Genomic DNA, 56554 nt, shown 5'->3' with positions numbered 1-56554 from the left:
CTCGGGTATGCAGCAGCGCTCCCACTTGCAGCGAGCGAGTCAGCCTCGACAGCATGGAAAGATGCTGGATCGCCGCGGTGCTTGCTGGAATGAAAAAAGGAGCCGAAGGCTCCTTTTTCAAGGATCCACAGACTTCGACAGAAGCCTGCAAACCATAAATTGGAGCGGGAAACGAGTCTCGAACTCGCGACCTCAACCTTGGCAAGGTTGCGCTCTACCAACTGAGCTATTCCCGCATCTACGCTGCAATTTTGTGCAGCGAGAAAAGAACTATAGCAAATAAAAAATTATCGTGTCAAATCACCCCGGTACGACCGCTCGCCGCGAACCCTAAGAAAAACGCCGCACCGGCGATCCGGTGCGGCGCTCGAGGCAAGGCGATTACTGCAGGGTGCGGGTGAAGACGAAGCGTCCTTCGCTCCAGTCCACCGGCACCACGTCCTTCGGGCCGAACTTGCCCTCCAGGATCAGCTTGGCCACGGGGTTCTCGATCTCCTGCTGGATCGCGCGCTTCAACGGCCGCGCGCCGAACACGGGATCGAAGCCGGCACGCGCGATCTGGGCGATGGCCTCGTCCGAGACCTCCAGCCGCATGTCCATCTTCGCCAGCCGCTCGCCCAGGCGCTGCAACTGCACCCGCGCGATGGACTCGATGTGCTTGGCATCCAGCCCGTGGAACACCACGACCTCGTCGATCCGGTTCAGGAACTCCGGACGGAAGTGCTGCTTGATCTCGTCCCAGACCACGGCCTTGATGACGTCGTACTGCTGTCCGGCCATGGCCTGGATCTGTTGCGAGGCCAGGTTGGACGTCATGACGATGACCGTATTGCGGAAGTCGACCGTGCGCCCCTGCCCGTCGGTCAGCCGCCCGTCGTCCAGCACCTGCAGCAGCACGTTGAAGACGTCCGGGTGGGCCTTCTCGATCTCGTCGAGCAGGATCACGCTGTACGGCTTGCGCCGCACGGCCTCGGTCAGGTAGCCGCCCTCTTCATAGCCGACGTATCCCGGCGGCGCGCCGATCAGGCGGGCCACCGAATGCTTCTCCATGAACTCGCTCATGTCGATGCGCACCATGTGGTCGTCGGCGTCGAACAGGAATCCGGCCAGCGCCTTGGTCAGCTCGGTCTTGCCCACGCCGGTCGGCCCCAGGAACAGGAACGAGCCGTAGGGCCGCTGCGGATCGGACAGGCCGGCGCGCGAACGGCGGATGGCGTCGGACACGAGACGCACGGCCTCGTCCTGGCCGATCACGCGCTCGTGCAGCTTCTCTTCCATGTGCAGCAGCTTGGCGCGTTCGCCCTGCAGCATCTTGGAGACGGGAATGCCCGTCGCGCGCGAGACGACCTCGGCGATTTCCTCGGCGCCGACTTCCGTGCGCAAGAGCTTGGGCTTGTCCGCCTCGATCGCCTTCTCGTTGCCTTCCGCGGACTTCAGGCGGGCCTCCAGCTCGGGCAGCTTGCCGTACTGCAGTTCGGCCAGCTTGTCGAACTGGCCCTTGCGCTGCAGCTCGCTCATCTCGGCGCGCACTTTCTCGATCTCTTCCTTGATCGATTGGGCGCCCTGGACGGCGGCCTTCTCGGCCTTCCAGACTTCCTCGTAGTCGTTGTACTCGCGCTCGAGCTTGCCCAGCTCTTCCTCGAGCAGTTGCAGCCGGCGCTGCGAAGCCTCGTCGGTTTCCTTCTTGACCGCCTCGCGCTCGATCTTGAGCTGGATCATGCGGCGGTCGAGCTTGTCCATGACCTCCGGCTTGGAATCGATTTCCATGCGGATGCGCGCCGCCGCCTCGTCGATGAGGTCGATGGCCTTGTCCGGCAGGAAGCGATCGGTGATATAGCGATTGGACAGCTCGGCCGCGGCGACGATGGCCGGGTCGGTGATGTCCACGCCGTGGTGCAGCTCATAGCGCTCCTGCAAGCCCCGCAAGATGGCGATGGTGGCCTCCACCGAGGGCTCGCCCACCAGCACTTTCTGGAAGCGGCGTTCGAGCGCGGCGTCCTTCTCGATGTACTTGCGGTACTCGTCCAGCGTGGTCGCGCCTATGCAGTGCAGTTCGCCGCGCGCCAGCGCCGGCTTGAGCATGTTGCCGGCATCCATGGCGCCCTCGGCCTTGCCCGCGCCGACCATGGTGTGGAGCTCGTCGATGAAGACGATGTTCTTGCCCTCGTCCTGGGCAAGCTCCTTGAGCACGGCCTTCAGCCGTTCCTCGAACTCGCCGCGGAACTTGGCGCCCGCCAGGAGGCCCGCCATGTCGAGCGACAGCACCCGCTTGCCCTTCAGGGACTCGGGCACCTCGTCGTTGACGATGCGCTGGGCCAGGCCCTCGACGATGGCGGTCTTGCCCACGCCGGGCTCGCCGATCAGCACGGGGTTGTTCTTGGTGCGGCGCTGCAGGATCTGGATGGTGCGGCGGATCTCGTCGTCGCGGCCGATGACGGGGTCGAGCTTGCCCTGGCGGGCCCGCTCGGTCAGGTCCAGGGTGTATTTCTTCAGGGACTCGCGATTGCTTTCGCCTTCCTGCGAATCGACCGGCGCGCCGCCGCGCACGGCGTCGATGGCGGTCTCGAGCACCTTGCGCTGCAGCCCGGCCTCGCGCAGCAGGCGGCCGGCCTCGCCCTTGTCGTCGGCCAGGGCCAGCAGGAAGAGCTCGCTGGCGATATAGGTGTCGCCGCGGTTGGCCGCTTCCTTGTCGACCTTGTTGAACAGGGACTGGAGATCGCGGCTGATCTGGATGTTGGCATCGCTGCCCTGAACCTGCGACAGGCGGCCGATGGCGGCATTGACCTCGGGGGTCAGCTTGCTGACGGCCACGCCCGCGCGCGCCAGCAGGCTGCCCGCGCCGCTTTCGGCATCGGCCAGCAGCGCCGCCAGGACGTGCAGGGGTTCTATGTAGGGGTTGTCGTTGCGCGCAGCCAGGCTCTGCGCGTCTGCCAGGGCCTGCTGGAACTTGGTGGTGAGTCGGTCGATTCGCATTGTTTTCACGCCAATAAGTGGGGGCCGCGGGCCCGGATACTCTGGATGTGAGGTCGATTCGAACGGTTTCAATCCCCCTACATTGCGCAGGGGGATAGAAGGTTATACCACCCCGAAGACTACCCCCGCAGCCGGTCCAGCGCCTCGTCCAGCCTGTCCACTGCCCAGACCTCCATGCCCTCGATGGGCTGGCGCGGGGCGTTGGCCTTGGGAATCAGCGCCACGCTGAAGCCGAGCTTGGCCGCTTCGCGCAGGCGTTCCTGGCCGCGCGGCGCGGGCCGGATCTCGCCGGCCAGGCCCACTTCCCCGAAGGCCACCAGGCCGCGCGGCAGGGGCCGGTTGCGCATGGAGGACACGATGGCCAGCAGCACCGGCAGGTCCGCCGCGGGTTCGGTGATGCGAACGCCGCCCACGGCATTGACGAAGACGTCCTGGTCGAAGGCCGCGGTGCCGGCGTGCCGGTGCAGCACCGCCAGCAGCATGGCCAGCCGGTTGCCTTCCAACCCGACCGACAGGCGGCGCGGATTGGGCGCATTGGCCGAATCCACCAGCGCCTGGATCTCGACCAGCAGCGGACGGCTGCCCTCCTGCGTGACCATGACGCACGAGCCGGACACCTGCTGCTGGTGCTGGGACAGGAACAGCGCCGACGGGTTGGCGACCCCCTTCAGCCCGCGGTCGGTCATGGCGAAGACGCCGAGTTCGTTGACCGCGCCGAAACGGTTCTTGAACGCGCGCACCAGCCGGAAGGACGAATGGGTGTCGCCTTCGAAGTACAGCACGGTGTCGACGATGTGCTCGAGCACCCTGGGCCCCGCCAGCGCGCCTTCCTTGGTGACGTGGCCGATCATGACGATGGTCACGCCGGTCTGCTTGGCCGTGCGGGTGAGCTGGGCCGCGCACTCGCGCACCTGGGCCACCGAGCCCGGCGCCGAGCTGAGCTGCTCGGAATACAGGGTCTGGATGGAGTCGATCACGGCGACTTCCGGCGCGGTTTCGGCCAGCGCCGCCTGGATGGCTTCCAGGCGTATCTCGGCCAGCAGGTCGACGTTGCCCGTATCCAGGCCCAGCCGGCGCGCCCGCAGCGCGACCTGGTCGCCGGACTCCTCGCCCGTCACGTACAGGACCCGGCGGCTGGCCGACAACGCCGCCAGCGCCTGCAGCAGCAGCGTCGACTTGCCTATGCCCGGATCGCCGCCGATCAGCACCACCGCGCCGGCCACCATGCCGCCGCCCAGCACGCGGTCGAATTCGTCGATGCCGGTGGGAAAGCGCGGCATTTCGCGCGCCTCGATATCGGCCAGCTTGCGCACCGGCGTGCTGGCCGCCAGCGGCGCGTAGCGGTGGCCGGCCGCGGCGCCGGCGCTGGCCGCCGCCACGGTTTCCTCCAGCGTGTTCCAGCCGCCGCAATGGGGGCACTTGCCCTGCCATTTGGGCGCGGTGCCGCCGCACTCGGTGCAGACATAGACGGTCTTGGCCTTGGCCATGGTCACTCCTCGAAATGCATGGGCACGCGCGGGGCGACCGCGCACAGCAGCTCGTAGCCGATGGTGCCGGCGGCCGTCGCCACGTCGTCCACCGACAGGCCCTCGTCGCCCCACAGCGTGACCGGCGCGCCGGCCTGGGCCCGCGGCACGGGACCGAGATCGACCGCCAGCATGTCCATGGAGACGCGTCCCAGCAGCCGGGTGCGCACCCCGTCGACGACCACCGGCGTACCGGTGGGCGCATGGCGCGGATAGCCGTCGGCATAGCCGCACGCCACCACGCCCACGCGCATCGGTCCCTCGGCCCGGTACATGCCGCCGTAGCCGACGGCGTCGCCGGCCCGCAGTTCCTGGGTGCCGATGAGCCGCGACTTCAGCGCCATGGCCGGCACGAGCCCCAGCGACTCGGCGCTTTCGTCGGCGAAAGGCGTCGCGCCGTAGAGCGCGATGCCGGGCCGCGCCCAGTCGCCCGCCACCTCCGGGTAGCGCAGGCTGGCGGCGGAATTGCAGAGGCTGACCGGTCCGGGCAGCCCCGCGGTCGCCCGGCGGAACACCTCCAGCTGGGCCTCGATGCCCTCTGCCGTATCGGCGGTGGAGAAATGGGTCATGTGGCCGACCTGGCCCAGCCGGCCCTCGGCCTGCAAGGCCGCGAGTCCGGCATGCGCGCCGGCGTAGGCGTCCGGGCTGAAGCCCAGGCGGTTCATGCCGCTGTTGAGCTTGAGGAAGACGTCCACGGCACGCGGCAGCCGGGCCTGCCGCAGCAGCGCCAGCTGGTCCGCATGATGCACCGCCGTGGTCAGGCCGTACCGGCCGACCGCGTCCAGGTCTGCGGCCTCGAAGATGCCTTCCAGGAGCAGGATGGGCCCGGTCCATCCTGCTTCGCGGCAGCGCACGGCCTCGGACAGGTCCAGCATGGCCAGGCCGTCGGCCCGCGCGAATCCGGCCACCGCGCGTTCGATGCCATGCCCATAGGCATTGGCTTTGATGACGGCCCAGATCCTGGCCCTGCCGCCATCGGGACGGGCGGCATCGAGCCGGCGGCGGACGACATCCAGGTTGTGGGAAAACGCGTGGCGTAAAACGGTGGCGAAGATGGGACGGGGCATGGCGCAAAAGAGGACCGGCGCGGCGCGCCGGGATGGCAAAAGGAAAGTGTAGCCCTTGAGCGCCGGCCGCGCAGGACATCCCTGTCCCACGCCTCCTTCGCGGCGAACCGGTATCATCGGCGCCGGATTCCCAGGTCTAGCCATGTCCGCCGGTCACTACGAAAACTTCCCCGTCGCTTCGCTGCTGCTGCCCCCGCGCCTGCGGACGGCGGTGCTGGATATCTACCGCTACGCGCGCGCCGCCGACGACATCGCCGACGAGGGAGACGCATCCGACCGGGAACGCCTGGCCGCGCTGGCGCGCTTCGGCGCCGGGTTGGACTGGATCGGGGAAGGCGCACGGGCGCAACCGCCCGCCCCCGAGCTGGCCGCCATCTTCGTCCCGCTGGCCTCCACCGTCGCCCGCCACCGCCTGCCGCTCGCCCCCTTCCGTCGCCTGCTGTCGGCATTCGCCCAGGACGTGACCGTCAAGCGCTACGAGGACTTCGCGGCCCTGCGCGACTATTGCCATCGCTCGGCCGACCCCGTGGGCGAGTTGATGCTGCACCTGTACGAGGCCGCCACGCCGCGCAACCTGGCCTGGTCGGACGCGATCTGCACCGGGCTGCAGCTGACCAACTTCTGGCAGGACGTGGCCGTGGACTGGGGCAAGCACCGGGTCTATATTCCCCGGGAGGACCTGGCACGCCACGGCGTGGCCGAGGCCGACATCGCGGCGGGCCGATGCTCGCCGGCGTGGCGCGCGCTGATGGCGTTCGAGGTCGACCGGGCACGGGCGCTGTTACACTCCGGAGCGCCGCTGGCGCGGGCCCTGCCGGGCCGCATCGGCTGGGAACTGCGCCTGGTCGTCCAAGGCGGGCTGCGCATCCTGGAACGCATCGAAGCCGGCGGGTACGACGTCTTCCGGGCCCGGCCGGTACTGAAGAAAACCGAGTGGCTGAAGCTTGCCTGGCGCGCGCTGCGCATGCCCCAAGCGACGCCCGCACCCCCTCCCCATCATGACGCCTGACCAGTACTGCCAGGAGAAGGCCGCGCAGAGCGGCTCCAGTTTCTACTACAGCTTCCTGTTCCTGCCACCCGAGCGCCGGCGCGCCATCACCGCGCTGTACGCGCTGTGCCGCCAATTGGACGACACGGTGGACGAAGCCAGCGACGCCTCGGTGGCCCGCCTGAAGCTGGCCTGGTGGCGGACCGAGATCGAACGCCTGTTCGACGGCAAGCCCGAGCATCCCGTCACCCGTGCCCTCGCCCCCCACCTGGTCGCCTGCGGCATCACCCGGGACCGCCTGCTGGAGATCGTGGACGGCATGGAGATGGACCTGGACCAGACGCGCTACCTGGACTACCCCGCGCTGCAACGCTACTGCCGCCGGGCGGCCGGCGTCGTCGGCGAACTGTCGGCGGGCATCTTCGGCTACGCCGATGCGCGGACGCTGGCCTACGCCGACCGCCTGGGGCTGGCGTTCCAGCTCACCAACATCATCCGCGACGTCGGCGACGACGCCCGCAAGGGCCGCATCTACCTGCCGGTCAACGAATTGCAGCAGTTCGACGTCAAGGCGGCCGACATCCTGAACGGCCGTTATTCGGACAATTTCTCGGCCCTGATGCGCTTCCAGTGCGAGCGGGCGCGGCGTGCCTATCGCGAGGCGCTGGCGCTGCTGCCGCCCGAGGACCGGCGGCCCCAGCGCCCGGGCCTGATGATGGCCGCCATCTACCACGCGCTGCTGGACGAGATCGAACGGTCCGGCTACCAGGTCCTGCACCAGCGCATTTCGCTGACGCCGCTGCGCAAGTTCTGGCTGGCGTGGAAGACCTACGTGACCGGTGGCCGGGCCCTGTGGCGCCAGATCGGAAGCTGAGCGGCCCGCGCCGCGCGGCGGTGGTCGGCGCCGGATGGGCGGGCCTGGCGGCCGCGCACGTCCTGGCCGGCCGCGGCTACGCGGTCACGGTGTACGAGGCGGCCCGCGAGGTAGGCGGCCGCGCGCGCACCGTCGCCGCCCGTCCCGGCGGCCCCGCCTTCTCCGCCCCGCTGGACAATGGCCAGCATCTGCTGCTGGGCGCCTACACCGAAACCCTTGCGCTGATGCGCGAGCTTGGCCAGGACCCCGATGCCTTGCTGCTTCGCGCCCCGCTGCGGCTGGCCTCCGCCGATGGACGCTTCGCCTTGCGTGCGCCCCGCCTGCCCTCGCCGCTGCATGGCGTGGCCGCGCTGCTGGGCGCGCGCGGCCTGGGCGCCGGCGCGCGCTGGGCGGCGCTGCGCTTCGTGCTGGGACTGCGCGCGCAGGGATGGCTGGCGGCGGGCCGGGACCCGATGCCCGGACAGGCCGGCGGCTCGCCCACGGTCGCGCGCCTGCTCGCCACCTGGAACCAGCCACGGGAAGCCGTCGCGCGCCTGTGGCGCCCGCTGTGCCTGGCCGCGCTCAATACCCCTCCTGAACAGGCCTGCGCCCGCCTGTTCGCCGCCGTGCTGCGCGACAGCCTGGACGCGCCGCGCAGCCACAGCGACCTGCTGCTGCCGCGCTGCGACCTGTCCAGCCTGTGGCCGCGCGCGGCCGCGGCCCGCCATCAATTGCGCCGTGGACAAGCGGTGCGGGAACTGGTGCCTGGCGACGAGCGCGTGCTGGTCGATGGCGAGCCCTATGCGGCCGCCGTGCTGGCCGTCCCGCCGGGCATCGCGGCCCGCCTGCTGCCCCCCCATCCCGCCATGCAGGCGGTCCGGCAGGCGCTGCGCGCCTTCCGCCATCTGCCCATCGCCACGCTGACCGTGCGGCTCGCGGCGCCGTTCCGGCTTGCGTTTCCCATGTTGATGCTGACGGAAGACGCCGCGCGCGGGCACCTGGGCCAATGGGTATTCGACCGGCGCGCCCTGCTGGGCCACGATGAAGGACACGGGGAACTCGCCGTCGTGGTCAGCGCGGCATCGGACTTCGAAGGGCGGGACCGCTCCGCATGCGCGGCGGGCCTGCTCGATCAATTGCGGGAACAATTGGCCGGCCAGGGCGCGGGCGGCATGCCGCCGGTGCAAGACTGGGAATTGCTGGTCGACAAGCGCGCGACCTTCGCCGCCGTGCCGGACCTGGCGCGGCCGGGCAATGCCACGGCCTGGCCGCGGCTGGCGCTGTGCGGGGATTGGACGGATACGGGCTACCCAGGCACGCTCGAAGGCGCCGTCCGCAGCGGGCTCGAGGCCGGCCGCCTGCTGGCAGACGCTGCGGACGCACGCGGCTGACCCGCTCCGCGCCTCACTCCTGCCCGGACTCCCAGCGGCGGGCCGCCTCGTCGTCGGAATCGCGCGCCTCGACCCAACGATCGCCCCGGCCCGTGGCCTCCTTCTTCCAGAACGGCGCCTGCGTCTTCAGGTAGTCCATGATGAACTCGCAGGCGGCGAAGCACGCGCCGCGATGCCGCCCCGCCACGCCCACGAAGACGATCTGGTCCAGCGCCCGCAGCGTGCCGACGCGATGAATGACCCGTACGGCGTTCAGCGTCCAGCGTTCCCGGGCCTGCCGGACGATGTCGGCCAGCGCCTTCTCGGTCATGCCGGGATAGTGTTCGAGCGTCAGCGACGAGACGCTGTCGCCTTCGTTGATGTCGCGCACGGTGCCGACGAAGGTGACGACGGCCCCCACCGACGGATCGGCCCGCAGCGCGGCGATTTCCGCGCCGGCGTCGAAGTCGGCGGTCTGGACGCTGATGGACATGTCACCCTCCGGTGACGGGTGGAAAGAAAGCGACCTCGTCGCCGGCCTGCAGACGTTCGGAGGCCTGCACCATCGTGTGGTTGCGCGCGGCGCGCACGGCGCGCTCGGGAGCCAGCGCCGCGGCCCAGGCGCCGCCGCGCCCGGCCAGCCACGACCGCAGTTCGCCCACGGTACGCACCGTCTCGGGCAGTTCGGCCGCTTCCCTTTCCCGGCCCAGGGCTTCGCGCAGCGATGCGAAATACAGGATGTCGACGTTCATGGCTCAGCCCAGCAGTTCGGCGTAGCTGATGAATGACACCGTATCGCCTTTCCGGATCGTCTGTCCACCCGGATTGTCGATCACGCCGTCTCCCCAGACCGTCGAGGTCAGCACCGCCGACAACTGGTTGGGGAACAGGTCGAGCCCGCCCTGCTCGTTGCGGCGCACCCGCAGGAACTCGCGCCGGCGGTCGGCCTTGGGCCAATCGAAATCGGCGCGCATGGCGGTCCTCGACGGCGTCGTGGCGTGGGCCCCGGCCAGCTTGAGCAGCAGCGGCTTGACCAGCAGGCCGAAGGTCAGGAAGCTCGAGACGGGATTGCCCGGCAGCCCGATGAAGACCGCCTCGGTACCGTCGTCGCGGCGCAGGCGGCCGAAAGCCAGCGGCTTGCCGGGCTTGATGGACAGGCTCCACATGTCCAGCCGCCCCAGCGACTCGACCGCCGGCTTGACGTGGTCTTCCTCGCCCACCGACACGCCGCCGGTGGTGATGATCAGGTCGTTCTCGCGGGCGGCGTTGCGCAAGGCCTCGCGCGTCGCCTCGAAACTGTCCTGCACGGCGCCCAGGTCGGCGTGCTCGACCGGCAGCGCCGCCAGCATGCCCTGCAGCAGGTAGCGGTTGGAGTTGTAGATCTTGCCCGGGGGCAGCGGCTCGCCGGGCGCGACCAGTTCGTCGCCGGTGGACAGCGTGGCCACGCGCAGCCTGGGCTGCACGGGCAGGCGCGGCACGCCGACCGAGGCGGCCAGGCCCACGTCCTGCGCCCGCAGGCGCGTTCCGGCCCGCAGGATGCGGCTGCCGGCCTCGATGTCGCAGCCCTTGGCGCGTATCCAGGCGCCCGCCTCGACCGGCTTGGCGAATGCCACGCGATCGTCCCGGACGTCGGCCTCTTCCTGCATCACGACGGCATCGGCCCCCTCGGGGATCTCCGCGCCGGTGAAAATGCGGGCGGCCGTCCCGGCGGCCAGCGGTTGCGGCACGGCCCCCGCGGGGATGCGCTGCGACACGGGCATGCCCGCGGCGAACAGCGCCGCGTCGGCGGTACGCACGGCGTAGCCGTCCATCGCCGAATTGTCGGCGGCCGGCACGTTGATCGATGCCATCACGTCGGCGGCCAGGATACGGCCCGCGGCCCGCGCCAGCTCGATCTGTTCGGCGGCCCGGCCCAGGGGCTCGACCGCCAGCAGGATCTCCAGGGCCTCGTCCAGGGAAAGCAGGTTCGAACCAGGCTTCACAATCGACTCCTTCGCGGCCCGCCCCGCGGCGCGCCGCACATACTCGACGCCGCCGTCAGACGGCCTCGGCGGCGATCAGGTCCTTGATGGTCTGCACGTCGCCGTCCACGGTCTGCACGCGCTGCGGCAGCTGTTCGATGTTCTCGAATCCCGCGGGCCGCGGCGCGGGCTGCCCCAGGGCCTCCTCGATGGTGGCCGAGAACTTCACCGGCAGCGCGGTCTCGAGCACCAGCATGGGTATGCCCGGCTCGACATAAGGCAGCGCCACCTTGACGCCGTCGGCGGTATGCGGGTCGATGACCACGCCGGTTTCGGCATGGACGCGGCGGATGGTGGCCAGCCGGTCGGCATGGGTGCTGGTGCCCGAGACGAAGCCGTACTGCGCGAACTGCGGCTTGTAGGCCGACAGGTCGAACGAACCCTGCGCCGCCAGCTCGTCCCACAGCGCCTTCAGGCGCGCGGGATCGCGGCCCAGCAGGTCGTAGACGAAGCGCTCGAAGTTGGATGCCTTCGAGATGTCCATGGAGGGGCTGGAGGTCTCGTAGGTTTCGCTCGAGACGCGCGGGCGGTAGATGCCGGTGCGGAAGAATTCCTCCAGCACGTTGTTCTCGTTGGTGGCCAGCACCAGGCGGCGGATGGGCAGGCCCATGCTGCGGGCGACGTGGCCGGCCAGGATGTTGCCGAAGTTGCCCGAGGGCACCGCGAACGACACCTGGGCCATGGGATCGGCCGCGCCTTCGGTGGCCAGCCGCCAGCCATGGAAGTAGTACACCACCTGGGCGGCGATGCGCGCCCAGTTGATGGAGTTGACCGCGCCGATGCGGTGCGCGGTCTTGAACGCCAGGTCGCCGCTGACCGCCTTGACGATATCCTGGCAGTCATCGAACACGCCATGCACGGCCAGGTTGTGGATGTTGGCATCCTGCAGCGAATACATCTGCGCGCGCTGGAAGGCGCTCATGCGGCCGGCGGGCGACAGCATGAACACCGCCACGCCCTTCTTGCCGCGCATGGCGTATTCGGCGGCCGAACCCGTGTCGCCCGACGTCGCGCCCAGGATGTTCAGCGTCGTGCCCCGGCGCGCCAGCACGTATTCGAACAGATGGCCCAGGAACTGCATGGCCATGTCCTTGAAGGCCAGCGTCGGCCCTTCGGACAGGCCCAGCAGCGAGATGCCCTGCTTGAGCGGCTTGAGCGGCACGATGACCTCGCCGCCGAACACCTCGGGGCGGTAGGTCTTGCGCGTCAGTTCGCGCAGGTCCTGCTCGGGAATGTCAGTGATGAACAGCTTGAGGACTTCGTACGCCAGGTCGGCATACGACAGCGAACGCCATGCCTGGAGCTGCCCGGGCGTGACCTGCGGGATGGACTCGGGCACGGCCAGCCCGCCGTCGGGCGCCAGCCCTTCCAGCAGGACGTCGGTGAACGATTGCGGCGCCATGCCGCCGCGGGTCGAAAGGTATTTCATGCTGCGTCCTAGGCGAGGTTCTCTATGCGCAGGCGCGTGACGGCCGACACCACGGTGGGCAGCGCCTCGATACGGGCGATGGCGGCGTTGACGTTGCGCTCCAGCGCCTCGTGGGTCAGGAAAATGATGTCCGCCTGGGTGGCGTCCTCGCGCGGCTTCTGGATCATGGAAACGATGGAGATCGACGCGTCGGCCAGGATGCGCGTGATGTCGGCCAGCACGCCCGGCTGGTCGGTCACCGCCAGCCGCAGGTAATACGAGGTGGTGATGTCCTCGATCGACAGCATGGGACGGTCGGTGATGGCATCCGGCTGGAAGGCCAGGTGCGGCACGCGGTGCTCGGGATCGGCCGTGTGCAGGCGGGTCACGTCCACCAGGTCGGCGACCACCGCCGAGGCGGTGGGCTCCTCGCCCGCGCCCTGGCCGTAGTACAGGGTCGCGCCCACGGCGTCGCCCTTGACCATGACCGCGTTCATCGCGCCTTCCACGTTCGCCATCACGCGCCGGGCGGCGATCAGGGTCGGGTGCACCCGCAGTTCGATGCCCTCGGGACGCGCCTTGGTGATGCCCAGCAGCTTGATGCGGTAGCCCAGTTCCTCGGCGTAGCGGATGTCTTCCTGCGCCAGCCTGGAGATGCCCTCGATGTGGGCCTTGTCGAAGCGGATCGGCACGCCGAAGGCGATGGACGACAGCAGCGTGAGCTTGTGCGCGGCATCCACGCCCTCGATGTCGAAGGTCGGGTCGGCCTCGGCATAGCCCAGGCGCTGCGCCTCGGCCAGCACCTGCGAGAACGGCAGGCCGCGGGCCCGCATCTCGGTCAGGATGAAATTGGTGGTGCCGTTGATGATGCCGGCCACCCATTCGATCTGGTTGGCCGACAGGCCCTCGCGGATGGCCTTGATGATAGGGATGCCGCCGGCCACCGCGGCTTCGAAGGCGACCATGACGCCCTGTTCGCTGGCGCGGGCGAAGATCTCGTTGCCATGCTTGGCCAGCAGGGCCTTGTTGGCGGTGACGACGTGCTTGCCGTGGGCAATGGCTTCCAGGACGAGTTCGCGCGCCAGGGTGTCGCCGCCTATCAGTTCGACCACGATGTCGATCTCGGGATCGCGGACGATCTGGAACGGGTCGGCGACGACTTCGGCGGCTTCGCCGACGCGGGACTTCGCCTTGGCGACATCGCGGGCCGAGACCTTGGTCGCGACGATGTGGCGGCCGGCGCGGCGGGCGATTTCTTCGGCGTTGCGGGCGAGGACCTTGAAAGTGCCGCCGCCTACGACGCCCAGGCCCAGGAGGCCTACTCGGATGGGTTCCATTGTGTTTCCGGGCAATACAGGGTTCTTCGAAAACTTCCCCGCCCTTGCTTTGGCGCGCTCCGACCCGCCGCATGGGCTCCGCCGGACGAGGCGGGATGCGGCACTGGGCTGCGGAAGGGGCGGGAATCGCCGGCCACGGCCGCCGGCTGGCAAGCCTCCAGTGTAACGGACTTGGGACGACAGCAGGAAAAGCTCCCGGCGCGCCGCCGGCGGTCTTCGCGCATCGGCGTGCGGCTTCCTCTGGTTTCTCCCGATTTGTACGAACGTACAACAAACTGTACGATCGTATAAAAATCCATATCGAGACCCATGGCCGCGAAAATCGCTCCAGCGCCCCGCCGCGCACGCCCCCGCTCCGAGATCGACGAGGCGCCCGACCGCCGCCGCAACATCCTCATGGCGGCCGAGGCGCTGTTCGCGCGCCATGGCTATCACGGCGTCTCGATACGCGACATCGCCGAGGAAGCCGGCGTGCCGCTGGCGCTGGTCGGCTACTACTACGGCCCCAAGCTGGCCCTGTACGAGGAGATCTTCCGGCAGCGCTCGGGCTACATCAGGGAGCGGCTGGCCGCGCTGGAAACGCTGTGGCATGCCGGTCCGCCCGACGAACTGCTGGACCGCATCGTGCGCGCCTTCGTACGGCCGGCGCTCAAGCTCGCCGCCAACCCCGAAGGCCGGCAGTTCATGCAGCTCGTCGCCCGCAACCTGGTCGAGCAGGGGCCGGAGAACAGCGGGCCGCGCGCCGAACTGTTCGACCCCGTGGCGCACGCCTACATCGATGCGCTGATGAAGGCGCTGCCGGGTATCTCCCGCGCCCAGGCCGCATGGTGCTACCAGTTCTCGCTGGGCGCGCTGATGCACCACATCAGCGACCAGCGCATCGAGGACCTGTCCCACGGCCAGGCCAAGGCGCGCGAGTTCGACCGTTCCGCCGATCTGCTCTGCCGCTTCCTGAGCGCCGGCATCCGCCACACCTGCGCCGTCTAGGACCTGTCCCCGCGGCAACCGGCACCCTTTTTCCAGGAGACACCATGAAGACATCCAGACTCGCTCCCGCGCTGGGAATCGCGCTCGCCTTATGGGCGGCGGGCGCCGCGGCGCAGACCCGCATCACCGTGGCCTATACGGCGGTATCCGAGTTCATGCCCCTGTTCGTGGCCAAGGAACGCGGCTATTTCGCCAAGCGAGGGCTCGAAGTGACGCCGCAGCAACTGGCCCTGAGCGGCGTGATGCCCGCCGCGCTGCAATCCGGGTCGGTACAGATCGCGGGCGTGGCGAGCCCGGTGCTGCTGCAGGCCAACGACAGCGGCATGGACCTGGTGGGGCTGGCCGGCACGAGCGTCCACAATCCGTCGTCCAAGGCCATTGGCCTGGTCGTGCGCAGCGGCGGCGCCAAAAGCGCGGCCGACCTGGTCGGCAAGAAGATCGCTGTGCCCGGGCTGAACGCCGCCCTGCACATCATCGGCCGCAAATGGCTGGCCGACCAGGGCGTCGATCCCCGCAAGGTGACCTTCGTGGAAGGCGCCTTTCCGCAGATGGGCGATCTGCTCAAGGGCGGATCGATCGACGCCGCGGTCACGGCCGACCCGTTCCTGGGCCGCATCCTGCAAAGCGGCGCCGGCACGCTGCTGTCGCCGCTGGCGCCGGACCTGCCGGCCGGCTTTTCCAACATGCTGTACATGTCGACCCGCGCCTGGCAGCAGGCGCATGGACCGGCCATCGCAAGCTTCCGCGCCGCGCTGGCCGACGCGCTGGACTTCGCCGCCGCCCATCCCGACGAGGCGCGGGCCGACATGGGCAAGTACCTGAAGGTGCCCGCCCCGGTCCTGGCCTCCCTGACGGTGCCGGCCTACAAGGTGCCGCTGGCCGGCAGCGAGCTGCAGTTCTGGGCGGACACCATGCGCCAGCAGGGCATGCTGCGCAAGGCGCCCGACCTGGCCGCGATGGTGGCCAAGTGACCGCCAGCCTGCGCGTCGTCGACGCGGCGCCCCGCGCGGGTGCCGCCGCTCCCCTGATTCGCCTGAGCGGGGTGGCGCTGGACCTGGGCGACCGCCGCATCATCAATGGCCTGGATCTGGATCTGGGCCGGGGCGAGTTCGTCTGCGTGGTCGGTCCGTCGGGCTGCGGCAAGACCACGTTGCTGCGGCTGCTGTCGGGCCTGGTGCAGCCCAGCGCCGGCAGCATCCTGCGCGACGGCCGCCCCATCGACGGTCCGGCACAGGATGTCGCCATCGTTTTCCAGGACTATGGGCGCGCCTGTTGCCGTGGCGATCGGTGGCGGGCAATGTCTCGCTCGCGCTCGAGGCCGCCCGCGTCCCCCGGGCCGAACGCGCTTCGCGCATCGCGCCGCTGCTGGCCCAGGTCGGGCTGGGCAATCACGCGGACAAGTACCCGGCGGAACTGTCGGGCGGCATGCAGCAGCGCCTGCAGATCGCGCGCTGCCTGGCCCAGCGTCCGGCGGTGCTGCTGATGGACGAACCCTTCGGCGCGCTCGACGCCATGACGCGCCAGTCGCTGCAGGACGATCTGCTGGCCCTGGTGCGGCGGCATGGCACGACCGTGCTGTTCATCACCCATGATCTCGAGGAAGCGATCTACCTGGGCGATCGCGTCGTCGCGCTGCGGGCCAATCCGGGCACGGGCGCCAGCAGCCTCGCGCAGGACATCGCCATCGGCCTGCCCCATCCGCGCGACCAGTTGAGCACGCGCGAGCATCCCGAGTTCCTGCGCCTGCGCCGCTTCCTGTTCGATTTCATCCAGGAGCCGCGTCCATGATCCGCGCCATCGGGCCGCGCCTGCGCGGCCTTCTCCTGCCCCTGCTGGCGCTGGCCGCCGCCGAGGCCGCCATGCGGGCCAGCGGCGCGCAAAGCGACGCGTTCGCCCGGCCCACCGAGATCCTGCGGGCCATGTGGACGGCGGCGCAGGATGGCTCGCTGGCGGCCGCGTCCGCGCAGACCCTGGGCAATGCGCTGCTCGGCCTGGCCGCGGGCGGCGGCATCGGACTGGTTCTCGGCCTGTGGTTCGGCGCCTCCTCGCGCGCCGGCCGGTGGTCGGCGCTCACGGTCAACCTGCTGCGCCCGCTGCCCTCGGTCGCGCTGGTGCCCATCGCCATGCTGGCCTTCGGCTTCGGCTACCGCATGGAAAGCGCGGTGGTGGCCTTCACCTGCGTCTGGCCCATGCTGATGTTCGCCCAGGACGGCGTAGCGCGGGTGGAGCCCCGCCTCGTCGAGGTGGCCCGCGTGCTGGGACTGGGAGGCATCCGCCGCGCCTGGAAGATCGTGCTGCCGGCCGCGCTGCCGCGTATCTTCGTCGGCCTGCGGCTGTCGCTGGGCATCGCGCTGACCATCGCCGTCACCACCGAAATCATCGCCAACCCCATGGGCCTGGGCTACGGCCTGGCCATGGCGCAGCAAAGCCTGAACCCGGCGCTGATGCTCGCGCTGGTCATCTGGATAGGCGTGCTGGGCTGGGCCGCCAATGCCGGCCTGCTGTGGCTGCAGGCGCGCCTGTTCGCCCGCCGCGGAGTCCGCGCATGAACACGCCGCTGCCCGTTTCCCTGCTTTCCGCCCGGCGCCTGGGCGACGCCGCGGGCGGCCTGCTGGTCCTGCTCGTGATCGTGGGAGCGTGGGCCTGGGCCACCGCGGCCGGCTGGGTGTCGCCCATTTTCCTGCCCTCGCCCGGTGCCACCTGGGACGCCCTGCTGCAAGGCCTGGCCGAAGGCGAATTGGCTTCGGCCAGCCTGGCCACCGTCGAACGCATGCTCTATGGCTGGCTGCTGGCCTCGGCCCTGGGCCTCGTCCTGGGCACGCTGATCGGCGTCTCGCCCGCCCTGCGCGCCTGGACGCAGCCCACGCTGGAGTTCGTGCGCCCGCTCCCCGCCTCGGCCGTCATGCCCGTCGCCATCGCGCTGCTCGGCTTGTCGCCCGGCATGGTGCTGGCGGTCATCGCCTTCGGCGCCATCTGGCCGGTGCTGCTGTCCACCGTGCACGGGTTCGCGTCGGTCGACCCGCGCCTGCACGAAGTCGCGCGAGTGCTGGGGCTGTCCCGGAGCTCTATGCCGGCGTCGTCCTGCTGGGCGCCATCGGGCTCCTCAGCAACAGCCTGCTCGCGCTGGCCGAACGGCTGGCCCGCACCCACCACTGCCCCCTTTCTCTTGTCCGGACGCATCATGCCACGCCGCATCGTCGACCTTTCCATCTATCTCGAGAACGACATCCTGTCGGACCCGCCCGCGCTCGCGCCACGCATCACCTACGAGAATCACGCGCAGGGCGTGGCGGGCTTCCAGCGCCTGCTGCCCGGCCTGAAGGCCGAGGATCTTCCCGACGGGGAAGCCGCGGCCGCCGAATGGGTCACGCTGACCACGCACAGCGGCACCCACCTGGATGCCCCCTACCACTTCCACTCGACCATGAACCGCGGCGAACGCGCGATCACCATCGACGAGGTCGACCTGGACTGGTGCTTCCAGCCGGGCGTCAAGCTGGATTTCCGCCATTTCCCCGACGGCTACGTCGTCACCGCCGCCGACGTCGAAGCGGAACTCGCGCGCATCGGACACACGCTGCGGCCGCTGGAGATCGTGCTGGTCAATACCCGCGCCGGCTCGCGCTACGGCCACCCCGACTATGTCGAGACCGGGTGCGGCATGGGATACGAGGCGACCATGTACCTGCTGGAGCGCGGCGTGCGCCTGACCGGCACCGACGCATGGAGCTGGGATGCGCCGTTTTCCCATACCGCGCGCAAGTACCGCGAGACCGGCGACAAGTCGCTGATCTGGGAAGGCCACAAGGCCGGACGCGACATCGGCTACTGCCACATCGAGAAGCTCCACAACCTGGAATGCCTGCCTCCCGACGGCTTCTACGTGAGCTGCTTCCCGCACAAGGTGCGCGCCGCCTCGGCCGGCTGGACCCGGGCCGTGGCGATCTTCGACGACCGGCTCTTCGCCCCGGCCTGAGCCTCACCTGCCCCGTTTCCTTTTTCGCTCCCGGAGCCTGCCATGCCCTCCCTTCTTTCCCGCCTTGCCGCCAGCGTCGCCGCGCTGGCCGCCACTTCCGCCATCGCCGCCGGCTATCCCGACAAGCCGGTCCGCGTCATCGTTCCCTACGTGGCCGGGTCTCCCGCCGACATGGTCGCCCGCAAGCTCGGAGAAGGCCTGGCACAGCAACTGGGGCAATCCTTCATCGTCGAGAACAAGGCCGGCGCCAACGGCATGATAGGCAGCGAGTTCGTGGCCCGCGCGGCCCCCGACGGCTACACCATCATGCTGGGCAACATGGACACCCATGCCCTCAACCCGCTGCTGTACCGCCACATCCGCTACGAGCCGGCCCGCGACTTCGCGCCCGTGGCGCAGGTCGGCACCCTGACCGCCATGCTGATCGCCCGTCCCGACGCGCCCTTCCAGGACGCCCGTGGCCTGATCCAGGCCGCGGCCCGCGCGCCCGGGAAGCTGACCTATGGCTCGTGGGGCTTGGGCAGCGTGGCGCACCTGTGGGGCGGCCTGCTGGAGGAATCGGGGCGCATCCAGTTGATGCACGTGCCCTACCAGGGCACGCCGGCGGCCATGAACGCGTTGATGGGCAGCCAGATCGACCTGCTGTTCGGACCGCCCACGCTGGCGCTGGCCAATGCGAAGAACGGCAGGTTGAAGATTCTCGGCGTCACCTCCGCCACCCGCCAGCCGCAATATCCGGACGTGCCCACGCTGGCCGAGCAGGGCTTCGCCGGCTACGACGGCACCACGTGGTTCGGCGTGTTCGCGCCCGCCAAGGTGCCCGGCGACGTGCTGGACCGGCTGAACCAGGCCATCAACCGCACGCTGGACAGCCCCGCGATGGCCGATACCGCCGCCACCCTGGCCATGACCGTCACGCCCGGCGACCGCCGGCAACTGGAACGGACCATGGCCGCGTCGCGCGAGAAGTGGGGCAGGATCATCGCCGACAAGAAAATCCAGCTCAACGATTGACTCCCCTTCACAAAGGCTCGCCATGAAACTCGCAACCTTGAAGAACGGCGGCCGCGACGGCCGCCTGGCCGTGGTGTCCGCCGACCTGGCCCTGGCCGCCTACCCCGACCGGCCATGCACCATGCAGGCCCTGCTGGACGACTGGGACGCCATGCGGCCCGGCCTGGAGGCGCTCTACCAGGCGTTGAACCGCGGCGCCGCCCAGGGAGCGTTCTCGTTCGATCCCGCATTGGCCATGGCGCCGCTGCCGCGCGCCTACCAATGGCTGGACGGCTCCGCCTTCGCCAACCACGGCCTGTGGATGCAGCGGGGGTTCGGCGTCCCGCCCATCGATACGACGCTGCCGCTGATGTACCAGGGTGGCTCGGACGACTTCCTGGGCGGCCGCGACGACGTGCCGCTGCCGGACGAAAGCCACGGCATCGACTGCGAGGGCGAGATCGTGGTCGCGCTGGACGACGTGCCCATGGGAGTGGACGCGGCCGCGGCCCTGGATCACGTGAAACTGGTCATGCTGGCCAATGACTGGAGCCTGCGCGCGCTGCAGCCTCGCGAGCTGAAGACCGGCTTCGGCTTCATCCATGCCAAGCCTTCGACCTCGTTCGGTCCGGTGGCGGTCACGCTGGACGAACTGGACGGACACTGGCGCGAAGGCAGGCTGCATCTGCCGGTAAGGGTGGACATCAACGGCCGCTGGATCGGCCATCCGAACGCGCGCGAGATGAGCGTGGGCTTCGGCGACCTCGTCGCCCACGCCGCCGCGACCCGGCGCCTGCGCGCCGGCACGCTGGTGGGTTCGGGCACGGTGTCCGATCCGACCGAGGGAGCCGGCTCGGCGGCGCTGGCCGAGGTGCGTGCCATCGAGAACGCCACGCAAGGCACGATCTCCACCCCCTTCCTGATGTTCGGCGACCGCGTCCGGATGGAAGTCAATACGCCGGCCGGGGCAAGCGTGTTCGGCGCGCTGGACCAGAAGCTGGTGCAAGCCCCGGCCTGATTCCGGGGCCGCCACGCCCCCCTCGCGGCATCCGGGAGAGCCCTCGCGCAGAGGGCATTTATAATAATCCGACTGCCGCGCAGGCACTGTCTCGTTCGCGCATCCGTGCCGGCCGTCAGCAGGCGTATAGTTTTTCCATCCTCCCGTCGAATCGGAGCCGATCTTTTGAAGTTGCATTCCGACCCTGCCTCGGCGCTGAACACCGTGACCGCCTATGGCGATGGATACGTCGAAGTCAACCGCGTCCGTTTCGAGCACGCCGTCGTGTTCGGCCCCGAGGGCGATGTCGTCGCCTGGCCCGTTTCCTCCTTCGAAGACGTCGATGCCGCCGCGATGGAACACGTGGCTCGGCCGGGCGCGGCCTCGCTGCCCGAGGTCGTCCTGATCGGCACCGGCGCCCGCCAGCGCTTCCTGGCGCCGTCGCTGCTGCGCCCGCTGCTGAAGGCCGGCGTGGGCATCGAGATGATGGATACCCTGGCGGCTTCGCGCACCTACAACATCCTGATGGCCGAGGGGCGCCGCGTCGTGGCCGCGCTGATCCCGGCCTGAATGATGCGCCGCCCCTCCCGCCTTTCCCCCATTTTCCGGAGACCCACGCATGAGCACTGCCATCGGGCGGGCCGCCCCCGCCTTCACCGCCCCCAGTACCGACGGCGACATCTCGCTGAAGAACCTGAAGGGCCGCGTCGTCGTCATGTATTTCTACCCGCGCGACAACACGCCGGGCTGCACGACCGAAGGGCAGAACTTCCGCGACCGCTACGCCGAGTTCCAGGCCGCCGGCGCCGAGATCCTCGGGGTCTCGCGCGACACGCTGGCCTCGCACCAGAAGTTCAAGGAAAAGCAGGGCTTCCCATTCCCGCTGCTTGCCGATCCGGACGAAACCCTGTGCGAGCTATACGGTGTCATGAAAATGAAGAACATGTATGGCAAGCAGGTGCGCGGCATCGAGCGCAGCACCTTCCTGATCGACGCTCAAGGCAAGCTGCGCCAGGAATGGCGCGGCGTGAAAGTGCCCGGCCATGTCGACGCCGTGCTCGAAGCCGTGCGCGGGCTGGCCTGAATGAGTCCGTTTTTCTTCCTGCGCATGTGTCGTACGCCGGCAGGCGTACGATATATGCAATGGAGGATGCAGTATCGTTGAGCTTCCCTACTGAGGAGATCCGCGCTCATGCCGCTTCCCAAGATGCCCACCCGGCCCGCAGCAATCCTGTCCTTCCCCTCGGGTGAACCAGCGCGCCCCGCAGCCCGCGGCAAACGTACCGAAGCCGAACCCCGACCGCCCTCCTCCACCGACATTCCCGACGTCCAGCCCCAGCTGGAAGGCATCCAGGCCGCGCCGGCCAAGACGGCCCGCAAGACCGCCGCCAAATCCAAGGCGGGCACCCTGCTGACGCCCGCCCCGCAAGCCGAGGCGCCCATCGTCGCGCGCGCGCCGCAGCCGGCGCCCGCCCCGGCTCCCGCCGCCACCGGCAAGGCCGTGGCCAAGCCCGCGCCCAGGCGCAAGGCGAAATCGGCCGGGCCTGAAGTCGCCAAGCTGTTCGTGCTGGACACCAACGTGCTCATGCACGATCCGAGCTCGCTGTTCCGTTTCGAGGAACACGACATCTTCCTGCCGATGATCACGCTGGAAGAACTGGACAACCACAAGAAGGGCATGTCCGAAGTGGCGCGCAACGCCCGCCAGGTCAGCCGCTCGCTGGACGAGCTGGTCAGCGACATCGGCGACATGGAAGCCGGCATCCCGCTCGACAAGCTCGGCAACCGCGACGCGATGGGCCGGCTGTACCTGCAGACGACCCTGCTGTCGGCCTCGCTGCCGTCCGGCCTTCCGGCAGGCAAGGCCGACAACCAGATCCTGGGCGTGGTGCGTGCCCTGCAGGAACGCTACCCCGACCGCGAAGTCGTGCTGGTGTCCAAGGACATCAACATGCGCGTCAAGGCTCGCGCCCTGGGACTGCCGGCCGAGGACTACTTCAACGACCAGGTCCTGGAAGATTCCGACCTGCTGTACACCGGCGTGCTGCAACTGCCCGACGATTTCTGGGACAAGCACAGCAAGGGCATGGAATCCTGGCAGCAGGGCGGCAGCACCTTCTACCGCATCACCGGGCCCCTGTGCGCGCAGTTCGCCGTCAACCAGTTCGTCTATTTCGAAGGCAGCATGCCGCTGTACGCGCAGGTCAAGGAAGTCAACGGCAAGACCGCCGTGCTCCAGACCCTGCGCGAATACACCCACAGCAAGAACAGCGTCTGGGGCATCACCGCGCGCAACCGCGAGCAGAACTTCGCGCTCAACCTGCTGATGAACCCGGACTGCGACTTCATCTCGCTGCTGGGCCAGGCAGGCACCGGCAAGACGCTGCTGGCGCTGGCCGCGGGCCTGACGCAGGTGCTCGAGACCAAGCGCTACACCGAGATCATCATGACCCGCGTCACCGTGCCGGTGGGCGAAGACATCGGTTTCCTGCCGGGCACCGAGGAAGAAAAGATGCTGCCCTGGATGGGCGCGCTGGAAGACAACCTGGACGTGCTGAACATGGGCGACGGCGAAAGCGGCCATGGCGGGGACTGGGGGCGTGCCGCCACCATGGACCTCATCCGTTCGCGGGTGAAGGTCAAGTCGCTGAACTTCATGCGCGGCCGCACCTTCCTGAACAAGTTCCTGATCATCGACGAGGCGCAGAACCTCACGCCCAAGCAGATGAAGACCCTGATCACCCGTGCCGGTCCCGGCACCAAGGTGGTCTGCCTGGGCAACATCGCGCAGATCGACACGCCCTACCTGACCGAAGGCAGTTCAGGGCTGACCTACGTGGTGGACCGCTTCAAGGGCTGGCCGCATTCGGGCCACGTGACCTTGCAGCGGGGCGAGCGCTCGCGGCTGGCCGACTACGCGGCCGAGGTGCTGTGACATGCGGCGTGACCTGGACGGCGGAGCAGGCGGCGTCAGCGACGGCTACCTGCGCGCCATCTGGAGCGCGACGGGAAGCGCCGCGCTTCCCGCCGACGTCGCCTGGCTCGGAGCGGGCAGCCTGCCGTCCATCTTTCCGGTCACGGACCTGGCGGCCGCCGCAGTCGGCGCGGCTGGGCTGGCCGTTGCCGAGCTGATCGGGCAGCGACACGGCAGCCTGCCCGCCGTCGCGGTCGACCGGCGGCTGGCCTCGTTCTGGTTCGACACGTCGCTGCGGCCGGTGGGCTGGAAGCTGCCGCCGGCGCGCGACCCCGTCACCGGCGACTATGCGGCCGCCGACGGCTGGATACGGCTGCATGCCAACGCGCCGCACCACCGCGACGCCATCCTGCGCGTGCTGGGCTGCCACGGCAGCCACGACAGCGTGGCACAGGCGGTGGCCGCATGGAACGCGCTGGACCTGGAAAACGCAATCGTCGAAGCGAAGGGCTGCGCCGCGCAGATGCGCACCCAGGAAGCCTGGGCCGCCCATCCGCAAGGCGCCGCCGTGTCGATCGAACCGCTGCTGTGGCGCACGGCGGCATCGGCCGCCCCCGCGCCCACCTGGGCCGGCCCTCCCGCACGCCCGCTGCAAGGCGTACGCGTGCTGGACCTGACCCGCATCATCGCGGGGCCGGTGGCCACGCGCTTCCTGGCGGGCTACGGCGCCGAAGTCCTGCGGCTGGATCCCCCGGCCTGGGACGAACCGGTCGCCGCGCCCGAACTGACGCTGGGCAAACGCTGCGGCCGCATCGACCTTCGCTCCACCGAAGGCCGGCGCCTGTTCCGCCAACTGCTGCGCGATGCCGACGTGCTGGTGCATGGCTATCGTTCGGATGCATTGGGCGCCCTGGGTTTCGACGCCGAACAGCGGCGCCGCATCAATCCGGGGCTGGTCGACGTGTCGCTGGACGCCTACGGATGGACCGGTCCCTGGAAGGCGCGCCGCGGGTTCGACAGCCTGGTGCAGATGAGCTGCGGCATCGCCGATGCGGGCATGCGCAAACTGGGCCGGGACAAACCCACGCCCCTGCCGGTGCAGGCCCTGGACCACACCACGGGCTACCTGCTCGCCACCGCGGCGATACGTGGTCTGACCGAGCGCGTGCGCACCGGCTGCGGCGGCGAGTTCCGCGCATCGCTGGCACGCACGGCGGCCCTGCTGGTGCAGGGGGTCGCAAACGCCGACGCCGCGCCGCTCGCTCCCGAAGCCCGCGACGACTGCACCATGCCCTCGGAGATGACCGCCTGGGGCCGGGCGCGGCGCGTCAAGGCGCCGCTGACCGTCGCCGGCGCCCCCATGGCCTGGGACATTCCCGCCGGCCCGCTGGGCGCCTCGCAGGCGTCATGGCGCGCTTGAGCCCGGCGGCCGGCGCCAGTTCAGTTCCCGCTGCCTAGAGTTCGATCCACTCGCGCCTGACCGGTTCGGCCGCGCGCAAGGCAGCCGGCGTCCCGGCGAACACCACGGCGCCGTGTCCCAGCACATACACGCGATCGGCGACGTCCAGGGCGAAGTCCAGCTTCTGTTCGATCAGCAGGATGGCCATGCCCTGGCGGCGCAGTTCGTCCAGGCAGGCGGCCAGTTGCGCCACGACCTGCGGCGCCAGCCCCTCGGCGGGTTCGTCCACCAGCATCAAGACCGGATCGCCCATCAGCGTGCGGCCCAGGGCCAGCATCTGCTGCTCGCCTCCCGACAGGTGCTGTGCCTGCACGCCGGCCCGTCGCGCCAGCGGCGGAAAAAGCCGATAGATGTCGGCGATCGTCCAGCGCCCCGCCGTGACGGCCTTCTGCCCCAGCATCAGATTCTGCTCGACCGTCATGCCGGGAAAGATGTCCCGGCTTTCGGGCACGTAGCCGACGCCCATCCGCGCGATCTCGAACGTGCGCAGCCCGCCTATGTCCCGGCCGCGCCAAAGCATGCGGCCGCGCCGCTCGACCAGCCCCATGACGGCGCGGGCCAGCGTAGAGCGGCCGGCGCCATTGCGGCCCAGCAGCGCGACGATCTCGCCCGGCGCCACGTGCATGTCCACGCCTTGCAGCACGTGGGCCCGGCCGTACCAGGCATGGACGCCGTGGAGCTCCAGCAAGGCGCTCATTCCGGCTCCTGCATGAGCCCGCCCAGGTAGGCCTGGCGCACCGCCGGATCCGCCCGGATGTGTTCCGGTTCGCCGGTGGCGATCAAGCGCCCCTGGACCATGACCGAAATACGATCGGACAGGCCGAAGACGACCTGCATGTCATGCTCGACGATCAGCACCGTCCTCCCGCGGCAGGTGCCGCGTATCAGCTCCATCATGCGCGCGGTCTCGGCCCGGCTCATCCCGGCCGTCGGCTCGTCCAGCAGGACGACGCGTGCCTCGGTCGCCAGCACCATGCCCAGCTCCAGCGCGCGCTGTTCCGCGTAGCTCAGTTCGCCCGCGGGCAGCGCCGCGCGCCGCTCCAGGTCAAGTTGCGCCATGACCTGGTGCGCCCGCCGAGCCACGCCGCGCCCGCGATCCAGCGCGCACCACCATTGATAGCCCAGGCCGCCCCTGCGCATGGCGGCGCAGCGCAGGTTGTCGAACACCGACATGCGGCCGAACACATTGGCCACCTGGAAGCTGCGCGACAGGCCCAGCCGGGCCATGCGATGCGCCGGCAGCCCCGTGACGTCGCGGCCCCGCAGGCGCACCCTGCCCGCCGAGGGCGGAGTCAGGCCCGAGATCACGTTGAACAGGCTGGACTTGCCCGCTCCGTTGGGACCGATCAGCGCGTGGAACTCGCCCGTGGCGACGCGCAGGCTCACGTCGTCGAGCACCTGGACCTCGCCGTAGCGCTTGCCCACGCCTTCCAGCGTCAAGGCGTCGATGCCGGCCTTGTCCCGCGCTTCACCCATCACATCGCTCCGACGATGACACTGGCCTGCGCCGGTCCCGCCCCAGGAACAGGCCGGCCGCGCCCAGCACCGACAGCACGCCGGCCGCGCTCCACGGCAGCGGCGCGGACGGATCCAGCGCCAGCCCGAACCATGAGACCATCCCCGGCCCGCCCGCGTCGTGGACGCGGCCATAGGCCAGCTCGATGGCCAGGCTCAGCCCGGCGATGCCGATCAACGCGCCGGCGATCGTCCCTGCCCTGGCGCGCAGCCAGTGCGCGAATTCGCCGCGCGCCACCAGCCGCGCCGCATCGCGGATGCCACCGGCCAATCCACCGGGCAAAGCCAGCACGACGGCGGCAAAGGCGAGCCCCAGGTACAACTGCCAGGCCCCGGTATGACGCGACAGCTCGACCGAGAAGAACGTCACCACCACCGCGCCGGCCACGGGCCCCAGGAACAGGCCGCTGCCGCCGACCACCACCGCCAGCAACACCGCTCCCGATCGCAACGCGCCCAGGCTGTCGGCGCTGGCGATCTCCAGGTTCAGCGCCATCAGCCCGCCCGCCACGCCGGCGAAGAATCCCGACAGGGTCAGCATCAGATAGCGGACGCGGTGCGGGTCGTAGCCGATGAAGGCCACGCGCTGCGGATTGTCGCGGACGGCATTGGCAAGCTTGAGCAGCGGCGTGCGGCCCAGCGCATGGATGGCGAGGGCGCCGGCGACCGTCCATACCGCGGTCAGATAATAGACATGGAGATCGGGTCCCAGACTCCATCCCGGCCACAGGCCCACGACGAACGCCGGACCGGCCGTGCGGTCGGCCGCCAACCCGCCTTCCCCGCCGAACCAGTCCGGCAGCATGCCGGCGGCGGCATGGACCAGTTCGCCTACCGCCAGCGAGATCATCGCGAAGGACGTGCCGCCGCGGCGGGTGGTCGGATACCCGATCAGCGCGGCGAATCCCGCCCCCGCCACGCCGCCGGCCACGGGCAGCAGCACGGTCGGAAAGACAAACAGTCCGCCATCCATCCCCCGCAGGAGGTGGATGACGGCATACCCGCCCAGTCCCGCGTAGACGGCATGTCCGAACGACAGCATCCCCGTCTGCCCCAGCAGCAGGTTGTACGACAGCGCGAACAGCGCCATCGCGCACATCTGCGACATCAGGCCCAGCTGGAAGCCGCTGCCCAAGCACAGCGGCGCCAGCGCCAGCAGCGCCAGCCCCGCCGCTACGCAGGCCAGGAGCCGCTTGCCATCGGCACGCGGGCTCATGTTTCGCGCACGCCCATGAGTCCGCGCGGCCGCCAGACCAGCACCGCCACCATCAACAGATAAGGCAGCACCGGCGCGACGCGCGACAAGGGCCAGGCCGCCAGCGCCCGCGCCGCATCGGCCGCACCCAGCCAGGTTGCCGGCGCGGCCAGGGACCAGGCCGAGCCCACCGCCAGGGTTTGCAGCACCCCGATCAGCAGGCTGGCCCAGAACGCTCCCGCCAGCGACCCCAGCCCGCCCACCACCGTCACGACGAAGACGATGGGCCCCAGCGCCTGGGCCATGCCCGGCTCGGTCACGAACACGCTGCCGCCTATCGCGCCGGCCATCCCGGCCAGCAGGCAGCCGGCGCCGAACACCAGCATGAACACACGGGGCACGTCGTGCCCCAGCGCCTGCGCCATGGCCGGATGGCTGAGCGCCGCGCGGACGACCAGGCCGGTTCGCGTCCGCGTCAGTCCCCACCACAATGCCGCCAGCATCAGGCCCGCGGCCAGCGCGACCACCAGGCGATGCAAGGGAAAGGCGTGCCCGCCCAGGCTGAACAGCGGCTCGCCCCAGGCCGCCGGCATGCGGTAGGGCACGGCGGAGCGGCCCCAGGCCAGTTGCACCAGTTCGGCGATGACCATGGCGAGCGCGAACGTGAACAGCAGTTCCGCCACGTGCCCCCGCCCGCGCAGGCGGCGCAGCGCCAGCCGCTCGACCGCGGTGCCCGCCAGCCCGACCAGCACCGGCGCGATGAACAGGGCCACCCAGAATGCCGCGCCCGCTGTCAGCGCCGGCGACAGCGCGCCGGCCACGGCATGGGCGGCATAGGCCCCCAGCATGTAGAAACTGGCATGCGCGAAGTTGATGATGCCCATCATGCTGAAGATCAGCGTCAGCCCGGCCGAAAGCATGAAAAGCAGCAGCCCGTAACTGAGGCCGTTCAGCAGCGAAACGATGAGCCCGTCCAAACAAATACTCCGAGCGGCGCGCGCGGCCGCGGCGGCAGCCCCGCCAGGGAAAGGGGAAACAAGAAAACGACGGCAAATAGGTTAACCTTGATCGATACCCGGCGTGAGGCCGGACCGCCAATCACCGTTCCAACGTCGTGAAGCTCGCCAGCACTCTCCAGTCCCTGCGTACCGACAACTCGTTCGCCGCCCTGCCGGACGCATTCTACTCACGGGTGTCGCCCCAGCCCCTGGACGACCCCTGGCTGGTGCATGCCAACCCCGAGGCCGCCGCCCTGATCGGCCTCGCGCCCGAAGCGCTGGCCACGCCCGAGTTCCTGTCCGTGTTCTCGGGCGCCAGCCCGCTGCCGGGCGGCTCGCCGCTGGCCGCGGTCTACAGCGGCCATCAATTCGGCGTCTGGGCCGGACAGTTGGGCGACGGCCGCGCGCTGCTGCTGGGCGAAGCGGCCGGCCCCGACGGCAGTTGGGAACTGCAGCTCAAGGGATCGGGCCTGACGCCCTATTCGCGCATGGGCGACGGCAAGGCCGTGCTGCGTTCGTCGGTGCGCGAGTACCTCGCTTCGGAAGCCATGCATGGCCTGGGCATCCCGACCACGCGCGCGCTGGCGCTGATCGCTTCCGACGACCCGGTCATCCGCGAAACGGTCGAGACCGCCGCCATCGTCACCCGCATGTCGCCCAGCTTCGTGCGCTTCGGTTCGTTCGAGCACTGGGCCAGCCGTCAGCGGCCCGACCTGCTGCGCGTCCTGGCCGACTACGTGATCGACCGCTTCTATCCCGACTGCCGGCCGGCCCCGACCGGCGTCGCCGACACGGAGGCCGGCCCCTACCTGCGGCTGCTGGCCGCGGTCACGCGCAAGACCGCCACGCTGATGGCGGACTGGCAAGCCGTGGGCTTCTGCCACGGCGTCATGAATACCGACAACATGTCCATCCTGGGCCTGACGCTGGACTACGGCCCCTATGGATTCATGGACGGCTTCGACGCCCACCACGTCTGCAACCATTCCGATACCGCCGGGCGCTACGCCTGGGATGCCCAGCCCGCGGTCGGGCATTGGAACCTGTATCGCCTGGCCGGCGCGCTGATGCCGCTGGTACAGGACGAGGACGCGCTGCGCGCCGTGCTGGCCAACTACGAAGGCGCCTTCCTGGCCGCCTTCCACCACCGGATGGCCGCCAAGCTCGGCCTCGGGCAATGGCAGGCGGGCGACGATGAACTGCTGAACGGCCTCTGGTCCGTCATGCACCAGAATCGCGCCGACTTCACCCTGAGCTTCCGGCGCCTGGCCGACGTGGCCAGCGCCGACGGCACTCCGCCGGCACCGGGCGTCGAAACCTTCGAGGACCTGTATGCCGACCGCGAGGCCGCCCGGGCGTGGCTGGCCACCTACCGTGCCCGCCTCGCTCAGGACGGGCGGCCCGACGGCGAGCGCGCCGCGGCCATGAACCGCGTCAATCCGCTGTACGTGCTGCGCAACCACCTGGCCGAGCTGGCCATCCGTGCCGCAAAGCAAAGGGATCCCGGCGAGATCGACCGCCTGATGCGGCTCTTGCGCGACCCCTACACCGAACGGCCCGGCCACGAAAGCTATGCCCGCGTGCCGCCCGACTGGGCCGGCTCGCTGCAAGTCAGTTGTTCTTCATGAGGTAGACCATGTCCGACCGGCCCAAAGTCAAGAAATCCGATGCCGAATGGCGAACCCTGCTCACCCCCATGCAATACGCCGTGGCGCGCGAGAAGGCGACCGAGCGCGCGTTCACCGGCCAATACTGGGATCATCGCGAACCCGGCATCTACCGCTGCGTGGCCTGCGGCACGCCGCTGTTCGCCTCGGACACCAAGTTCGACTCGGCCTGCGGCTGGCCCAGTTATTTCGCCCCGCTCGACCCCGATAACGTGCGCGAGGAACTCGACACCACCCATGGCATGGTCCGCACCGAGATCCTGTGCAACGTCTGCGACGCCCACCTGGGGCACGTCTTCGAGGACGGCCCGCCGCCGACAGGCCTGCGTTATTGCATCAATTCGGTCTCGCTGAAGTTCGAACCGCTGTAGCCCCCCCACGCCCTTCGGGCGCCCCCTCAAGGGGGCGATGCGGGCGGACCGGCAAAGCCGGATCCACCGCATCCTGGATCTTGGTAGGCCGGGTTAAGCTGGGGCTGTAGGGTGAACGGTGGGGTGGTTTTCTTGTCCCACTCGGGTGCATTTTTTTCTCGACGATTCGATGAAATTACTTTTTGATCTTTTCCCGCTGGTTCTTTTCTTCGCCGCATACAAGTTCGCCGACATCTATGTCGCGACGGGCGTGGCCATGGCGGCCAGCGTGCTGCAGATCGTCTGGCTGCTGGTGCGGCGCAGGAAGATCGAGCCCATGCACTGGATCAACCTGGCCATCATCGTGGTGTTCGGCGGCGCGACGCTGTTCCTGCACGACGAGGTCTTCATCAAGTGGAAGCCCACGGTGCTCTACTGGCTGTTCGCGGCGGTGCTGGGCGGCGGCCAGTGGCTGTTCAAGCGCAATTTCCTTCGCAGCATGCTGGGCGCGCAGATCCAGTTGCCCGAGGCGGTCTGGAGCCGGCTCAACCTTGCCTGGGTGACGTTCTTCGCCGCGGTAGGCGGCCTGAACCTGTACGTCGCCTACAACTGGCCCACCGAAACCTGGGTCAGCTTCAAGGTCTTCGGCATCTTCGGACTGCTGCTGGTGTTCGTTGTTCTGCAATCGCTCTATCTCGGCCGCCACATGAAGCCCGCCCAGGAAGTCTCGGCCACCGACATCGCCAAGAAAGAGGCCGACGCAGGAGCCGAGCGCTCATGAACGCCGACCGCATGGCATGGATTCGCGAGCGCCTGTCGGAGCTCGATCCCGTCACGCTGGACGTGCAGGACGACTCCCATCTGCATGCCGGCCATGCCGGCGCGGCCGGCGGCGCCGGACACTTCCGGCTACGCATTGTTTCGCCCCGTTTCGCCGGGCTCAACCGGGTGGCCCGGCATAGGCTGGTGTATGATCGATTGGCAGACTTGATGCCGGCGCACATCCACGCGCTGGCGCTCCAGGCGCTGACACCAGAAGAAGACTCCGCACCAACCTCTTGAGCCCGGTCCCTTTTCAACCGACCTCACTCCCCCTCTCTACCTTCAAGGACTTCCATACATGAAGCGTGTTTTGATGATGGCTGCCGCGCTGACCCTGGCCGCTCCGGTTTTTGCGCAGAATGCCGCCGTGGTCAACGGCAAGGCCATCCCCTCGTCGCGCGTGGACCAATTCGTCAAGCTGCTGACCAAGCAGGGCCAGCCCGACTCCCCCCAGTTGCGCGAGCAGATCCGGGAAGAACTGATCAACCGCGAGATCTTCCTGCAGGAAGCCGACAAGCGCGGCGTCGCCAAGCAGCCCGAAGTCCAGGCCGAAATCGACCTGACCCGCCAGAGCGTGCTGATCCGCGGCCTGTTCAACGACTTCCTGGCCAAGAACCCGGTCTCGCCGCAGGACATCCAGGCCGAGTACGACCGCGTCAAGAGCGCCCAGGGCGACAAGGAATACCAGGCCCGCCACATCCTGGTCGAAAGCGAGGCCCAGGCCAAGGACATCATCGCCCAGCTGAAGAAGGGAGCGAAGTTCGAGGACCTCGCCAAGCAATCCAAGGACCCCGGCTCGGCCGCCAACGGCGGCAGCCTGGACTGGGCGCCCTCCAGCACCTACGTCAAGCCGTTCGCCGATGCGCTGGCCGCGCTGCAGAAGGGCCAGACCACGGAAGCGCCGGTGCAGACCCAGTTCGGCTGGCACGTGATCCGCCTGGACGACGTGCGCCCGGTCCAATTCCCCCCGCTGGAGCAGCTGCGCCCGCAAATCGAGGAATCCCTGCGCCAGACCAAGCTGCGTGATTTCCAGACCAGCCTGCGCGAAAAGGCCAAGATCCAGTAAGTTTGTTGGATTCAACCAACAAAAAACGCTGTCCCGATAATTAAATTTTCAACAATCAGGGTTTCCCTGGGTTGAACCTGATGCCCCGTAAAACCAGTGCCTACAGGCGTGAGTTACGGGGCATTTTTCTTGCCTCCGCCCCGGCAACGCTGGACATTCGTCATGCCGCCCCCCCCCCGAGGTTGCAATTAGGTAACAAAACCTTAGAGCAAAGCACAACACATTTTTATTGCAAGGGAATTAACTATTGGCACCCCAGGGGCTTTCTGGTGAAATTCTTCGAGATTTCTTCACAGCAAGTACATCGCGTAGAAATCATGAGCAAGACGGGGGGCTTGTCTTGGGGGAAAGCGGCAGCAATGCTGTCTTCCGACTCGTCCCTTCGGCTTATCGAGTTACTCACTCCGCTGGAGACCTATTTAAATGAAGAAGACCCTTCTTGCCGCCGCGCTGCTGGCTGGCTTCGCAGGTGCCGCTCAAGCGCAAAGCAACGTCACGCTGTATGGTTTGGTTGACGCTGGCTTCAACTACACCAAGCTCGAAGGCAACAAGAGCCGCATGGGTATCGACAGCGGTCTGCAAGGCCAGTCGCGCTGGGGTATCCGTGGTTCGGAAGACATCGGCGGTGGTCTGAAGGCCATTTTCACCCTGGAAAACGGCTTCACCGTTGACAACGGCCAACAAACCCAAGGCCGCCTGTTCGGCCGCTACGCCTTCGTCGGCCTGGAAAGCGCCTCCGCTGGCCGCCTGACCCTGGGCCGCACGACGAACCTGGCCTTCATGTGGGCCGCCGGCATCGTCAACCCCTTCGGCCTGAGCTTCAGCAGCGCCACCGTCGGCAGCACCTTCGGCTACAACGACGCCGATCTGGGCCTGGGTCGTGTCAACAACTCGATCTACTACTACTCGCCCAACTTCTCCGGCTTCCAAGGCGCCATCGGTTACAGCTTCCAGTCGAACCCCGACACGGAAGTCGCCGGCAACAAGAACAACGATCGCCTGATCGACCTGGGCTTGAAGTATGACAATGGTCCCCTGAAGGCCGTGCTGACGTACCAGTACCTGAACCCGTCGCAGCTGACCGCCAACAACGGCAAGTTCAAGAACCTGACGCTGGGTGCCAACTACGACTTCGGCGTCGTGGCTGTGTACGCTGGCTACGCCAACGCCAAGGGCATCCGCACTGTCGCTGGCTACAACGGCGCCATCAACGCCACGTCCGCCGACTTCACCAAGGACAACGCCTACACGATCGGCCTGAGCGCTCCTCTGGGACCCGGCAAGGCCTACGCTGCCTACCAAAAGGCGACCAAGTCCAAGTCCAACAACTGGGCTATCGGCTATACCTACGACCTGTCGAAGCGCACCAACCTGTACGCCTTCTTCGTCGAGGGTGAAGTCCGTGATTTCGCCGCCAAGAAGGACCTGAGCAACCGCCAGTTCGCTCTGGGCCTGCAACACCGCTTCTAAGCACTTGATACCGGTTTAGCCGGTATCGACGGGGCCTCGGCCCCGACGCGAACAAGCATGAACCCCGCCTTGTGCGGGGTTTTTCTTTGCCGCTCCGGTCACGATGGTGCTCTCCGCGTTCTTACGTTGCCGGATGTAACACCCACCCTTTTCCTGTTGCGCGAACAACGACAAGACCAATTGGTTTAGACGGAATCGCAACATCACTGAATATCGCACCAGATTTAACAGTTGGCACTCTTAATCCTTTCTGGTGAAATTTCTTCAGATTTCTTCGCAGCCTAAGCAGCATGGCCTGGAAATCGGAATCAGACGGCGACTGCGCGCCGAAGGAGCCGGTCTCGGACCGACCCCGCCGGGACGTCAGCCAACTTGTCGAGTGTTTTTCAGCTGGAGACCAAGTAAATGAAAAAAACCCTACTCGCGACCGCCCTGCTGGCAGGCTTTGCCGGCGCCGCTCACGCACAGAGCTCCGTTACGCTGTACGGCCTGGTCGATGCGGGCTTCAACTACGCCAAGCGCGATGGCCAGTCCGTCAAAGGTATCGATAGCGGCCTGATGAGCCAATCCCGCTTCGGTATGCGCGGTTCGGAAGACTTGGGCAATGGCCTGAAGGCCATCTTCACCCTGGAAAACGGCTTCACGGTGGATAACGGCCAACAAACCCACGGCCGCCTGTTCGGCCGCTACGCCTTCGTCGGTCTCGAAAGCGCTCAAGCCGGCCGCCTGACTCTGGGCCGCACCACCAACCTGGCCTTCATGTGGGCTGCTGGCATCGCCAACCCGTTCGGCCTGAGCTTCAGCACCGCCAGCATCGGCAGCACCTTTGCCTATAACGACGCCGTGATGGGCGGCGGCCGGGTCAACAACTCGGTCTACTACTACAGCCCCTCGTTCTACGGCATCCAGGCCGGTGTCGGTTACAGCTTCAACGCCTTCGCCAGCCCGAGCGGCGAAAGTGAAGTACCGGAAAGCGGCAAGAACAACCGCATGATCGATGCCGGCCTGAAGTACGACAATGGGCCAATCAAAGGCGTATTGACGTACCAGCAAGTGGAATCGCCGCTGCCTGGCACCAAGACCTTCCGCAATCTGACCGTCGGTGCATCGTACGACTTCGGCGTCGCCGCCATCCACGCAGGTTACGCCAAGGCCAACAACATCACCCCCGCCTTCCTGAACGGCTACAACGGCGTGGTAGCGACGGGCGGCCAGTTCTCCAGCGACAGTGCCTACACCATCGGTGCCAGCGCCCCGATCGGCCCCGGCAAGCTGTACGCCGCCTGGCAAAAGGCCACCAAGTCCAAGGTGAACGGCTGGGCCGTCGGCTACACCTACGATCTGTCCAAGCGCACCAACCTGTATGCGTTCTTCGCCGACAACGACGTGCGCAACTTCGACGAGAACCGCGATATGACCTATCGCCAACTCGCCGTCGGCCTGCAACACCGCTTCTAAGAAAAAGGGCCGCTAGGCGGCCCCCATGCCGGCAGCCCAGGCTGCCAGCCCTCGCGCCCCGGGCCTTGCCCGGGGTTTTTATTTGCCGCGGTTCATGTCGTCCAGCGGCGCGCGTTGCGGAACATGCGCATCCACGGCGAGAACTCGCCGCCGCTGTCGCGCTCGCCCCACGAGGCCGGGCTCCACGACATCTGCACGTTGCGGAATACCCGCTCGGGGTGGGGCATCAGGGCGGTGAATCGGCCGTCCGCCGTGGTGACGCCGGCCAGCCCGCCGGCGCTGCCGTTGGGATTGTAGGGATAAGCCTCGGTCGGCTTGCCGGCATGGTCGACGAAGCGCATGGCAGCCAGCGCCGCGTCGGCCTTGCCCTGCTGCGAGAAGTCGGCATAGCCTTCGCCATGGGAAACGGCGATGGGCATGCGCGAACCGGCCATGCCGTCGAAGAAGATGGACGGCGACTCGGGAATCTCGACCAGCGAAAAGCGGGCTTCGAATTTTTCGGAGCGGTTGCGCGTGAAGCGCGGCCAGTCCTGGGCACCCGGGATCATGGGGGCCAGCGCGGCCAGCATCTGGCAGCCGTTGCAGACGCCCAGCGCGAAGGTGTCGCTGCGGCCGAAGTAGGCGGCGAACATGTCGGCCAGCACCGCGTTGTACTGGATGGTCTTGGCCCAGCCCTCGCCGGCGCCCAGCACGTCGCCGTAGCTGAAGCCGCCCACGGCGACCAGCCCCTTGAAGCTGGACAGGTCGATGCGTCCGCTGAGCAGGTCGGTCATGTGCACGTCCCAGGACTCGAAGCCGGCACGGTCGAAGGCATAGGCCATCTCCACCTGGCTGTTGCAGCCCTGCTCGCGCAGGATGGCCATGCGCGGACGCACGCCGGTGGCGATCATGGGAGCGGCGATATCTTCCTGCGGATCGAAATCGACCTTGGGCGACAGGCCGGAATCGGCCACGTCGTCCCACAGGTCGAATTCGGCCTGTGCGCAATCCGGGTTGTCGCGCAGCGCCATGATGCGGCGGCTGACCTCGCTCCAGGCCTTGCCCAGTTCGGCGCGCGGCTTGCCCCAGATCTTGCGGGCGTCGCGGTAGAACTCGATCTCGTCGCGGGCGTTGGGCTCGCCGATCACGTGCGAGTGGGCCGACAGGCCGGCGCCTCGCAGCACTTCCATCACGGCGTCGCGGCTGGCGGCGGGCACCTGGATGACGGCGCCGGCCTCTTCCGAGAACAGCGCCTTGATCGTCAGTTCGTCGCGCTGCACCGCGACCTGTTCCGGCCGGATCTTGAAATCGCCCCAGTCCGATGCATACGGATCCAGGGTCAGCATGTCGAGGTTGATCGACAGTCCGGTGTGGCCGGCGAAGGCCATCTCGCACAGCGTGGCGAACAGGCCGCCGTCGGAGCGGTCGTGGTAGGCCAGGATCACGCCACTGTCGGCCAGGGTGCGGATCGCGGCGAAGAAGGCACGCAGGTCGTCGGGGGCGTCGATGTCGGGGGCCTGCTGGCCGACCTGGCCGATGACCTGGGCCAGCACGGAACCGCCCAGGCGGTGCTTGCCGCGTCCCAGGTCGACCAGGATCAAGGTCGTGTCACCCTGGTCGGTGCGCAGTTGCGGGGTCAGCGTCTTGCGCACGTCGTCCACCGGCGCGAAGGCCGTGACGATGAGAGAGACCGGCGCCACCACGCGGCGCTGTTCGCCGTTTTCGTCCCACGCCGTGCGCATGGACAGCGAATCCTTGCCCACGGGGATGGACAGGCCGACACGCTGGCACAGTTCGCTGACCGCGCTGACGGTGTCGTACAGCGCCGCGTCCTGGCCGGGCTCGCCGCAGGCGGCCATCCAGTTGGCGGACATCTTGACGTCTTCGATGCGGACCACGGGCGCCGCCACCAGGTTGGTGATGGCTTCGGCCACGGCCATGCGGCCCGAGGCCGGGGCGTCGATCACGGCCAGCGGCGTGCGTTCGCCCATGGCCATGGCCTCGCCGCGCGTGCCGCTGTAGTCGGCCAGCGTGACCGCGCAGTCGGCCACCGGGACCTGCCACGGCCCCACCATCTGGTCGCGCGACGACAGCCCTCCCACCGTGCGGTCGCCGATGGTGATCAGGAAGGTCTTGTTGGCGACCGTGGGATGGCGCAGCACGCGCAGGGCCACGTCGTCCAGGTCCAGGCCGACCACGTCCATCGGCTCGCCCGCGCCCGGCAGGCGCGCGACGTCGCGCTCCATGCGGGGCGGCTTGCCCAGGATGACGTCGACCGGCACGTCCACCGGGCGCGAAGTCCGGGCCCAGTCGGCCGCGGCCACGTCGCCCGCCGAGAAACCCTCGCCGTCGACCACGCGCAACTGGCGCTGCTCGGTGGCCACGCCCACGACGGCGTAGGGGCAGCGCTCGCGGCGCGCCAGCGCATCGAAGCGCTCGAGGTCCTGCGGCAGGATGGCCAGCACATAGCGCTCCTGCGATTCGTTGCACCAGATCTCGGCCGGCGACAGGCCCGATTCCTCGAGCTGGACGTTGCGCAGGTCGAATATGGCGCCGCGCCCGGCGCCGTCAACCAGTTCGGGGAAGGCATTCGAGAGGCCGCCCGCGCCCACGTCGTGGATGGACTGGATGGGGTTGTCGGCCCCGAGCTGCCAGCAGCGGTCGATGACTTCCTGCGCGCGGCGCTCGATCTCGGGATTGCCGCGCTGGACGGAGTCGAAATCGAGGTCGGCGGTGTTGCTGCCCACGCCCATGCTGGAGGCGGCGCCGCCGCCCATGCCTATGCGCATGCCGGGCCCGCCCAGCTGGATCAGCAGCGAGCCGGGCGGCAGATCGTTCTTGTGTGTCAGGCCGTCGTCGATGCTGCCCAGGCCGCCGGCGATCATGATGGGCTTGTGGTAGCCCCAGCGCACGCCGCCCGCGGTCTGCTCGAAGGTCCGGAAATAGCCCAGCAGGTTGGGCCGGCCGAATTCGTTGTTGAACGCAGCCCCGCCCAGGGGGCCTTCGATCATGATGGACAGGGGCGAGGCGATGCGGTCGGGCGCGCCGTGGCCATCGTGTTCCCAGGGCTCGATGGCATCGTCGAAACGCAGGTGCGATACCGTGAAACCGGTCAGGCCCGCCTTGGGCTTGGAGCCGCGGCCGGTCGCGCCTTCGTCGCGGATCTCGCCGCCCGCGCCGGTCGAGGCGCCGGGGAAAGGCGAGATGGCCGTGGGATGGTTGTGCGTCTCGACCTTCATCAGGGTGTGCACGATCGCGTCGCGGCGTCCGTACACCTGGCCTTCGGTGCCAGGCTGCACATGAAAGCGCTCCGCCCGGCCCCCGGCCATGACGGCGGCGTTGTCGGAATACGCCACTACGGTGCCTTCCGGCTGCGCCTTGTGCGTGGCGCGGATCATGCCGAACAGCGTCTCGGACTGCGGCTGGCCGTCGATGACCCATTGGGCATTGAAGATCTTGTGGCGGCAATGCTCGCTGTTGGCCTGGGCGAACATCATCAGTTCCACGTCGGTCGGATTCCGTCCCAGGCCGTTGAAGGCCTCGACCAGGTAATCGATCTCGTCGTCGGACAGCGCCAGCCCCATGCTGCGGTTGGCCGCCACCAGGGCGGGAGCGCCTTCTGCCAGCAGGGGCACGGTCTGCATGGGCTTGCCGGCCAGGGTAGCGAACAGCGGCGCGCCGTCGAAGGCGCCGTCGACCACCGTCTCGGTCATGCGGTCGTGCAAGGCGCCGGCCAGCGCGGCCAGGTCGTCCGCCGAGAACGATTTGGCGCCCCCCAGCAGGCCCCGTTTAGGGACCACCGTGTAGGCGACTGCGCGCTCTATCCTGCGGACCTGCGCCAGCCCGCAATTGTGCGCGATGTCGGTGGCCTTGCTGGCCCAGGGCGAGACAGTGCCCAGGCGCGGCACGACCAGCAGTTCCAGCCCCTGCTGGGGCTCGGGGGCCGGATCGCCGTAGCGCAGCAGGCCCTCCAGGCGCTGGCGGTCGTCCGCGGCCAGGTCGCCCTCCACGGCGACGAAATGCACGAACCGGGCCGAGACATCGGCCACCGAGGCATTCAGGGCCTGGAGTCGGCGCAACAGCCGGTCGCGGCGGAACGAGGAAAGGGCAAGGGGGCCGGAGAGGCGCAGGATGGAGGCCACGATAAGCGAGCTGGAAGCGGAGGAAATGAGGGGGAAAACGCGAGGGAAGCGCGTGACTAGCCGTGATTTTACTTCGTACCGGGGGATCGGGAAAAACCACGAGCGAATACCCGCCCTCCCCGCTTAAAATCCGGTGCCCGTTCCCCGGAATGCCCTCGCGCTCCGGCGGGAAAACGGGCTCGACCAGAAGAAGCGACCAGACCCCATGCGTGTGATTGTGATCGGTGCCGGCATCATCGGTGTGTGCACCGCCTATTGGCTCAACCGGCACGGCATGCAGGTAACCGTGGTGGACCGCCGCAGCGGCGTCGCCCAGGAATCGAGCTTCGGCAACGCGGGCATCCTGGCCGCCGACTACGCGGCCCCATGGGCCGCCCCGGGCATGCCCGGCCGCGTGCTGGCCCATCTGTTCAAGAGCGAGGCGCCGGTGGCGCTGCGCGCCTCGCTGGACCCCGCCCTGTGGAAGTGGCTGGTGAAGTGGCTGGGCCAGTGCCGGGCGGAGCGCTATGCCGCCAACAAGCGCGTCATGCAGCGCGTGGCCCGCTACAGCCGCGTCCAGCTGGCCGCGCTGCGCGAGGAATACGGCTTCGAATACGAGCGCCGGATCGGCTACCTGCAACTGCTGCGCACGCCGCGCGACGTGGAAGCGGCGCAGGCCACCCTCCAGGTCCTCCGGGAAAGCGGCATCGCCCACCAGTTGCTGGGCGCCGAAGAAGCCGTCGCGATGGACGTCCACCTGCAGGACGCGGTCCACGTCGGCACGCCGCTGGCGGGCGCCATCCACTATCCCGACGACGAATCGGGCAACTGCCCGCTGTTCGCCCGCCTGCTGGCGGCCGAATGCGAACGGGGCGGCGTCGAGTTCCTGTTCAACACCGTCGCCCAGCCCGTGCAGGACGCCGGCGGCATCGTCGCCGGCGTGCGCCTGCAGGACGGCCGCACGCTGCCCGCGCAGGCGGTCGTTGTGGCCTCGGGCAGCGACGCCGGGGACTGGCTGGCCCGGCTGGGCGTGCGCGTGCCGATCTACCCGGTGCGAGGCTATGCCGCCAACCTTCCCCTGCGCAACGACGTCATCGGCCCGCGGCGCGCCTTCGTGGACGAGACCTATCGCGTGACGGTGACGCCGCTCGGCCAGCGCCTGCGCATCGCCGGCACGGCCGAGCTGGGCGCGCGCGGTCCGGCCCTGCGCGACAAGGCCTTGCGCACCCTGGTCAGGACGGCCCAGGACTGGATGCCCGGCATGCTGGATTTCTCGCGCGCGACCTGGTGGGCCGGCACCCGGCCGATGACGCCGGACGGCCCGCCCATACTCGGCCCGACCCGGCTGCCCGGCCTGTACCTGAACGTCGGCCACGGCTCGCAGGGATGGAGCATGGCGGCGGGCACGGGGCGCATCGTCGCCGACCTGGTCGCCGGCCGGACGCCGGAGATAGACCTGGACGGGTTGGACATCGGCCGCTACGCGCGCAAGAATTAGCGCATGGACCCACACCCGCACCGGCTGCTGCGCACCCCCGCCATCAGGCTGATCGAACGCGAGGCGCAGGCCGCGCTGCCGCCCCACACCCTGATGCGGCGGGCCGCCGGCGCGGCTGCCGCGCTCATCGCCGAGCGCTGGCCCGGCCATTCGGTCGACCTGCTGTGCGGTCCCGGCAACAACGGCGGCGACGGCCTCATGCTGGCCGCGCTGCTGCACCAGGCCGGCCGCCGGGTCCGCGTTTGGGCGCTGCCGGCCGGCAGGCGGCCGGCCGATGCCGAACAAGCCTGGCAGGAATTGCCCGCCGGCCTGTTGCAGGCCGGCGAACCCGATGCCCGCGATCTGCCCGATCCATCGCGCACGCTGATCGTCGACGCCCTGTTCGGCATCGGCCTCTCACGCCCCCTGCCCGAGTCCGCGCAGCGGTGGACGGCCTGGGCGGCGCGGCAGGGATCGCCGATCCTGGCGCTGGATGCGCCCAGCGGGCTCGATACCGACACCGGGGGCGCGCAGCCGGGTGCCATCGTCGCCCACCATACCCTGACCTTCATCGCCGACAAGCCCGGACTCCACACGCGTGCCGGCCGCGACCATGCCGGCACGGTCAGCGTCGCCGACCTGGAACTGGAAAGCGGCATCGGCCGCCATGCCGGGCTGCCCCATGGCGGCCTGCTCGTGCGGCAAGCCGACTGCCCGGCGCTGTTCCGCCCCCGGCCGCAGGACAGCCACAAAGGCAGCTTCGGCACGCTGGCCATCCTGGCCGGCGCGCCCGGCATGACCGGGGCGGCCTTGCTGGCAGCCCGCGCGGCCCTGTACGGCGGGGCCGGCAAGATCCTGGTCGGGCTGGCCGAGGCGGCACCGCTCGCGCTGCCCTGCGACCCATGGCATCCCGAGCTCATGCTGCGCGACGCCAACGGGCTGCTGGATCATGCGGCGCGACTGGGCGTCGGCGGCTGGGTCGCGGGCTGCGGCCTGGGCACCGATGCCGGCGCCGAGCGCTGGCTCGGCCGCCTGCTGGCCGAGGCGCCCGCCTCGGCCCCCCTGGTGCTGGACGCCGACGCGCTGGTCCTGCTGGGCACGCTGCCCGACCTGGCGCGCGGCCTGGGGGCCCGGGGCGGCCCCGCGATCCTGACCCCTCATCCGCGCGAAGCGGCGCGCATGCTGGGCATCTCGACCGACGAGGTGCAGGCGGACCGCATCGAGGCCGCCCGCGAGCTGGCCGCGCGCTACCGCGCCTGGGTGGTCCTGAAGGGGGCCGGCAGCATCGTGTGCGGGCCGCATGGCGCCTGGAGCGTCAATGCCAGCGGCAATGCCGGGCTGGCCACCGCCGGTACCGGCGACGTGCTGGCCGGCATGCTGGGCGCGCTGCTGGCGCAGGGGCTGGAAGCCGGCGAGGCGGCACGGGCCGGCGTGTGGCTGCACGGCGCCGCCGCCGACAGCCTCGTGGCCCGCGGCATCGGCCCCATCGGCCTGACGGCCAGCGAGATCGCGCCGGCCGCGCGCGACCTGCGCAATCGCGGCGGCCACTGATCCCTCGCCGCGGGCGCCCGGTTCAGGAAACGTCGCCGGCCGAATCGTGCACCAGGCGCCCGCCCGCCACCACCAGCTGGCGCGCGCAGCGCTGCGCCAGCTTGGCATCGTGCGTCACCAGCAGCAGGGTCGTGCCCCGCTCGCGGTGCAGTTCGAACATCAGGTCGATGACGGCCTCGCCGGTGGCCGAATCCAGGCTGCCCGTGGGTTCGTCGGCGAACAGCAGCTCCGGCTCCACCACGAAGGCACGCGCCAGGGACACCCGCTGCTGCTCTCCTCCCGACAAGGTCCGCGGATAGTGGCGCAGGCGCGCGCCCAGCCCCACGCGTTCCAGCATGGCCGTGGCGGCGGCGCGCGCATCGCGGCCCGCCAACTCCAGCGGCAGCATGACGTTCTCCAGGGCGGTCAGGTGGGGCAGCAGCTGGAACGACTGGAACACGAAGCCCACGTGGCGCGCCCGCAGGCTGGCGCGCTGGTCCTCGTCCAGCGCGAACAGGTCGCGGCCGGCCAGGTGCACCGATCCGGAGGTCGGCACGTCCAGCCCGGCCAGCAGGCCGAGCAGCGTGGACTTGCCCGATCCCGAACTCCCCGTGATGGCCACGGTCTCTCCGAAGGCCACCGTAAAATCGACCGCATCGAGAATGGCGAGCTCGCCGCTCGAATCGGCCACCCGCCTGGTCAACGATCGTACGGCGATGGCGGGCTGCGCGGCAGGCGTGGCCGCGGACTGGCTCGCGGCGGATCGGGTCGGTCCCGTCATGATTGGATCGCTGAAAGAAAGGAAAGACATGATAAAGCCTCGCTCGTCGCAGCCGCTCCGGGACACCGCCCGTACTGCGCACGGCGCCGCCCGGCGCCTGTTCGCGGGCACGCTGTGCGCGGCCGCGCTATGCGGCCTGGCGCCAGCCGCCCTGGCACAGACCGCCGCCCCCGCCGCGAGTTCCTCGCCCGCCCTGCTGGTGCTGGGCGACAGTCTGTCGGCGGAGTACGGCCTGCCGCGCGGATCGGGATGGGTGGCGCTGCTCGAGGCCCGCCTGCGCGAGCGCAAGCTCGACTATCGCGTGGTCAACGCCAGCATCAGCGGCGACACCACCAGCGGCGGCGTCAGCAGGCTGCCGGCGCTGCTCGCGCGCCATCGGCCGAGCGTGGTCGTGATCGAGCTGGGCTCGAACGACGCGCTGCGCGGGCTGTCCCTGCAGATGACCGAGCAGAACCTGAACAAGATGGTGCAGGCGTCGCGCCAGGCTGGCGCGCGCGTATTGCTGGTGGGCATGCAGATCCCGCCCAACTATGGCCGCGACTACACGCAGCGCTTCCAGCAATTGTTCGCCAAGGTCGCCAAGGAGCAGCAGGCGGCGCTGCTGCCCTTCCTGCTGGACGGCGTCGCCCAGCACATCGAACTGTTCCAGCCCGATCGCCTGCACCCCACGGCACAGGCGCAGCCGCGCCTGCTGGACAATGTCTGGTCGCGCCTGGAACCGCTGCTGGGCACCGGCAAGTCCTGACACGGCCGGCCCGCGGGCCGGCCGGGGCGATCAGCGCTCGGCGGCCGGCGCGGCGGTGGTCAGGGCCGTGCCTTCGGGCGAGATCGTGACCTTGTACTTCTCGCGCAGCGTCTGCAGCACGGCCAACTGCTCGGCCTGGGCCCAGCGGCGTTCCATCATCGACTTCTCGCCGGCGATCGCGGCGGCGTCGGGCTTGGGCGCGGCCTCGACCTTGGAGATCCGGGCAATGACATAGTCGTCGCCGGCGATCGTGCCCACAAACGCCGGCAGCTTGCCGGCCGGCGCCTTCATGACCGCGTTCAGCAGCGCGGGGGCGACGCCCTGGGGCGCATTGCGCGCCACCGTGACGACGGCGCCGAAGCCCTGGCTGGAATCCTTGGCCTGCAGGGCCTTCAGGCGTTCCTCGCCCGCCGCGCGGGCCAGATCGAGCGCCTTGTCCTGGGTCAGCTGGGCGCGGATGCCGCTGGACACGTCGGCCAGGGGCTGCACCGAAGCCGGCACGTGCTTGACCACGCGCACCGCGGCCAGGCGATTCGGGCCAAGCTCGATCACCCCCGAGTTGCGCTTCTCGCGCAGCACCTCGTCCGAGAACAGGGCCTGCGCCACCTTGGGATTGCCCAGGACGTCGTTGCCCTGCAGACCGCTGCGCGTGACGCCCTGGGCCTCCTGGATCTTCAGGCCGAATTTCTGCGCCGCGGGTTCGAGCGTATCGCTCTGCTCGTACACCAGGTTCGTGAACTGCTCGGCGGCCTCGGCGAAACGGCGGGCAGCCTGCTGCTGCTTGATTTCCTCGACGATCTGGGCACGGACCTCGGCCAACGGCTTGACCACGGCCGGACGGATGCCGGTGAGCTTGATGACATGGAAGCCGTAGTCGGTCGCCACGACGCCCGACACTTCGCCGTCCTTCAGCGCGAAGGCGGCATCCTCGAAAGGCTTGACCATCATGCCGCGGCCGAACCAGTCCAGGTCCCCGCCCTTGGCCGCGGAACCGGGATCCTGCGAGTTCTCGCGCGCCAGCCTGGCGAAATCGGCCTTGGGCGCCTTGGCCTGGTCGGCCAGGGACTGCGCCTTCTTGCGCGCTTCCTCGCGCGCGGACTCGCTGGCGCCGCTGTCGACCGTGATCAGGATGTGGCTGGCCCGGCGCTGTTCTTCCTGGCCATAGCGGCCCTTGTTCTGCTCGTAGTAGCTCTTGATATCGTCCTCGGATACCGCGATCCCGGACGTCGACGCCCCCTGGTCCAGCACCACGTACTGCGCGTCGACCCGTTCCGGGACCTCGAAGCGGGCGCGGTTGGCCTCGTAGTAGGCCTTGACCTCGTCGTCGCTGACGCTGACCTTGGCGCGGTAGTCGGCGGCGGCCACGCGCAGGGTCTGGATGCTGCGACGCTCGGTGGCGGCGGCCACCAGGCGGTCCATGACCGCGTCCGGCATCATGGTCGACTGCGCCACCGGCCCCAGCACCTGCTGCAAGGCCAGGTCGCGCCGCAACTGGGCCTCGAACATGACCGGGGTCATGCCTTGCGCGGCCAGTGCGTCGCGGTAGCGGGCGTTGCTGAACTTGCCGTCTTCCTGCACGGCCGGAATCGCCTGGATGGTGGCGCGGAGCTGGTCGTCGGACGCCGAGAAATGGTTCTTGGTGGCTTCGGCCGAGATCAGGCGGGTGTTGATGATCTCGTCCAGCACCGCCTGGCGCATGGCCGGCGTATCGAAGGCCTGCGAATCGAACTGCGCGCCCATCATGCCGCGCAGCTGGTCGAGCCGGTTGCGCGACGCCGCGTCGAACTCCTGCTGCGTAACGGCTTCGCCCGCCACCTTGGCCAGCGACTTGTCGCCTTCCATGAAGCTGGAGTAGCCCTGTATGCCGACGAAGACGAACGACGGCAGGATCAGCAGCAGCAGGACGAACTGCATCCAGCGGCGGTGGTTACGGATGAGGTCAAACATGCGCGAATACTCCGGTCGGATGCCAGCGGCACGACGGCCATACAAGCAAAATGCCCACGGGCTCAAGGCCAATGGGCACCCATTAGTGTCGAGCCGATTCTAGCATGGCGCCTGGGGCTGGACGCCTTGCGCGACCGGCGCGGACTACGCCGGGCCGACCGCGGAAAACAGTGCTGCGTCGCGCGCCAGGTCGCCGCTGGCCTGAACCCGGCGGTCGCGGCGGGCGGCGAAGTCCAGCATGCGGTCGATCGGCCGGCGCGCCTGCCGCCCCAGCGCCGGATCCAGCAGGATTTCGCCCGTGCCCCGCTCCAGGCATCCGGCCAGGTTCTCCAGTCCGTTCATGGCCATCCACGGACAATGCGCGCAGCTCTTGCAGGTCGCGCTTCCCCCCGCCGTCGGCGCCGCGATGAAAATCTTGCCGGGAGCGGCAAGCCGCATCTTGTGCAGCAGGCCCTGGTCGGTGGCCACGATGAAATGCGTGGCGTCGAGTTCGCGCGCGGCCTTGATCATCTGCGCGGTCGAGCCCACCACGTCGGCCTGGTCCACGACGGCGGGCGGCGATTCCGGATGCACCAGCACCTTGGCCTGCGGATGTTCCGCCCGCAGCAGTTCGAGCTCGATGCCCTTGAACTCGTCGTGCACCAGGCACGAGCCCTGCCACATCAGCATATCGGCGCCGGTCTGCGACTGGACGTAGGCGCCCAGGTGGCGGTCGGGCGCCCACAGGATCTTTTCCCCGCGGGCGTGCAGGTCCGCGACGATGTCCAGCGCGATGGCCGAGGTCACGGCCCAGTCCGCCCGGGCCTTCACGGCCGCGCTGGTATTGGCGTAGACCACCACGGTGCGGTCGGGATGGGCATCGCAGAAGGCCGAGAACTCGTCCAGGGGACAGCCCAGGTCCAACGAGCAGGTGGCGTCCAGGTCCGGCATCAGCACGCGCTTCTCGGGGCTGAGGATCTTGGCCGTTTCCCCCATGAACCGCACCCCCGCCACCACCAGCGTGCTGGCCGCGTGGTCGCGGCCGAAGCGCGCCATCTCCAGGGAATCCGCGACGCAGCCGCCCGTCTCGTCGGCCAGTTCCTGCAATTCGGCATCCACGTAGTAATGCGCGACCAGCACCGCGTTCTCGCGCTGGAGCAGTGCCCGGATGCGCGCCTTCAGTTCGTCCCGCCGCTGCCCCGGCAAGTCCTCGGGCACCTTGGCCCAGGCCTGCCCTACCGAGCACGAGCCGCCGGCGGCCGTGGGCGAATCGAAATCGAAAGTGCGAAGCAGCGTCTGGCTCATCCTGTCATCCGTCCATTTATGCTCATACTGAGCATTTTTTGGGCAAAAAAATATCGACCGGACTTATGCTAAATATGAGCATAACGAATGTCAATAGCGAAAACCCGAAAACGCATGGCGACATGCCGTAAAGCAAGCACCAAAAGAAAAAGGGCCTGGATGACTCCAAGCCCTTGATCCCGACACGTATGCGCTTCGACAGAGTGGTGGGTGCTACAGGGGTCGAACCTGTGACCTACGCCTTGTAAGGGCGCCGCTCTACCAACTGAGCTAAGCACCCTCTGCGATACGACTCGTGACTCGGCGCGTATTGTAGCGGATTGCCCGGGCACCTGCATCAGCCGCCCCGCGGCAGCCGGCTGGGCGGATAACCGTAGAACTTTTTGAATGCCTGCGCATACGCGCCCTCGGTGGCATAGCCCACCGCCAGCGCGATATCCAGTTGCCGCCAACCCTGCGCATGCAGTTCGGCCGCCCGGGTCATCCGTGCATAGTTGCGCCATTGCTGGAAGGACATGCCGGTATGGGCCACGAACGCGCGCTGGATGGTCTTCTCGCTGGCTCCCGCCACGCGCGCCCACGCCCCCAGCGAACGATTGTCGGCCGGATCCTGTTCCAGCGCGCGGCAGATGGGCGCGATGCGCGCATCGCCCGGGATCTGTATGCCCGGCTCGGTCCAGGGCGCCGACGCCAGTTCGTCGGCCAGCACGCGCGCCTTGCGCAGGCGCTGTTCGCCCCCGCCGCCATCCGGACTCCAGCTTGCCGCGTCCAGGATCAGTTCCCGCAGCAGCGGCCGCACGCAGACGACCACGCAGCGTCCCGCGTCGTAGAAATCCGGCTCGACGTAGACACTGTGATATCGAAAACTGCGGTCCATCAGCACGGCGTGCGGCACGCCGCGCGGTATCCACGCCGCCCTGTCGGGCGCGAGCCGTATCACCCGCTGCCGGGTCTCCAGCAGCGTCGAGCCCTGCTCGGGATAAAGCAGTTGCCCCACTTCATGGCTGTGCATGGCGGCGTGCGCCGCGCGCCCTTCCCTGACCACGATGCGCAACGGAAACCGTTGCGGGGCGACGATGCCGGACATGTCCGATCCTCAATGAAATCTGGCCGAGATGCGACGGCGCGAGAAACAGCGCCGGTCGATGATGCAGGCGTCGTCAACCGGAGCCCCTCATGTACATCGACCTCACGCTTTCCATCGACATCCAGGACCCCATTATCGCCAAAGCCAGCACCGATCCCGACAGCTACATGTCGCGCGGCCACATCGGCACCCATCTCGACGTCTACGGCGGCCAGGCCTTCCCGCCCGCCCACTACTGCATGCGGCGAGGCCTCTTGATCGACGCGCGGGACGCCGGCGACGAAATCGGCCTCACGGTCCTGGCCGGCCGCGAGTTCCAGGCCGGCGACTTCCTCATCTTCCATACCGGTCATCTCGCCCGCCACGTCTACGGCTCCCGCCCGTACTACCAGAACCAGCCGAAATTCTCGTGGGACCTGGTCCGGCACCTGGCCGAGCGCGATACCGGCTTCATCGGCCTGGACTTTCCCGGTATGCGGCCCGGCCCCGAGCACAACACCGCGGACCGCATCGTGGGCAGCCGCGGCGGCTACGTCATCGAGAATCTGGCCAATGTGGACAGATTGCATGCCCAGGCCGGCGACCGGACGTTCCTGGTCTGCACGGGATGGACCGGCTTCCAGGGCTCGACGGGACTGTCGTGCCGTGTCGTTGCCCACCTGGACTGAGACCGCAGGAGAAGCCCGCCATGACCTCGCATCCTGTTGCTCCCCCCCACCCCGACGGCAGCGCCTATCGCGCCGCCATGGCCCGCCTGGGCGCCTCGGTGCACATCGTCACCAGCGCGGGCCCCGCGGGCCGCGTGGGCCTGACGGCCTCGGCCGTCTGCAGCGTGACCGACGACCCGCCCATGCTGCTGGTGTGCCTGAACCGGCGCTCGTCGGCCCACGACGCGACGCTGGCCAACGGCGTACTGTGCGTCAACACGTTGGCCGCCGGCCACGAACCCCTGTCGCGCCGGTTCAGCGGCGGCGGGGACATGGACGGCCGGTTCGCGCAAGGCGCGTGGAGCCGCCTGGAAACGGGCTCGCCGGTCCTGGAGGACGCGATGGCCGCGTTCGACTGCCGCATCGTCGACACGACGCGGCAGGGCACGCACACCGTCATGTTCTGCGAGGTCCAGGGCTTACGCACGGGAGAGGCGCCGGCCGGCCTGTTCTATTTTTCGCGGACGTATCACGCGTTGGGACCGGCAACCTAGGGACGAAAAAAAACCCTGGCGCCAAACCAGGGTTTCTCGTCACGAAGTGCGTGCGCCTTAGTTGACGGCGTCTTTCAGCGCCTTGCCCGGACGGAACTTCGGCACCTTGGCCTTCTTGATCTTGATGGCTTCGCCGGTGCGCGGGTTACGGCCGGTGCGGGCCGCGCGAGCGCTCACCGCGAAAGTGCCGAAACCGACCAGCGTCACCGTGCCGCCCTTCTTGAGCGTCGTTTTCACCGCTCCCACCAGCGCATCCAGCGAACGGCCGGCAGCCGCCTTGGAAATGTCGGCTTGCTTGGCGATGTGGTCGATAAGCTCGGTCTTGTTCATTAGGCCCCTCACAAGGTCTATCTGTGGAAAAAATTTTTGGTCCCGATGCGAGTCCGCAAGGGGCACCCCCGAAGAGCGACGTACCCCGCCGGGACTGCTCTTACGGGTACGAAACGCAGACGGCTATTTAATCCTCGGGCAGAAAGTCGTGTCAAGGGAAACCCGCTGGAAAACCGCGTAAAACCTCATGTTTCCGCATGTGACGAAAAAAAGAGGGCACTTGCGTGCCCTCTTCCATGCCCCGGACCTCGGGATCAGTGCTTCATGACGGGATCCGTGGCCGCTCCGCCTTCGGCGGCCACATGGGCCTCGACCTTGCCCTCGGCCTTCGCGGCCTCTTCCTCGGGCAATGGCTCGGGCAGCCGCTCCAGCGCGAGTTCGAGCACCCGGTCGATCCAGCGGACCGGCACGATCTCGAGGTGGTTCTTGACCGTATCCGGAATCTCCGCCAGGTCCTTGGCGTTCTCCTCCGGAATCAGCACGGTCTTGATACCGCCGCGGTGCGCCGCCAGCAGCTTCTCTTTCAGGCCGCCGATGGGCAGGACTTCGCCGCGCAACGTGATCTCGCCGGTCATCGCCACGTCGGCGCGCACCGGAATGCCCGTCAACGAGGAAACGATGGCCGTGGTGATCGCCGCGCCCGCGGACGGACCGTCCTTGGGCGTGGCGCCCTCGGGCACGTGCACGTGCATGTCCTTCTTCTCGAACACGGCGTGATCGATGCCCAGACGGCGGGCGCGCGAACGCACCACCGAGCGCGCGGCCTCGACCGACTCCTTCATGACGTCGCCCAGCGAACCGGTGCGCTGGATGGCGCCCTTGCCCGGCATGACCGCCACTTCGATCGTCAGCAGGTCGCCGCCCACCTCGGTCCATGCCAGACCGGTCACCTGGCCGATCTGGTTCTCCTTCTCGGCCACGCCGAAGGTGTAACGGCGCACGCCCAGATAGTCGTTCAGGTTGTCCGCCGTGACGACCACTTGCCGCTTGTCGCCCTTGAGCAGCAGGCCCTTGACCACCTTGCGGCAGATCTTGCTGACCTCTCGCTCCAGCGCGCGCACGCCCGCTTCCCGGGTGTAGTAGCGCACGATGTCGCGCAGGGCCGATTCCTCGACCTTGAGCTCTTCGGCCTTCAGCCCGTTGTTCTTCATCTGCTTGGGCAGCAGATGCTGCATGGCGATGTGCACCTTCTCGTCTTCGGTGTAACCCGACAGGCGGATGACCTCCATCCGGTCCAGCAACGCCGGCGGAATGTTCAGCGTGTTGCTGGTCGCCACGAACATCACGTCGGACAGGTCGAAATCGACCTCGACATAGTGGTCCTGGAAGGTGTGGTTCTGTTCCGGATCCAGCACCTCGAGCAGCGCCGACGCCGGATCGCCACGGAAATCCATGCCCATCTTGTCGACTTCGTCGAGCAGGAAAAGCGGATTGCGCGCGCCGACCTTGGAGAGGTTCTGCAGGATCTTGCCCGGCATCGAACCGATATAGGTACGGCGGTGGCCGCGGATCTCGGACTCGTCGCGCACGCCGCCCAGCGCCATCCGCACGAACTTGCGGTTGGTCGCCTTGGCGATCGACTGGCCGAGCGAGGTCTTGCCGACCCCCGGAGGGCCGACCAGGCACAGGATCGGCGCCTTGACCTTGTCCACGCGCTGTTGCACCGCAAGGTATTCAAGAATGCGTTCCTTGACCTTCTCGAGCCCGTAGTGGTCGTCGTTGAGCACCTCTTCCGCGTGCGGCAGGGAATTGTTGACCTTGCTCTTCTTCTTCCACGGCAGGCCGACCAGCGTGTCGATGTAGTTGCGCACCACGGTAGCCTCGGCCGACATGGGCGACATCAGCTTGAGCTTCTTGAGCTCGGCATCGGCCTTCTTCTTGGCCTCCTTGGGCATGTGGGCGGCGATGATCTTCTTCTCGAGTTCCTCGAAGTCGGCACCGTCCTCGCCTTCGCCCAGTTCCTTCTGGATGGCCTTGACCTGCTCGTTCAGGTAGTACTCGCGCTGGCTTTTCTCCATCTGCTTCTTGACGCGACCGCGAATGCGCTTCTCGACCTGGAGAATGTCGATCTCGGTCTCGAGCTGGGCCAGCAGCGCTTCCAGGCGCTCGGAGGTGGAGAACACCTCGAGCATCTTCTGCTTCTGTTCCAGCTTGAGCGGCAGGTGCGCCGCGATGGTGTCGGCCAGCCGGCCGGGCTCGTCGATGCCCGACAGCGAAGTCAGGATCTCCGGCGGGATCTTCTTGTTCAGTTTGACGTACTGGTCGAACTGCGACACGATCGCGCGCCGCAGGGCCTCGGTTTCCGAGCCCTGGCCCCGGTCGGGATCGATGGGCACCAGTTCGCAGGCGAAATGCGCGCCCAGGTCGTCGATGCGCGTGATACGGGCGCGCTGGGCTCCCTCGACCAGCACCTTGACGGTGCCGTCGGGCAGCTTGAGCATCTGCAGGATGCTGGCCAGGCAGCCGATCTCGTAGATGTCGTCGGCCGAGGGCTCATCCTTGGCGGCCGACTTCTGGGCCACCAGCATGATGCTCTTGCCGGCTTCCATCGCGGCTTCCAGCGCCTTGATGGACTTGGGCCGGCCCACGAACAGCGGGATGACCATGTGCGGAAATACGACCACGTCGCGCAGCGGAAGCAGCGGCAACTCGATCGGTTCGGGAGGGAGTATCTGGCTCGCAGACATGATTCGTCCTCGAATTTGAATGCAATCAGGATGAGGGCGTAAGCGTGGATTTCAAGCGTCGGCGGGCAACGTGGTCTGCTGGAACTGCCGGGCGCATGCCCTTTTCCCGCACAGCACGCCCGGGAAAAGCGTATGAACCCGAAGAGAGGCGCAGAGTCATCATTCGCCCACAGGCCATTGATTTACACGCCATGGCCCAATGTAGCATAGGTGGGGTCCCCCCCTACGCCCTTCGGGCGCCCCCCAGGGGGCGATGCGGGTGGACCGGCAAAGCCGGATCCACCGCATCCTGGGGTAACAACGGGCTGGCGGAGACTGGCGATACTGCCAAACGCCTGGCTGGATTGGAAAAGAACAACGGCCTTGCGCGCAAACAAGGCCGTTTTCTTTTCCTGATCGTTCCCCAGACCCAGGGCACAGCGGATCCGGCTTTGCCGGTCCGCCAGTGCCGCCCCCTGGGGGGCGCGCGTCAGCGCGTAGGGGGGGGCCCTACTTATTGGCGACCTTGGGCTTGTCGCCGTAGATCAGGAGGGGGATGCCTTCGCCGGTGATGGCGTTTTCGTCCAGGACGACCTTGACGACGTTGCCCTGGGTGGGCAGTTCGTACATGGTGTCGAGCAGCGCGGCTTCGATGATGGAGCGCAGGCCGCGGGCGCCGGTCTTGCGCTTGAGCGCCTTCTGGGCGATGGCCAGGAGAGCCTGGGGCCGCACGTCCAGTTCGGCGCCTTCCATGGCCAGCAGCTTCTGGAACTGCTTGACCAGGGCGTTCTTGGGCTCGACCAGGATCTGGATCAGGGCCTCCTCGTTCAGCTCGTCCAGCGTCGCCACCACGGGCAGGCGGCCGACCAGTTCGGGGATGAGGCCGAACTTGATCAGGTCCTCGGGCTCGACTTCGCCGAACAGCGCGCTGACCGAGCGCTCCGACTCCGCCTTGACCGAGGCACCGAAGCCGATGCCGGACTTTTCGGTGCGGCCGCGGATGACTTTCTCCAGCCCGTCGAACGCGCCGCCGCAGATGAACAGGATGTTGGTCGTGTCGATCTGCACGAAATCCTGGTTCGGGTGCTTGCGGCCGCCCTGCGGGGGAACGGAGGCGACGGTACCCTCGATCAGCTTGAGCAGGGCCTGTTGCACGCCTTCGCCCGACACGTCGCGGGTGATGGACGGATTGTCGGCCTTGCGCGAGATCTTGTCGATCTCGTCGATGTAGACGATGCCGCGCTGGGCCTTTTCCACATCGTAGTTGCAGTTCTGCAGCAGCTTCTGGATGATGTTCTCGACGTCCTCGCCCACGTAGCCGGCCTCGGTCAACGTGGTGGCGTCGGCGATCACGAACGGCACGTTCAGCAGGCGGGCCAGCGTCTGGGCCAGCAGCGTCTTGCCCGAACCGGTGGGGCCGATCAGCAGGATGTTGCTCTTGGACAACTCGACGTCGTCCGTCTTGCCGCCGGCATGACGGATGCGCTTGTAGTGGTTGTACACCGCCACCGACAGGATCCGCTTGGCCCGGGTCTGGCCGATCACGTATTGGTCGAGGATCTCCTTGATCTCGGCCGGCGTGGGCAGTTCGGACTTGGCGCCGGTCTTGACGTCGGCGGCCACTTCGTCACGGATGATGTCGTTGCACAGGTCGATGCACTCATCGCAAATGAACACCGACGGTCCGGCGATCAGCTTGCGAACCTCATGCTGGCTCTTGCCGCAAAACGAGCAATAGAGCAGCTTCTCGTTCGACCCTTTCTTTTCCGACATGCTCAACCCTGTTCGGTACGACTGCTGAAGACTTTGTCGATCAAGCCATACGATAGCGCATCGGCCGCCGACATGAAATTGTCGCGCTCGGTGTCCACCGCGATGCGTTCGATCGGCTGGCCGGTGTTCTCGGCCAGGATCCGGTTCAGGCGCTCGCGCAGGTACAGGATCTCGCGCGCGTGGATTTCGATATCCGTCGCCTGGCCCTGGGCGCCGCCCGAGGGCTGGTGGATCATGATGCGGGAATTGGGCAGCGAGATCCGCTTGCCCTTGGCGCCGGCGGCCAGCAGGAAAGCGCCCATGCTGGCGGCCAGGCCGGTGCAGAGCGTGGCCACGTCGGGCTTGACGAACTGCATGGTGTCATAGATGGCCATGCCCGCGTACACCGACCCGCCGGGCGAGTTGATGTACAGCGAGATGTCCTTCTCGGGATTTTCCGACTCCAGGAACAGGAGCTGGGCCACGATCAGGTTGGCGGTGGCATCGGCCACCGGGCCCACCAGGAAGATGATCCGCTCTTTCAGCAGACGCGAGTAGATGTCGTACGCACGCTCGCCCCGGCCGGACTGTTCGATCACCATCGGCACGTAGCCGAGGGCCTTGGGGCCGAGAGACTCGGCCCCGTACATGGATGCGTAGAAATCTACGAAGCGTTGCATCAGGCAGTTCCCATCAATTCATCGAAGGAGACTTGCTCGTCCTTGACCTTGGCCTTGGACAGCACGTGCTGGACGACGTTGTCCTCGAGCACGATGGCCTCGATTTCGGCCAGGCGAGCCTTGTCCGTCAGATAGTAGCGCACGACTTCCTCGGGCTTCTCGTAGCTCTGGGCGAAGTCCTCGATGCGGGCGCGGATCTGGTCGGGCTTGGCCTTGAGGTTCTCGGCCTTGACCAGCTCCGAAACCAGCAGGCCCAGGCGCACGCGGCGCTCGGATTCCGAGGCGAAGGCCTCGGCCGGGATCGGCAGCTTGTCGGCGTTGGGCACGCCGCGCTGGCGCAGGTCCTCGCGGGCCGCTTCGATGCGGCGCTCGGTGTCGTCGTTGACCAGGGCCTTGGGAATGTCGAAGGTCGCGGCCTTGGCCAGCGCATCCATCACGCTCGACTTGGTGCGGGCCTGGGTGCGGCTGCGCACTTCGCGCTCGAGGTTGGCGCGGATGTCGGCACGCAGCTTCTCGACGTCGCCTTCGGCCTGGCCCAGTTGCTTGGCGAACTCGGCATCGACCTGGGGCAGCACGCCCTCTTCCACCTTCTTGACGGTGATGGTGAACTCGGCGGTCTTGCCGGCGACTTCGGCCGAACCGTAGTCGGCCGGGAACGTCAGCGGGAACACCTTGGTCTCGCCGGCCTTCATGCCGCGCGCGGCCGCTTCGAACTCGGGCAGCATGCGGCCCTGGCCGAGCACGAACGGGAAGTCCTCGGCGGTACCGCCCTGGAACGCGACGCCGTCGATGGTGCCGGCAAAGTCCAGCGTCACGCGGTCGTCATCGCCCGCGGCCCGGCCTTCGCGCTCTTCGAACGTCACGCGCTGCTTGCGCAGGATGTCCACCGTGCGATCGACCTCGGCATCACCCACTTCGCTCTTGGCGCTGGTGACTTCCAGGGCGGTCAGGTCGGGAATGGCGACTTCCGGGTAGACCTCGAACGTGGCGCTGAAGGCCACCACGTCGTCGGCCACGCCTTCGGTCTTGGGCTCGACGGACGGCGAACCCGCCAGGCGCAGCTTGGACTCGGCCACGACCTTTTCCAGGGCGTCGCCGATCTTGGCGTTCAGCACTTCCATGCGCACTTCGGGACCGTAGGTACGGGCCAGCATGGGCAGCGGGACCTTGCCGGGACGGAAGCCCGGCATCTTGGCGGTGCGGGCCAGGCGCTTGAGGCGCGTCTCGACTTCTTTTTCGATGTCGGCCACCGGCACGGAAAGATCAACGCGGCGCTCAAGCCCCGACAGGGTTTCAACCACAGGCTGCATGCAAAAACCTATATTGAGTATGTGTAATCGACAGAACCGGACACCCGCGCCGCGAGAGGCACCGCAACCAGAGATCGATCCGGGCATTCGCGAATTGTGCCACAGCCCCCGTGCGGCGCCGCAGCGCCGCGCGGGGGCTCCGGAAGCCGCCTTGCCGGCTGCGGCCGGACACCACCAGGGTTGTTCAAACTTGTGGTGCGACCGAGAGGAATCGAACCTCCACAGGATTTCTCCCGACAGGACCTAAACCTGTT

At 68.3% G+C, this 56554-nt stretch carries 48 protein-coding genes, 3 tRNA genes and 2 pseudogenes (1 of these 53 only partly in view); 28 read left to right on the top strand and 25 right to left on the bottom strand.

What is annotated here, in order from left to right:
* Positions 1-160: 160 nt before the first annotated feature.
* The 4 genes from N5K27_RS06670 to alr form a co-directional block, all read right to left on the bottom strand.
* Positions 161-236, bottom strand: a tRNA-Gly gene (locus N5K27_RS06670).
* Positions 237-381: 145 nt separating this feature from the next.
* The gene (gene clpB / locus N5K27_RS06665) at positions 382-2973 is read right to left on the bottom strand and encodes an ATP-dependent chaperone ClpB (protein ID WP_279815337.1); all 2592 of its coding nucleotides are present in this window, start codon (positions 2971-2973) and stop codon (positions 382-384) included.
* 119 nt (positions 2974-3092) lie between these two features.
* Positions 3093-4460 (bottom strand): DNA repair protein RadA, encoded by a 1368-nt coding sequence (gene radA, locus N5K27_RS06660; protein WP_087836991.1) that lies wholly within the window; start codon positions 4458-4460, stop codon positions 3093-3095.
* A 2-nt stretch (positions 4461-4462) separates the two neighbouring features.
* Positions 4463-5566, bottom strand: coding sequence for an alanine racemase (gene alr / locus N5K27_RS06655; protein WP_279815334.1), 1104 nt, complete (start codon positions 5564-5566; stop codon positions 4463-4465).
* 142 nt (positions 5567-5708) lie between these two features.
* Between alr and hpnC the strand changes: the two genes are divergently transcribed.
* The 3 genes from hpnC to hpnE are packed head-to-tail and all read left to right on the top strand — an operon-like array spanning position 5709 to position 8798.
* Positions 5709-6575, top strand: coding sequence for a squalene synthase HpnC (gene hpnC / locus N5K27_RS06650; protein ID WP_279815332.1), 867 nt, complete (start codon positions 5709-5711; stop codon positions 6573-6575).
* Complete coding sequence (gene hpnD / locus N5K27_RS06645; protein WP_279815330.1) at positions 6565-7428, top strand: presqualene diphosphate synthase HpnD; 864 nt, start codon at positions 6565-6567, stop codon at positions 7426-7428. Before hpnC ends, hpnD begins: the two co-directional genes overlap by 11 nt.
* Complete coding sequence (gene hpnE / locus N5K27_RS06640) at positions 7407-8798, top strand: hydroxysqualene dehydroxylase HpnE (RefSeq protein ID WP_279815328.1); 1392 nt, start codon at positions 7407-7409, stop codon at positions 8796-8798. The genes hpnD and hpnE overlap by 22 nt, the downstream gene beginning before the upstream one ends.
* Before the next feature lie 13 nt (positions 8799-8811).
* Here the strand turns inward: hpnE and moaE are convergent, their stop codons facing one another.
* The 5 genes from moaE to N5K27_RS06615 are packed head-to-tail and all read right to left on the bottom strand — an operon-like array spanning position 8812 to position 13543.
* Positions 8812-9270 (bottom strand): molybdopterin synthase catalytic subunit MoaE, encoded by a 459-nt coding sequence (gene moaE / locus N5K27_RS06635; RefSeq protein ID WP_087840650.1) that lies wholly within the window; start codon positions 9268-9270, stop codon positions 8812-8814.
* Position 9271: 1 nt separating this feature from the next.
* Positions 9272-9529, bottom strand: a complete 258-nt coding sequence (gene moaD / locus N5K27_RS06630) for a molybdopterin converting factor subunit 1 (protein WP_087840649.1) — start codon at positions 9527-9529, stop codon at positions 9272-9274.
* Positions 9530-9532: 3 nt separating this feature from the next.
* Positions 9533-10759, bottom strand: a complete 1227-nt coding sequence (gene glp / locus N5K27_RS06625) for a gephyrin-like molybdotransferase Glp (protein ID WP_279815325.1) — start codon at positions 10757-10759, stop codon at positions 9533-9535.
* Positions 10760-10814: 55 nt separating this feature from the next.
* Positions 10815-12227, bottom strand: a complete 1413-nt coding sequence (gene thrC, locus N5K27_RS06620) for a threonine synthase (protein WP_087840648.1) — start codon at positions 12225-12227, stop codon at positions 10815-10817.
* An 8-nt stretch (positions 12228-12235) separates the two neighbouring features.
* Positions 12236-13543, bottom strand: a complete 1308-nt coding sequence (locus N5K27_RS06615; protein ID WP_279815322.1) for a homoserine dehydrogenase — start codon at positions 13541-13543, stop codon at positions 12236-12238.
* A 309-nt stretch (positions 13544-13852) separates the two neighbouring features.
* Here N5K27_RS06615 and N5K27_RS06610 point away from each other — a divergent pair, with 309 nt between their 5' ends.
* From N5K27_RS06610 to N5K27_RS06560, 13 genes and pseudogenes are all read left to right on the top strand, one after another.
* Complete coding sequence (locus N5K27_RS06610) at positions 13853-14530, top strand: TetR/AcrR family transcriptional regulator (protein ID WP_279815320.1); 678 nt, start codon at positions 13853-13855, stop codon at positions 14528-14530.
* A gap of 44 nt (positions 14531-14574) precedes the next feature.
* Positions 14575-15501 (top strand): ABC transporter substrate-binding protein, encoded by a 927-nt coding sequence (locus N5K27_RS06605; RefSeq protein WP_087840645.1) that lies wholly within the window; start codon positions 14575-14577, stop codon positions 15499-15501.
* A pseudogene (locus N5K27_RS29045) lies at positions 15498-15728 on the top strand (ATP-binding cassette domain-containing protein); the annotation flags it as partial. The gene N5K27_RS06605 and the pseudogene N5K27_RS29045, both read left to right, overlap by 4 nt.
* A gap of 74 nt (positions 15729-15802) precedes the next feature.
* Positions 15803-16318 carry an ABC transporter ATP-binding protein gene (locus tag N5K27_RS29040; protein ID WP_347944380.1) on the top strand — a complete coding sequence of 172 codons (516 nt, stop codon included), beginning with the start codon at positions 15803-15805 and terminating at the stop codon, positions 16316-16318.
* A complete protein-coding gene (locus N5K27_RS06595) occupies positions 16315-17079 on the top strand; it encodes an ABC transporter permease subunit (RefSeq protein ID WP_279815317.1) in 765 nt (254 codons plus the stop codon). Before N5K27_RS29040 ends, N5K27_RS06595 begins: the two co-directional genes overlap by 4 nt.
* A pseudogene (locus N5K27_RS29035) lies at positions 17076-17534 on the top strand (ABC transporter permease); the annotation flags it as partial. The gene N5K27_RS06595 and the pseudogene N5K27_RS29035, both read left to right, overlap by 4 nt.
* 174 nt (positions 17535-17708) lie before the next feature.
* Positions 17709-18506: a cyclase family protein gene (locus N5K27_RS06590; RefSeq protein ID WP_279815352.1), complete on the top strand. Its 798-nt coding sequence runs from the start codon at positions 17709-17711 to the stop codon at positions 18504-18506.
* Positions 18507-18548: 42 nt separating this feature from the next.
* Complete coding sequence (locus tag N5K27_RS06585) at positions 18549-19520, top strand: tripartite tricarboxylate transporter substrate binding protein (protein WP_279815316.1); 972 nt, start codon at positions 18549-18551, stop codon at positions 19518-19520.
* Positions 19521-19542: 22 nt separating this feature from the next.
* Positions 19543-20517 (top strand): fumarylacetoacetate hydrolase family protein, encoded by a 975-nt coding sequence (locus N5K27_RS06580; protein ID WP_279815314.1) that lies wholly within the window; start codon positions 19543-19545, stop codon positions 20515-20517.
* A 165-nt stretch (positions 20518-20682) separates the two neighbouring features.
* The gene (locus N5K27_RS06575) at positions 20683-21066 is read left to right on the top strand and encodes an Mth938-like domain-containing protein (RefSeq protein ID WP_087840640.1); all 384 of its coding nucleotides are present in this window, start codon (positions 20683-20685) and stop codon (positions 21064-21066) included.
* A 49-nt stretch (positions 21067-21115) separates the two neighbouring features.
* Entirely contained in the window at positions 21116-21580 is a 465-nt protein-coding gene (locus N5K27_RS06570; RefSeq protein WP_279815312.1) for a peroxiredoxin, read from the top strand.
* A 108-nt stretch (positions 21581-21688) separates the two neighbouring features.
* Complete coding sequence (locus N5K27_RS06565) at positions 21689-23431, top strand: PhoH family protein (RefSeq protein WP_279815311.1); 1743 nt, start codon at positions 21689-21691, stop codon at positions 23429-23431.
* Between the two features lies 1 nt (position 23432).
* Positions 23433-24830, top strand: a complete 1398-nt coding sequence (locus N5K27_RS06560) for a CoA transferase (RefSeq protein ID WP_279815309.1) — start codon at positions 23433-23435, stop codon at positions 24828-24830.
* Between the two features lie 34 nt (positions 24831-24864).
* On the opposite strand, the gene N5K27_RS06555 is transcribed toward N5K27_RS06560, so the two are convergent.
* Genes N5K27_RS06555 through N5K27_RS06540 form a run of 4 tightly spaced genes read right to left on the bottom strand, consistent with a single transcriptional unit; the run spans position 24865 to position 28556 of the window.
* A complete protein-coding gene (locus N5K27_RS06555; protein ID WP_279815308.1) occupies positions 24865-25566 on the bottom strand; it encodes an ABC transporter ATP-binding protein in 702 nt (233 codons plus the stop codon).
* Positions 25563-26345: an ABC transporter ATP-binding protein gene (locus N5K27_RS06550; RefSeq protein ID WP_279815306.1), complete on the bottom strand. Its 783-nt coding sequence runs from the start codon at positions 26343-26345 to the stop codon at positions 25563-25565. The genes N5K27_RS06555 and N5K27_RS06550 overlap by 4 nt, the downstream gene beginning before the upstream one ends.
* Positions 26338-27600, bottom strand: coding sequence for a branched-chain amino acid ABC transporter permease (locus N5K27_RS06545; protein ID WP_279815305.1), 1263 nt, complete (start codon positions 27598-27600; stop codon positions 26338-26340). The genes N5K27_RS06550 and N5K27_RS06545 overlap by 8 nt, the downstream gene beginning before the upstream one ends.
* Positions 27597-28556: a branched-chain amino acid ABC transporter permease gene (locus N5K27_RS06540; RefSeq protein WP_207221986.1), complete on the bottom strand. Its 960-nt coding sequence runs from the start codon at positions 28554-28556 to the stop codon at positions 27597-27599. The genes N5K27_RS06545 and N5K27_RS06540 overlap by 4 nt, the downstream gene beginning before the upstream one ends.
* A 137-nt stretch (positions 28557-28693) precedes the next feature.
* Here N5K27_RS06540 and N5K27_RS06535 point away from each other — a divergent pair, with 137 nt between their 5' ends.
* The 7 genes from N5K27_RS06535 to N5K27_RS06505 all read left to right on the top strand — a co-directional run bounded on the left by N5K27_RS06535 (position 28694) and on the right by N5K27_RS06505 (position 35410).
* Positions 28694-30205 (top strand): protein adenylyltransferase SelO, encoded by a 1512-nt coding sequence (locus N5K27_RS06535; RefSeq protein ID WP_279815304.1) that lies wholly within the window; start codon positions 28694-28696, stop codon positions 30203-30205.
* A gap of 8 nt (positions 30206-30213) precedes the next feature.
* Positions 30214-30615: a peptide-methionine (R)-S-oxide reductase MsrB gene (gene msrB, locus N5K27_RS06530; protein ID WP_279815302.1), complete on the top strand. Its 402-nt coding sequence runs from the start codon at positions 30214-30216 to the stop codon at positions 30613-30615.
* A gap of 169 nt (positions 30616-30784) precedes the next feature.
* Positions 30785-31375 (top strand): septation protein A, encoded by a 591-nt coding sequence (locus tag N5K27_RS06525; protein ID WP_279815300.1) that lies wholly within the window; start codon positions 30785-30787, stop codon positions 31373-31375.
* On the top strand, positions 31372-31656 hold the full coding sequence (locus N5K27_RS06520; RefSeq protein ID WP_279815298.1) for a BolA family protein: 285 nt from the start codon (positions 31372-31374) through the stop codon (positions 31654-31656). Before N5K27_RS06525 ends, N5K27_RS06520 begins: the two co-directional genes overlap by 4 nt.
* 58 nt (positions 31657-31714) lie before the next feature.
* A complete protein-coding gene (locus N5K27_RS06515; RefSeq protein ID WP_130358214.1) occupies positions 31715-32482 on the top strand; it encodes a peptidylprolyl isomerase in 768 nt (255 codons plus the stop codon).
* 423 nt (positions 32483-32905) lie between these two features.
* Positions 32906-33952: a porin gene (locus tag N5K27_RS06510; RefSeq protein ID WP_130358213.1), complete on the top strand. Its 1047-nt coding sequence runs from the start codon at positions 32906-32908 to the stop codon at positions 33950-33952.
* Positions 33953-34357: 405 nt separating this feature from the next.
* The gene (locus tag N5K27_RS06505; RefSeq protein ID WP_130358212.1) at positions 34358-35410 is read left to right on the top strand and encodes a porin; all 1053 of its coding nucleotides are present in this window, start codon (positions 34358-34360) and stop codon (positions 35408-35410) included.
* Between the two features lie 92 nt (positions 35411-35502).
* Here N5K27_RS06505 and purL read toward each other — a convergent pair whose 3' ends face one another.
* A complete protein-coding gene (purL, locus tag N5K27_RS06500; RefSeq protein ID WP_279815294.1) occupies positions 35503-39531 on the bottom strand; it encodes a phosphoribosylformylglycinamidine synthase in 4029 nt (1342 codons plus the stop codon).
* Positions 39532-39664: 133 nt separating this feature from the next.
* On the opposite strand from purL, the gene N5K27_RS06495 reads away from it, so the two are divergent.
* Both N5K27_RS06495 and N5K27_RS06490 read left to right on the top strand, forming a co-directional pair.
* On the top strand, positions 39665-41008 hold the full coding sequence (locus tag N5K27_RS06495; RefSeq protein WP_338615398.1) for a D-amino acid dehydrogenase: 1344 nt from the start codon (positions 39665-39667) through the stop codon (positions 41006-41008).
* Between the two features lie 3 nt (positions 41009-41011).
* The gene (locus N5K27_RS06490; protein WP_279815291.1) at positions 41012-42538 is read left to right on the top strand and encodes an NAD(P)H-hydrate dehydratase; all 1527 of its coding nucleotides are present in this window, start codon (positions 41012-41014) and stop codon (positions 42536-42538) included.
* 22 nt (positions 42539-42560) lie between these two features.
* On the opposite strand, the gene N5K27_RS06485 is transcribed toward N5K27_RS06490, so the two are convergent.
* Positions 42561-43298, bottom strand: coding sequence for an ABC transporter ATP-binding protein (locus tag N5K27_RS06485; RefSeq protein ID WP_087840661.1), 738 nt, complete (start codon positions 43296-43298; stop codon positions 42561-42563).
* Between the two features lie 28 nt (positions 43299-43326).
* Here N5K27_RS06485 and N5K27_RS06480 point away from each other — a divergent pair, with 28 nt between their 5' ends.
* The gene (locus tag N5K27_RS06480; RefSeq protein WP_087840622.1) at positions 43327-44043 is read left to right on the top strand and encodes an arylesterase; all 717 of its coding nucleotides are present in this window, start codon (positions 43327-43329) and stop codon (positions 44041-44043) included.
* Between the two features lie 30 nt (positions 44044-44073).
* Here N5K27_RS06480 and N5K27_RS06475 read toward each other — a convergent pair whose 3' ends face one another.
* From N5K27_RS06475 to N5K27_RS06460, 4 genes are all read right to left on the bottom strand, one after another.
* The gene (locus N5K27_RS06475) at positions 44074-45990 is read right to left on the bottom strand and encodes a SurA N-terminal domain-containing protein (protein ID WP_279815288.1); all 1917 of its coding nucleotides are present in this window, start codon (positions 45988-45990) and stop codon (positions 44074-44076) included.
* Positions 45991-46134: 144 nt separating this feature from the next.
* Entirely contained in the window at positions 46135-47274 is a 1140-nt protein-coding gene (gene nadA / locus N5K27_RS06470; RefSeq protein WP_087840620.1) for a quinolinate synthase NadA, read from the bottom strand.
* 204 nt (positions 47275-47478) lie between these two features.
* Positions 47479-47554, bottom strand: a tRNA-Val gene (locus N5K27_RS06465).
* Between the two features lie 57 nt (positions 47555-47611).
* The gene (locus tag N5K27_RS06460) at positions 47612-48361 is read right to left on the bottom strand and encodes a helix-turn-helix transcriptional regulator (protein WP_279815286.1); all 750 of its coding nucleotides are present in this window, start codon (positions 48359-48361) and stop codon (positions 47612-47614) included.
* An 89-nt stretch (positions 48362-48450) separates the two neighbouring features.
* Here N5K27_RS06460 and N5K27_RS06455 point away from each other — a divergent pair, with 89 nt between their 5' ends.
* Both N5K27_RS06455 and N5K27_RS06450 read left to right on the top strand, forming a co-directional pair.
* Positions 48451-49029: a cyclase family protein gene (locus N5K27_RS06455; protein WP_279815284.1), complete on the top strand. Its 579-nt coding sequence runs from the start codon at positions 48451-48453 to the stop codon at positions 49027-49029.
* A 20-nt stretch (positions 49030-49049) separates the two neighbouring features.
* Positions 49050-49562: a flavin reductase gene (locus tag N5K27_RS06450; protein WP_279815282.1), complete on the top strand. Its 513-nt coding sequence runs from the start codon at positions 49050-49052 to the stop codon at positions 49560-49562.
* A 57-nt stretch (positions 49563-49619) separates the two neighbouring features.
* On the opposite strand, the gene N5K27_RS06445 is transcribed toward N5K27_RS06450, so the two are convergent.
* The 6 genes from N5K27_RS06445 to N5K27_RS06420 form a co-directional block, all read right to left on the bottom strand.
* Entirely contained in the window at positions 49620-49958 is a 339-nt protein-coding gene (locus N5K27_RS06445; RefSeq protein ID WP_165404624.1) for an HU family DNA-binding protein, read from the bottom strand.
* A 188-nt stretch (positions 49959-50146) separates the two neighbouring features.
* Positions 50147-52579, bottom strand: a complete 2433-nt coding sequence (gene lon / locus N5K27_RS06440; RefSeq protein ID WP_087840615.1) for an endopeptidase La — start codon at positions 52577-52579, stop codon at positions 50147-50149.
* 489 nt (positions 52580-53068) lie between these two features.
* On the bottom strand, positions 53069-54331 hold the full coding sequence (gene clpX / locus N5K27_RS06435; protein WP_087840614.1) for an ATP-dependent Clp protease ATP-binding subunit ClpX: 1263 nt from the start codon (positions 54329-54331) through the stop codon (positions 53069-53071).
* A gap of 2 nt (positions 54332-54333) precedes the next feature.
* On the bottom strand, positions 54334-54990 hold the full coding sequence (clpP, locus tag N5K27_RS06430; protein WP_087840613.1) for an ATP-dependent Clp endopeptidase proteolytic subunit ClpP: 657 nt from the start codon (positions 54988-54990) through the stop codon (positions 54334-54336).
* Positions 54990-56300: a trigger factor gene (gene tig / locus N5K27_RS06425; RefSeq protein ID WP_087840612.1), complete on the bottom strand. Its 1311-nt coding sequence runs from the start codon at positions 56298-56300 to the stop codon at positions 54990-54992. Before tig ends, clpP begins: the two co-directional genes overlap by 1 nt.
* 193 nt (positions 56301-56493) lie before the next feature.
* A tRNA-Leu gene (locus N5K27_RS06420) sits at positions 56494-56554 on the bottom strand; it runs 26 nt beyond the window's last position.

Source organism: Pigmentiphaga sp. GD03639, assembly GCF_029845405.1.
GTDB classification, from domain to species: Bacteria; Pseudomonadota; Gammaproteobacteria; order Burkholderiales; family Burkholderiaceae_B; genus Pigmentiphaga; species Pigmentiphaga daeguensis.
Note: the sequence above shows the minus strand (reverse complement) of the source record. Positions and strands in the feature narration are given on the sequence as shown.

What these genes read in the sequence shown, in the direction of transcription:
- clpB (WP_279815337.1), bottom strand. Translation starts at nt 2,973, where the DNA reads ATGCGAATCGACCGACTCACCACCAAGTTCCAGCAGGCCCTGGCAGAC.
- N5K27_RS06490 (WP_279815291.1), top strand. Translation starts at nt 41,012, where the DNA reads ATGGACCCACACCCGCACCGGCTGCTGCGCACCCCCGCCATCAGGCTG.
- msrB (WP_279815302.1), top strand. Translation starts at nt 30,214, where the DNA reads ATGTCCGACCGGCCCAAAGTCAAGAAATCCGATGCCGAATGGCGAACC.
- hpnC (WP_279815332.1), top strand. Translation starts at nt 5,709, where the DNA reads ATGTCCGCCGGTCACTACGAAAACTTCCCCGTCGCTTCGCTGCTGCTG.
- alr (WP_279815334.1), bottom strand. Translation starts at nt 5,566, where the DNA reads ATGCCCCGTCCCATCTTCGCCACCGTTTTACGCCACGCGTTTTCCCAC.
- N5K27_RS06505 (WP_130358212.1), top strand. Translation starts at nt 34,358, where the DNA reads ATGAAAAAAACCCTACTCGCGACCGCCCTGCTGGCAGGCTTTGCCGGC.
- N5K27_RS06480 (WP_087840622.1), top strand. Translation starts at nt 43,327, where the DNA reads ATGATAAAGCCTCGCTCGTCGCAGCCGCTCCGGGACACCGCCCGTACT.
- N5K27_RS06460 (WP_279815286.1), bottom strand. Translation starts at nt 48,361, where the DNA reads ATGTCCGGCATCGTCGCCCCGCAACGGTTTCCGTTGCGCATCGTGGTC.
- N5K27_RS06475 (WP_279815288.1), bottom strand. Translation starts at nt 45,990, where the DNA reads ATGTTTGACCTCATCCGTAACCACCGCCGCTGGATGCAGTTCGTCCTG.
- N5K27_RS06570 (WP_279815312.1), top strand. Translation starts at nt 21,116, where the DNA reads ATGAGCACTGCCATCGGGCGGGCCGCCCCCGCCTTCACCGCCCCCAGT.
- clpX (WP_087840614.1), bottom strand. Translation starts at nt 54,331, where the DNA reads ATGTCGGAAAAGAAAGGGTCGAACGAGAAGCTGCTCTATTGCTCGTTT.
- lon (WP_087840615.1), bottom strand. Translation starts at nt 52,579, where the DNA reads ATGTCTGCGAGCCAGATACTCCCTCCCGAACCGATCGAGTTGCCGCTG.
- nadA (WP_087840620.1), bottom strand. Translation starts at nt 47,274, where the DNA reads ATGAGCCAGACGCTGCTTCGCACTTTCGATTTCGATTCGCCCACGGCC.
- N5K27_RS06550 (WP_279815306.1), bottom strand. Translation starts at nt 26,345, where the DNA reads ATGGGTGAAGCGCGGGACAAGGCCGGCATCGACGCCTTGACGCTGGAA.
- N5K27_RS06595 (WP_279815317.1), top strand. Translation starts at nt 16,315, where the DNA reads ATGATCCGCGCCATCGGGCCGCGCCTGCGCGGCCTTCTCCTGCCCCTG.
- N5K27_RS06520 (WP_279815298.1), top strand. Translation starts at nt 31,372, where the DNA reads ATGAACGCCGACCGCATGGCATGGATTCGCGAGCGCCTGTCGGAGCTC.
- N5K27_RS06555 (WP_279815308.1), bottom strand. Translation starts at nt 25,566, where the DNA reads ATGAGCGCCTTGCTGGAGCTCCACGGCGTCCATGCCTGGTACGGCCGG.
- thrC (WP_087840648.1), bottom strand. Translation starts at nt 12,227, where the DNA reads ATGAAATACCTTTCGACCCGCGGCGGCATGGCGCCGCAATCGTTCACC.
- radA (WP_087836991.1), bottom strand. Translation starts at nt 4,460, where the DNA reads ATGGCCAAGGCCAAGACCGTCTATGTCTGCACCGAGTGCGGCGGCACC.
- N5K27_RS06450 (WP_279815282.1), top strand. Translation starts at nt 49,050, where the DNA reads ATGACCTCGCATCCTGTTGCTCCCCCCCACCCCGACGGCAGCGCCTAT.
- moaE (WP_087840650.1), bottom strand. Translation starts at nt 9,270, where the DNA reads ATGTCCATCAGCGTCCAGACCGCCGACTTCGACGCCGGCGCGGAAATC.
- clpP (WP_087840613.1), bottom strand. Translation starts at nt 54,990, where the DNA reads ATGCAACGCTTCGTAGATTTCTACGCATCCATGTACGGGGCCGAGTCT.
- N5K27_RS06560 (WP_279815309.1), top strand. Translation starts at nt 23,433, where the DNA reads ATGCGGCGTGACCTGGACGGCGGAGCAGGCGGCGTCAGCGACGGCTAC.
- N5K27_RS06545 (WP_279815305.1), bottom strand. Translation starts at nt 27,600, where the DNA reads ATGAGCCCGCGTGCCGATGGCAAGCGGCTCCTGGCCTGCGTAGCGGCG.
- N5K27_RS06515 (WP_130358214.1), top strand. Translation starts at nt 31,715, where the DNA reads ATGAAGCGTGTTTTGATGATGGCTGCCGCGCTGACCCTGGCCGCTCCG.
- hpnD (WP_279815330.1), top strand. Translation starts at nt 6,565, where the DNA reads ATGACGCCTGACCAGTACTGCCAGGAGAAGGCCGCGCAGAGCGGCTCC.
- N5K27_RS06580 (WP_279815314.1), top strand. Translation starts at nt 19,543, where the DNA reads ATGAAACTCGCAACCTTGAAGAACGGCGGCCGCGACGGCCGCCTGGCC.
- N5K27_RS06510 (WP_130358213.1), top strand. Translation starts at nt 32,906, where the DNA reads ATGAAGAAGACCCTTCTTGCCGCCGCGCTGCTGGCTGGCTTCGCAGGT.
- moaD (WP_087840649.1), bottom strand. Translation starts at nt 9,529, where the DNA reads ATGAACGTCGACATCCTGTATTTCGCATCGCTGCGCGAAGCCCTGGGC.
- N5K27_RS06605 (WP_087840645.1), top strand. Translation starts at nt 14,575, where the DNA reads ATGAAGACATCCAGACTCGCTCCCGCGCTGGGAATCGCGCTCGCCTTA.
- tig (WP_087840612.1), bottom strand. Translation starts at nt 56,300, where the DNA reads ATGCAGCCTGTGGTTGAAACCCTGTCGGGGCTTGAGCGCCGCGTTGAT.
- N5K27_RS06610 (WP_279815320.1), top strand. Translation starts at nt 13,853, where the DNA reads ATGGCCGCGAAAATCGCTCCAGCGCCCCGCCGCGCACGCCCCCGCTCC.
- N5K27_RS06485 (WP_087840661.1), bottom strand. Translation starts at nt 43,298, where the DNA reads ATGACGGGACCGACCCGATCCGCCGCGAGCCAGTCCGCGGCCACGCCT.
- N5K27_RS06585 (WP_279815316.1), top strand. Translation starts at nt 18,549, where the DNA reads ATGCCCTCCCTTCTTTCCCGCCTTGCCGCCAGCGTCGCCGCGCTGGCC.
- N5K27_RS06565 (WP_279815311.1), top strand. Translation starts at nt 21,689, where the DNA reads ATGCCGCTTCCCAAGATGCCCACCCGGCCCGCAGCAATCCTGTCCTTC.
- N5K27_RS06525 (WP_279815300.1), top strand. Translation starts at nt 30,785, where the DNA reads ATGAAATTACTTTTTGATCTTTTCCCGCTGGTTCTTTTCTTCGCCGCA.
- N5K27_RS06615 (WP_279815322.1), bottom strand. Translation starts at nt 13,543, where the DNA reads ATGGAACCCATCCGAGTAGGCCTCCTGGGCCTGGGCGTCGTAGGCGGC.
- N5K27_RS06455 (WP_279815284.1), top strand. Translation starts at nt 48,451, where the DNA reads ATGTACATCGACCTCACGCTTTCCATCGACATCCAGGACCCCATTATC.